The 56,154-nt window shown below is 71.9% G+C and carries 48 protein-coding genes and 2 pseudogenes (2 of these 50 cut by a window edge); 24 read left to right on the top strand and 26 right to left on the bottom strand.

The window, feature by feature from the left end:
* The 3 genes from ACOKM3_RS20090 to ACOKM3_RS20080 all read right to left on the bottom strand — a co-directional run.
* A protein-coding gene (locus ACOKM3_RS20090) for a PTS transporter subunit EIIC (protein ID WP_426902300.1) crosses the window boundary here: on the bottom strand, window positions 1-1,423 show its 5' portion. 116 nt of this gene lie to the left of the window's left edge; the window shows 1,423 of its 1,539 coding nt (coding positions 1-1,423); its start codon is at window positions 1,421-1,423; its stop codon lies off the left edge, out of view.
* A 56-nt stretch (window positions 1,424-1,479) separates the two neighbouring features.
* Window positions 1,480-2,433 (bottom strand): N-acetylmuramic acid 6-phosphate etherase, encoded by a 954-nt coding sequence (murQ, locus tag ACOKM3_RS20085; RefSeq protein WP_426902298.1) that lies wholly within the window; start codon window positions 2,431-2,433, stop codon window positions 1,480-1,482.
* Window positions 2,434-2,655: 222 nt separating this feature from the next.
* On the bottom strand, window positions 2,656-3,585 hold the full coding sequence (locus tag ACOKM3_RS20080) for a MurR/RpiR family transcriptional regulator (protein WP_426902296.1): 930 nt from the start codon (window positions 3,583-3,585) through the stop codon (window positions 2,656-2,658).
* A 146-nt stretch (window positions 3,586-3,731) separates the two neighbouring features.
* On the opposite strand from ACOKM3_RS20080, the gene ACOKM3_RS20075 reads away from it, so the two are divergent.
* On the top strand, window positions 3,732-4,112 hold the full coding sequence (locus ACOKM3_RS20075; protein ID WP_426902294.1) for a hypothetical protein: 381 nt from the start codon (window positions 3,732-3,734) through the stop codon (window positions 4,110-4,112).
* A gap of 31 nt (window positions 4,113-4,143) precedes the next feature.
* Window positions 4,144-4,410 (top strand): DUF4031 domain-containing protein, encoded by a 267-nt coding sequence (locus ACOKM3_RS20070; protein ID WP_266712608.1) that lies wholly within the window; start codon window positions 4,144-4,146, stop codon window positions 4,408-4,410.
* On the opposite strand, the gene ACOKM3_RS20065 is transcribed toward ACOKM3_RS20070, so the two are convergent.
* Window positions 4,367-5,644, bottom strand: a complete 1,278-nt coding sequence (locus ACOKM3_RS20065) for a Cmx/CmrA family chloramphenicol efflux MFS transporter (protein ID WP_426906847.1) — start codon at window positions 5,642-5,644, stop codon at window positions 4,367-4,369. The two genes, ACOKM3_RS20070 and ACOKM3_RS20065, sit on opposite strands and share 44 nt — an antisense overlap.
* Window positions 5,645-5,842: 198 nt before the next feature.
* The gene (locus ACOKM3_RS20060) at window positions 5,843-6,502 is read right to left on the bottom strand and encodes an HD domain-containing protein (RefSeq protein ID WP_426902292.1); all 660 of its coding nucleotides are present in this window, start codon (window positions 6,500-6,502) and stop codon (window positions 5,843-5,845) included.
* A gap of 512 nt (window positions 6,503-7,014) precedes the next feature.
* Between ACOKM3_RS20060 and ACOKM3_RS20055 the strand changes: the two genes are divergently transcribed.
* A complete protein-coding gene (locus ACOKM3_RS20055; protein ID WP_426906845.1) occupies window positions 7,015-8,979 on the top strand; it encodes a HelD family protein in 1,965 nt (654 codons plus the stop codon).
* A gap of 757 nt (window positions 8,980-9,736) precedes the next feature.
* Here ACOKM3_RS20055 and ACOKM3_RS20050 read toward each other — a convergent pair.
* A complete protein-coding gene (locus ACOKM3_RS20050) occupies window positions 9,737-10,432 on the bottom strand; it encodes a copper homeostasis protein CutC (protein ID WP_426902290.1) in 696 nt (231 codons plus the stop codon).
* Between the two features lie 77 nt (window positions 10,433-10,509).
* Window positions 10,510-11,460: a hypothetical protein gene (locus tag ACOKM3_RS20045; RefSeq protein WP_426902288.1), complete on the bottom strand. Its 951-nt coding sequence runs from the start codon at window positions 11,458-11,460 to the stop codon at window positions 10,510-10,512.
* 202 nt (window positions 11,461-11,662) lie between these two features.
* On the opposite strand from ACOKM3_RS20045, the gene ACOKM3_RS20040 reads away from it, so the two are divergent.
* Entirely contained in the window at window positions 11,663-13,924 is a 2,262-nt protein-coding gene (locus ACOKM3_RS20040; protein WP_426902286.1) for a heavy metal translocating P-type ATPase, read from the top strand.
* A 132-nt stretch (window positions 13,925-14,056) separates the two neighbouring features.
* Window positions 14,057-15,250, top strand: coding sequence for a glycosyltransferase 87 family protein (locus ACOKM3_RS20035; RefSeq protein ID WP_426902284.1), 1,194 nt, complete (start codon window positions 14,057-14,059; stop codon window positions 15,248-15,250).
* Window positions 15,251-15,278: 28 nt separating this feature from the next.
* Here the strand turns inward: ACOKM3_RS20035 and ACOKM3_RS20030 are convergent, their stop codons facing one another.
* Together ACOKM3_RS20030 and ACOKM3_RS20025 are read right to left on the bottom strand one after the other, a co-directional pair.
* Window positions 15,279-16,922 carry a DNA repair helicase XPB gene (locus ACOKM3_RS20030; RefSeq protein WP_426902282.1) on the bottom strand — a complete coding sequence of 548 codons (1,644 nt, stop codon included), beginning with the start codon at window positions 16,920-16,922 and terminating at the stop codon, window positions 15,279-15,281.
* A 64-nt stretch (window positions 16,923-16,986) separates the two neighbouring features.
* A complete protein-coding gene (locus tag ACOKM3_RS20025; protein WP_426902280.1) occupies window positions 16,987-19,440 on the bottom strand; it encodes a helicase-associated domain-containing protein in 2,454 nt (817 codons plus the stop codon).
* Between the two features lie 208 nt (window positions 19,441-19,648).
* Between ACOKM3_RS20025 and ACOKM3_RS20020 the strand changes: the two genes are divergently transcribed.
* Window positions 19,649-20,698 carry a hypothetical protein gene (locus tag ACOKM3_RS20020; RefSeq protein ID WP_426902278.1) on the top strand — a complete coding sequence of 350 codons (1,050 nt, stop codon included), beginning with the start codon at window positions 19,649-19,651 and terminating at the stop codon, window positions 20,696-20,698.
* 15 nt (window positions 20,699-20,713) lie between these two features.
* Here the strand turns inward: ACOKM3_RS20020 and ACOKM3_RS20015 are convergent, their stop codons facing one another.
* Window positions 20,714-21,673, bottom strand: coding sequence for an ABC transporter substrate-binding protein (locus ACOKM3_RS20015; RefSeq protein ID WP_426902276.1), 960 nt, complete (start codon window positions 21,671-21,673; stop codon window positions 20,714-20,716).
* A 96-nt stretch (window positions 21,674-21,769) separates the two neighbouring features.
* Between ACOKM3_RS20015 and ACOKM3_RS20010 the strand changes: the two genes are divergently transcribed.
* Window positions 21,770-22,405, top strand: coding sequence for an HAD family hydrolase (locus ACOKM3_RS20010; protein WP_426902274.1), 636 nt, complete (start codon window positions 21,770-21,772; stop codon window positions 22,403-22,405).
* 13 nt (window positions 22,406-22,418) lie between these two features.
* Here ACOKM3_RS20010 and ACOKM3_RS20005 read toward each other — a convergent pair whose 3' ends face one another.
* Window positions 22,419-22,679 carry a hypothetical protein gene (locus ACOKM3_RS20005; RefSeq protein ID WP_351343289.1) on the bottom strand — a complete coding sequence of 87 codons (261 nt, stop codon included), beginning with the start codon at window positions 22,677-22,679 and terminating at the stop codon, window positions 22,419-22,421.
* 207 nt (window positions 22,680-22,886) lie between these two features.
* Here ACOKM3_RS20005 and ACOKM3_RS20000 point away from each other — a divergent pair, with 207 nt between their 5' ends.
* Complete coding sequence (locus ACOKM3_RS20000; protein WP_385769608.1) at window positions 22,887-23,270, top strand: cold-shock protein; 384 nt, start codon at window positions 22,887-22,889, stop codon at window positions 23,268-23,270.
* Between the two features lie 22 nt (window positions 23,271-23,292).
* Here the strand turns inward: ACOKM3_RS20000 and ACOKM3_RS19995 are convergent, their stop codons facing one another.
* From ACOKM3_RS19995 to ACOKM3_RS19980, 4 genes are all read right to left on the bottom strand, one after another.
* Window positions 23,293-24,165 (bottom strand): 1,4-dihydroxy-6-naphthoate synthase, encoded by an 873-nt coding sequence (locus ACOKM3_RS19995; protein WP_426902272.1) that lies wholly within the window; start codon window positions 24,163-24,165, stop codon window positions 23,293-23,295.
* Window positions 24,162-24,860: a futalosine hydrolase gene (locus ACOKM3_RS19990; RefSeq protein ID WP_426902270.1), complete on the bottom strand. Its 699-nt coding sequence runs from the start codon at window positions 24,858-24,860 to the stop codon at window positions 24,162-24,164. Before ACOKM3_RS19990 ends, ACOKM3_RS19995 begins: the two co-directional genes overlap by 4 nt.
* Window positions 24,830-25,306 carry a DUF2771 domain-containing protein gene (locus tag ACOKM3_RS19985; RefSeq protein ID WP_426902268.1) on the bottom strand — a complete coding sequence of 159 codons (477 nt, stop codon included), beginning with the start codon at window positions 25,304-25,306 and terminating at the stop codon, window positions 24,830-24,832. The genes ACOKM3_RS19990 and ACOKM3_RS19985 overlap by 31 nt, the downstream gene beginning before the upstream one ends.
* Before the next feature lie 100 nt (window positions 25,307-25,406).
* Window positions 25,407-26,813 (bottom strand): MFS transporter, encoded by a 1,407-nt coding sequence (locus ACOKM3_RS19980; RefSeq protein ID WP_426902266.1) that lies wholly within the window; start codon window positions 26,811-26,813, stop codon window positions 25,407-25,409.
* A gap of 301 nt (window positions 26,814-27,114) precedes the next feature.
* On the opposite strand from ACOKM3_RS19980, the gene ACOKM3_RS19975 reads away from it, so the two are divergent.
* Together ACOKM3_RS19975 and ACOKM3_RS19970 are read left to right on the top strand one after the other, a co-directional pair.
* Window positions 27,115-28,044 (top strand): DUF3027 domain-containing protein, encoded by a 930-nt coding sequence (locus ACOKM3_RS19975; protein ID WP_426902264.1) that lies wholly within the window; start codon window positions 27,115-27,117, stop codon window positions 28,042-28,044.
* Between the two features lie 148 nt (window positions 28,045-28,192).
* Entirely contained in the window at window positions 28,193-31,426 is a 3,234-nt protein-coding gene (locus tag ACOKM3_RS19970; RefSeq protein WP_426902262.1) for a sacsin N-terminal ATP-binding-like domain-containing protein, read from the top strand.
* Window positions 31,427-31,502: 76 nt separating this feature from the next.
* Here the strand turns inward: ACOKM3_RS19970 and ACOKM3_RS19965 are convergent, their stop codons facing one another.
* On the bottom strand, window positions 31,503-33,911 hold the full coding sequence (locus ACOKM3_RS19965) for an HAD-IC family P-type ATPase (RefSeq protein WP_426902260.1): 2,409 nt from the start codon (window positions 33,909-33,911) through the stop codon (window positions 31,503-31,505).
* A gap of 30 nt (window positions 33,912-33,941) precedes the next feature.
* Window positions 33,942-34,226: a DUF2530 domain-containing protein gene (locus ACOKM3_RS19960; RefSeq protein ID WP_426902258.1), complete on the bottom strand. Its 285-nt coding sequence runs from the start codon at window positions 34,224-34,226 to the stop codon at window positions 33,942-33,944.
* Window positions 34,227-34,466: 240 nt separating this feature from the next.
* Between ACOKM3_RS19960 and ACOKM3_RS19955 the strand changes: the two genes are divergently transcribed.
* A complete protein-coding gene (locus ACOKM3_RS19955) occupies window positions 34,467-35,921 on the top strand; it encodes an NCS2 family permease (protein WP_426902256.1) in 1,455 nt (484 codons plus the stop codon).
* Between the two features lie 21 nt (window positions 35,922-35,942).
* Here ACOKM3_RS19955 and ACOKM3_RS19950 read toward each other — a convergent pair whose 3' ends face one another.
* The gene (locus ACOKM3_RS19950; RefSeq protein ID WP_266712647.1) at window positions 35,943-36,131 is read right to left on the bottom strand and encodes a ribbon-helix-helix protein, CopG family; all 189 of its coding nucleotides are present in this window, start codon (window positions 36,129-36,131) and stop codon (window positions 35,943-35,945) included.
* A 176-nt stretch (window positions 36,132-36,307) separates the two neighbouring features.
* Between ACOKM3_RS19950 and ACOKM3_RS19945 the strand changes: the two genes are divergently transcribed.
* The 3 genes from ACOKM3_RS19945 to thpR all read left to right on the top strand — a co-directional run bounded on the left by ACOKM3_RS19945 (window position 36,308) and on the right by thpR (window position 38,789).
* The gene (locus ACOKM3_RS19945; protein WP_426902254.1) at window positions 36,308-36,745 is read left to right on the top strand and encodes a MarR family winged helix-turn-helix transcriptional regulator; all 438 of its coding nucleotides are present in this window, start codon (window positions 36,308-36,310) and stop codon (window positions 36,743-36,745) included.
* 105 nt (window positions 36,746-36,850) lie between these two features.
* Entirely contained in the window at window positions 36,851-38,191 is a 1,341-nt protein-coding gene (locus ACOKM3_RS19940) for an MFS transporter (RefSeq protein WP_426902252.1), read from the top strand.
* A 37-nt stretch (window positions 38,192-38,228) separates the two neighbouring features.
* Window positions 38,229-38,789: an RNA 2',3'-cyclic phosphodiesterase gene (gene thpR, locus ACOKM3_RS19935; RefSeq protein ID WP_426902250.1), complete on the top strand. Its 561-nt coding sequence runs from the start codon at window positions 38,229-38,231 to the stop codon at window positions 38,787-38,789.
* A gap of 134 nt (window positions 38,790-38,923) precedes the next feature.
* On the opposite strand, the gene ACOKM3_RS19930 is transcribed toward thpR, so the two are convergent.
* From ACOKM3_RS19930 to ACOKM3_RS19920, 3 genes are all read right to left on the bottom strand, one after another.
* Window positions 38,924-39,913: an aldo/keto reductase gene (locus ACOKM3_RS19930; RefSeq protein ID WP_426902248.1), complete on the bottom strand. Its 990-nt coding sequence runs from the start codon at window positions 39,911-39,913 to the stop codon at window positions 38,924-38,926.
* 61 nt (window positions 39,914-39,974) lie between these two features.
* Window positions 39,975-40,559: a Uma2 family endonuclease gene (locus ACOKM3_RS19925; RefSeq protein ID WP_426902246.1), complete on the bottom strand. Its 585-nt coding sequence runs from the start codon at window positions 40,557-40,559 to the stop codon at window positions 39,975-39,977.
* A 115-nt stretch (window positions 40,560-40,674) separates the two neighbouring features.
* The gene (locus ACOKM3_RS19920) at window positions 40,675-41,343 is read right to left on the bottom strand and encodes an SGNH/GDSL hydrolase family protein (RefSeq protein ID WP_426906844.1); all 669 of its coding nucleotides are present in this window, start codon (window positions 41,341-41,343) and stop codon (window positions 40,675-40,677) included.
* Between the two features lie 68 nt (window positions 41,344-41,411).
* On the opposite strand from ACOKM3_RS19920, the gene ACOKM3_RS19915 reads away from it, so the two are divergent.
* Window positions 41,412-42,410 carry a WD40 repeat domain-containing protein gene (locus tag ACOKM3_RS19915; RefSeq protein ID WP_426902244.1) on the top strand — a complete coding sequence of 333 codons (999 nt, stop codon included), beginning with the start codon at window positions 41,412-41,414 and terminating at the stop codon, window positions 42,408-42,410.
* 1 nt (window position 42,411) lies between these two features.
* Here the strand turns inward: ACOKM3_RS19915 and ACOKM3_RS19910 are convergent, their stop codons facing one another.
* Window positions 42,412-42,822, bottom strand: coding sequence for a PPOX class F420-dependent oxidoreductase (locus ACOKM3_RS19910; RefSeq protein WP_426902242.1), 411 nt, complete (start codon window positions 42,820-42,822; stop codon window positions 42,412-42,414).
* A 45-nt stretch (window positions 42,823-42,867) separates the two neighbouring features.
* Window positions 42,868-43,446: pseudogene (locus ACOKM3_RS19905) on the bottom strand (TetR/AcrR family transcriptional regulator); the annotation flags it as partial.
* Between ACOKM3_RS19905 and ACOKM3_RS19900 the strand changes: the two are divergent.
* Window positions 43,407-43,550: pseudogene (locus ACOKM3_RS19900) on the top strand (ABC transporter permease); the annotation flags it as partial. The pseudogenes ACOKM3_RS19905 and ACOKM3_RS19900 overlap by 40 nt on opposite strands.
* 219 nt (window positions 43,551-43,769) lie before the next feature.
* On the opposite strand, the gene serC reads toward ACOKM3_RS19900, so the two are convergent.
* Both serC and ACOKM3_RS19890 read right to left on the bottom strand, forming a co-directional pair.
* Window positions 43,770-44,888 carry a phosphoserine transaminase gene (serC, locus tag ACOKM3_RS19895; RefSeq protein ID WP_426902240.1) on the bottom strand — a complete coding sequence of 373 codons (1,119 nt, stop codon included), beginning with the start codon at window positions 44,886-44,888 and terminating at the stop codon, window positions 43,770-43,772.
* 102 nt (window positions 44,889-44,990) lie between these two features.
* A complete protein-coding gene (locus ACOKM3_RS19890; RefSeq protein ID WP_426902239.1) occupies window positions 44,991-45,851 on the bottom strand; it encodes a LysR family transcriptional regulator in 861 nt (286 codons plus the stop codon).
* Between the two features lie 182 nt (window positions 45,852-46,033).
* Here ACOKM3_RS19890 and ACOKM3_RS19885 point away from each other — a divergent pair, with 182 nt between their 5' ends.
* A complete protein-coding gene (locus ACOKM3_RS19885) occupies window positions 46,034-47,035 on the top strand; it encodes an EamA family transporter (protein WP_426902237.1) in 1,002 nt (333 codons plus the stop codon).
* A gap of 11 nt (window positions 47,036-47,046) precedes the next feature.
* Here the strand turns inward: ACOKM3_RS19885 and ACOKM3_RS19880 are convergent, their stop codons facing one another.
* Window positions 47,047-47,697 (bottom strand): DUF4232 domain-containing protein, encoded by a 651-nt coding sequence (locus ACOKM3_RS19880; protein WP_426902235.1) that lies wholly within the window; start codon window positions 47,695-47,697, stop codon window positions 47,047-47,049.
* Between the two features lie 257 nt (window positions 47,698-47,954).
* Here ACOKM3_RS19880 and ACOKM3_RS19875 point away from each other — a divergent pair, with 257 nt between their 5' ends.
* The 7 genes from ACOKM3_RS19875 to ACOKM3_RS19845 form a co-directional block, all read left to right on the top strand.
* On the top strand, window positions 47,955-48,365 hold the full coding sequence (locus tag ACOKM3_RS19875; protein ID WP_426902234.1) for a VOC family protein: 411 nt from the start codon (window positions 47,955-47,957) through the stop codon (window positions 48,363-48,365).
* 9 nt (window positions 48,366-48,374) lie between these two features.
* Complete coding sequence (locus ACOKM3_RS19870; RefSeq protein ID WP_426902232.1) at window positions 48,375-48,896, top strand: helix-turn-helix transcriptional regulator; 522 nt, start codon at window positions 48,375-48,377, stop codon at window positions 48,894-48,896.
* A 164-nt stretch (window positions 48,897-49,060) separates the two neighbouring features.
* Entirely contained in the window at window positions 49,061-49,855 is a 795-nt protein-coding gene (locus ACOKM3_RS19865) for a TIGR03084 family metal-binding protein (protein ID WP_426902231.1), read from the top strand.
* On the top strand, window positions 49,852-51,642 hold the full coding sequence (locus tag ACOKM3_RS19860; RefSeq protein ID WP_426902229.1) for an acyclic terpene utilization AtuA family protein: 1,791 nt from the start codon (window positions 49,852-49,854) through the stop codon (window positions 51,640-51,642). Before ACOKM3_RS19865 ends, ACOKM3_RS19860 begins: the two co-directional genes overlap by 4 nt.
* Entirely contained in the window at window positions 51,639-53,237 is a 1,599-nt protein-coding gene (locus tag ACOKM3_RS19855) for an acyl-CoA carboxylase subunit beta (RefSeq protein ID WP_426902228.1), read from the top strand. The genes ACOKM3_RS19860 and ACOKM3_RS19855 overlap by 4 nt, the downstream gene beginning before the upstream one ends.
* A gap of 13 nt (window positions 53,238-53,250) precedes the next feature.
* Entirely contained in the window at window positions 53,251-55,119 is a 1,869-nt protein-coding gene (locus ACOKM3_RS19850; RefSeq protein ID WP_426902226.1) for an acetyl/propionyl/methylcrotonyl-CoA carboxylase subunit alpha, read from the top strand.
* Window positions 55,116-56,154, top strand: the 5' portion of a protein-coding gene (locus ACOKM3_RS19845) for an acyl-CoA dehydrogenase family protein (RefSeq protein WP_426902224.1). It continues 146 nt past the right edge of the window; only the first 1,039 of its 1,185 coding nucleotides appear in the window; its start codon is at window positions 55,116-55,118; its stop codon lies off the right edge, out of view. The genes ACOKM3_RS19850 and ACOKM3_RS19845 overlap by 4 nt, the downstream gene beginning before the upstream one ends.

The following is a 56,154-nucleotide window of genomic DNA, read 5'->3' as shown; positions in this document are numbered from 1 at the left end:
GCGTGAAGCCGAAGTAGTACGTCGCCAGGAAGCCGACGATGTAGCCGACCAGCAGGCCGCCCAGGTAGATCGCGCAGGTCACGCCCAGGCCCTTGTTGCCGTCGAGGAGGGGGAACAGGGCCCAGCCGGACGGGCCGATGGCCGTCGAGCCGACCTGGGTGCCGAGCATCGAGAAGAGGCCGATGAACGCGCCGCCCGCCGCGCCGCCGACGCACGCCGTGATGAACGGGCGGCCGAGGGGGAGCGAGACACCGTAGATGAGGGGTTCGCCCACGCCCAGGAAGCCCGCGGGGAGCGCCGACTTGATGGTCTTGCGGATCGACTTGTTGTGCTTGAGCTTCTTGAAGACGGCGATCGCCGCACCGACCTGGCCCGCGCCCGCCATCGCCAGGATGGGGAGCAGGACCGTGTAGCCCTGCTGCTCGATCAGGGTGGTGTGGATGGGGATCAGGGCCTGGTGGAGGCCGAGCATCACCAGGGGGAGGAAGAGGCCGCCGAGGACGGCGCCCGCGAAGATGCCGGTGTTCTCCAGGAGCCAGTTGGCGCCCGTGCCGATCGCGGTGGAGACCTCACCCGCCACGAACATCAGGCCGAAGATCGTGACCAGGCCGGAGATCAGGATGGTGAGGGTGGGGGTGACCAGGACGTCGAGCGACTCCGGGACCCACTTGCGGCACCACTTCTCGATGTAGACCGCGAGCACCGCCGCGCCGAGCGCGCCGAGGACGCCGCCCTGGCCGGGCGAGAGCTTGTGCCCGAACGCCGAGATGTCGGCGACACCCGGGTAGACGATGATCGCCGCGACCGCGCCGCCGATGATCGGCGTACCGCCGAACTCCTTCGCCGTGTTGTAGCCGACGAAGACCGCGATCAGGGCCATGAAGCCGGAGGCGATCGCGGCGAGCGCCGGGGTGACCGACGGCAGCCAGCCCAGGTTGATCATCAGGCCGTTCAGGCCGGCGATGATGCCACAGCCGATCAGAGCCGGGATCAGCGGCACGAAGATGTTGGCGATCTTGCGCAGGAACAGCTTGAACGGGGTGGCGTTCTTCGCCTTCTGCTGCGCCTTGATCGCGGCGCCCTGCGCGGCGAGGTCGTCGGCGGAGTGGCCGCCGGCATCGGCGGGTGCGGGTGCGGCTGCCGGGGCGGCGGCCCTGCCCTCCTCCACGAGGGACTCGAATTCGGGGGTGACCCGGGCGACCTTCCCCGGCCCGAGGACGATCTGGTACGTGTCGTCCTCTACGACGCCCATGACATCGGGAAGCGCCTTGAGCGCCTCGTCCTGGACGAGCGAACGGTCCGCGAGACCCAGCCGGAGCCGGGTCATGCAGTGGACCACGGAGGTGACGTTCGCTGCGCCGCCGACGAGCGGGAGGATCGCGGCGGCGACGGCGCGGTTCTTGTTCTCGGCGTTATCGGCCATGGTGCGTCTTGCCTTGCTGTGCAGGTGGTGCTCGGGGACGGGTGGGTGCGGGGGAGTTACTTGGTGGCGGCGGCCGCGAGCGCGGCGCGCAGGTGGCCGTCGGACTCCGTGAGGAGCCGGTCGGCGGTGGGGCCGTCGACGTCGCCGAGGACGACGAGGATGGCGTTCTTGACCTCGCCGTCGGTCGCGGCGAGCGCGGCCTCGATGGCGGCGTCGTCGGCGCCGGTGGCGAGGGAGACGATGCGGCGGGAGCGCGCCCGCAGCTTCTCGTTCGACGCGCGTACGTCGACCATGAGGTTCCCGTACGTCTTGCCGAGCCGGATCATGGAGATCGTCGACAGCATGTTGAGCACGAGCTTCTGGGCCGTGCCCGCCTTCAGGCGGGTGGAGCCGGTGAGCAGCTCGGGGCCGACGACGACCTCGATGCCGTGGTCCGCGGCGGCGGCGAGGGCGCTGTCCGCGTTGCAGGACAGGCCGACGGTGAGCGCGCCGTGGCGGGCGCGGGCGTGCTCGACGGCGCCGATCGCGTACGGGGTGCGGCCCGAGGCCGAGATGCCGACGACGATGTCGTTCTCGGTGAGGTCGATGCCGTCCAGGTCGGCGGCCGCGAGCTCCTTGGAGTCCTCGGCGCCCTCGATGGACTTGACCATGGCGGAGGGGCCGCCCGCGATCAGGCCGACGACCTGGCCGTCCCAGGTGTTGAAGGTGGGCGGGCACTCGGAGGCGTCGAGGACGCCCATCCGGCCGGCGGTGCCGGCGCCCGCGTAGATCAGGCGGCCGCCGCGGGCCATGCGGTCGGCGATGCCGTCGATCGCGGCGGAGATCTGGGGGAGCTGGGCGGCGACGGCGGTGGGGACGGTGGCGTCCTCGCCGTTCATCAGCTTCGCGATCTCCAGCGTGGAGAGCTGGTCGATCTCGGCGAACTCCGGGCGGAACGCCTCCGTCGTGAGCGTGGCCAGTTGGGCGCGGAGGTCGGAGTAGGTGGCGTCGGCGTTGGGGGTGGCGGTCATCGTGACGGTGCGGCTCTCTGTGCGAGGGGCTGGTTTCTGGTGCGCTGCGACGGGGTTGCGGTCACGGGGCTCCGCCCCGGGCCCCGCGCCTCAATCGCCGGCGGGGCTTGATTTGTCCGGGCTTCGCGTCGAGGGGAGGCGGGGCGGAGCTCCATCCAAGCCCCTGCGGCGATTGAGCAGCGGGGTCCGGGGCGGAGCCCCGTGGCGGGGGCCGGGTGGCGGTCACTGGCGGCCGCCCCGCGGAGCGGACTGGTGGCGGTGGGCCAGGGCCTCGTACGACGCGGAGAGCGCCGGCGCCGCTGTTTCGTACGTGCGTTGGGCGATGCCGACGAACAGGCAGTCCACGACCAGGAGCTGGCTCGTGCGGGAGGACATCGCCGCGGGGCGCAGCTCGCTCTCGCGGGCGATGGACGTCGTCAGTATGTGGTCGGCGTACTGCGAGACCGGGCTGCCGGGGCGGCCGGTGATCGCGATCGTGGTGGCGCCGTGCTCGAAGGCGACCCGCAGCGGCTCGATCACGTCGCCGGTGGTGCCGGAGTGCGTGATCGCCACCGCCACGTCCCCGGAGCGGAGCGTCACCGCGTTGTGGACGGCCAAGTGCGGGTCGGAGTGCGCGTACGCGTGCCGGCCGATGCGCAGCAGCTTCTGCGCGAGGTCCTGGGCCACGAGGCCGGAGGCCGCCATCCCGTAGATCTCGACGCGGCCCGCGCCCGCCATGGCGGCCACGGCGGCGCCGAGCTGCGTGGTGTCGAGCGCGGCGGCGGTGTCGGCGAGGGTCTGCTGCTCGTCGTGGGCGAGCTTGGCGACGACGTCGGTCAGCGGGTCGTCCACGGCGATGTCCGCGGTGACGGCGGGCGCCCGGCCGGACTGCTGCTGGGCGGCGAGTCCTGCGAGCGCGAGGCGCAGGTCCCGGTAGCCGGGGTAGCCGAGGATGCGGGCGGTGCGGACGACCGTGGCCTCGCTGGTGCCGGTGAGCTCGGCGAGTCCGGTGACGGTCAGGGCGGCGCAGCCGGCCGGGTCCCCCGCGACCGCCTCGGCGACGCGCTGCATGGAGCGGGTCATGGACGGGGCGAGGGTGCGGACCTTGGCGGCGAGGGCCGCGGGGGCCGGCGGCGCGTCCCTGCCGAAACTTTCCTTCACGTCATTGCTCACGTGATGAAAGATATTTTCGGAGACGGATCGGGTCAAGGGTCCTTCGGCCCGGGGTGGGAAGGACGGGCGGCCGGGAGGCCGGGGGTGCAGGTTGCGGTGCTTGAAGGGCTCACCCGCCGCAGGGGCTCCACGTGCACAATTGGGGTATGGACACCATCAGCCCTCTGGAGCAGGCCCTGCACGCGGCCCGCGCGCTCGTGCTCGCGGATCTGAAGGCGGGGGACGTCGCGGATTCGGACATCGTCTCGCTGGTGGAGGAGTCGGTCGTCGCGCGGCGCTGGTGGGTCGAGCAGTGGCCGGAGGGCGTCGAATTCGTGATCGGGCTCGTCGCCCAGGACGTCAAGGACGGGATCCTGGAGCGGCACGGCCGCTGGCCGCTGTGCCCGGTGTGCGGACCCGGTTCGAGCGCCGAGGCTCCGCACGCGCTGGACGTCGAGCCGGAGCTGGGCGCCGACCCGCACTGGGTGTGCTCGGAGGCGGGCGTGACCGTGGCGCCGGTCGGCGGCCTCGGGTCGGTGACGGGGTGACGGAGTCACGGAGTGACGGGGTGACGGTCTCTTGACGGTCTACATAGATCCGCCGACCTGGCCGGGGCACGACCGCATGTGGTCGCACCTGGTCAGCGACGTCTCGTACGACGAACTGCACGCGTTCGCCGAGAAGTTGGGCGTTCCGCCGCGCGCCTTCGAGCGCGACCATTACGACCTCCCGTCGCACCGGTACGTGGACGCGGTGCGCGCGGGGGCGGTCGAGATCGGCTCGAAGGAACTGGTGCGCAGGCTTACGGACGCGGGCTTGCGGAGGCCGAAGGGGCGGCCGGCGTAGTCACCTCGGTCATCTCCGTCGTCACATCGGTCGCCACGTTGGTCGTCTCGGCTGCGGCCGCGTGCTTGGCGACCACGCGGGACGCCGCCGTACGCCGGTGCAGCCGCAGCGACACCGCCGTCAGCGCGAGGGCCACCACCGTCATCGCACCGCCGGCCCACGCGGTGGCCGGGTAGCCGAGGTCCGCGTCGATGACCGTGCCGCCGAGCCAGGGGCCGCCCGTGTTGCCCAGGTTGAAGGCGGCGGTCGTGGTGGCGCCCGCCAGGGTGGGGGCGGCGCCCGCGACGTTGAACATCCGGGCGTTGAGCGCCGGCGCCGTGTAAAAGGCGGAGAAGCCGAGCAGGAACGACAGGACCACCGCGGCGACCGCGAAGTGCCCGAGCACGGCGAGCGCCGCGAGGAAGACGGTGGACGCGGTGATGCCGGTCAGCAGCACCCCGAAGAGGTGCGCGTCGGCGATCCGCCCGCCCAGCGTCGTACCGGCGAGCGCGCCGAACCCGAAGAGCGCGAGGACCGCCGGGACCCAGCCCTCGGGCAGGCCGGCGACGTCCGTCAGGAGCGGCGAGAGATAGCTGAACGCGCAGAAGACACCTCCCGCGGCGAGCGCGGTGACGGCGATGGACAGCCACACCTGGCGGTCGGCGTAGATGCTCAACTCCCGCTTCAGCCGCGGCCGTTCGGCCGGGAGCGGGATCTTCGGCACGAGGGTCACGATGCCGACGAGGGCGATCGCGGAGGCGACGCCCACCGCCCAGAACGCGGCGCGCCAGCCGAGCCCGTCACCGAGGAACGCGCCCGCGGGGACGCCCAGCACGTTCGCGATCGACAGGCCGCCGATCATCACGGCCATGGCGCGGGCCCGCTGGTTCACCGGCACCATCGCGATGGCGACCGCCGCGCCGACCGCCCAGAATCCGGCGCAGGCGAGGGCCGAGACGACGCGGGAGGCGAACAGGATCTCGTAGGTCGGGGCGAGCGCGCCCGCTACCTGGCCCAGGCCGAACACCGTGATGAGCGAGATCAGGGTGGTCCGGCGCGGCAGGCGCAGCGTCGCCACCGCGAGCAGCGGGGCGCCGACCACCATGCCGATCGCGAAGGCCGAGATCAGCAGCCCGGCCTGCGGGATCGTGACGTCCATGTCGTCGGCGACCGCGGGGAGGATCCCGGACAGCATGAACTCGCTGGTCCCGAGGGCGAAGACGCTGAGTCCGAGGATGTAGACGGCCAGGGGCATGCGGGTGCTGTTGCGGGTGCCGGTGCCGGTGCCGGTGTTCGAGCGGAGGTCTGGGGAGTCTGGACTGGGCTGTGGGGACATGTAAGGAGCCAACCGGGGGGTGACGAGTGGCATTCCCGGACCGGGGGGTCGTGGCACATCGTTCGTACGCCGTTCATACGCCCCGCCACGCGCACCGCTCCGCGACGGGGCAGGGGATCAGGGAGTCAGCAGATCCAGCTCCGCCGTCAGGTTCTCGCGGGCCGCGGACTCCCAGTGGGTCCTGCCGTGCGGGGTCCTGAACAGTCGTGGCAGGTCGAGGAGTTGACGCAGTACCCCAGCCCGCCCTTCGCGGAACGCCTCGTCCGGTACGAAGGCGTACTCCGCGCGGACGGCCTTGGTGTACGCGGCGTAGGCGGGTGCGGGCGCGGCCAGGATCGCCAGGTCGGCATCGCACAGCGCCTCGCCGTCGGTGTCGCCGTCGGCCGGGTCGTGGGTGACGGTGAGGCGGACGAGACGGGCCACCTCGGCGACGTCCTCGGGTCCCAACCCGGCCTCGGTCAGGGCACGTTCGGCCAGTGTGGCGGAACGCTCCTCGTTCTCCGAACGGTCCGGCCGGTACACCGCGTCGTGGAACCAGGCCGCGAGCCGCACGAGCTCGGGCCGCTCCGCGTGCTCCTCCAGCACGTCGATGTGGTCGAGCACCGCCGCGAGATGTTCGACCGTGTGGTACTTCCGCTGCGGCTCGGACCACCGGGCCAGGAGATTGTCGGCATACGGATACGGGTCGGCCCCCGCGCCCGCGGTCGCCGCACGCAGGGTGCGGGCCCATCGCTCGCGCAGGTCCGGGCCGGCCGGGTGGTGGTCGTCGTACATCATGACTCCGACCCTAGCCCCGTCCATCTGGGCTCCTGGGGCGATTGAGGCGCGGGGGCCAGGGCATTTCGATCCCCTGTGGCAATTGAGCAGCGGGGCCTCGTGGCGCTGGGGCGGCACCGGCAATTCAAGCCCCGCTCTTTGAACGAGAGCCAGCGGAGCCCCGAGGCGTCAATGCTGGTTCGGCAATTCAGCCCCGCCGGCGTTTGAGGCGCGGGGTCCGGGGCGGAGCCCCGTGGCGTAGGACCGGTCGACCGGGTCAAAAAACCGTTGGCCCCCGCCGCGAGGCGTCCCGTACACTCCCCCGTCTGCCCGCCTCCCCGTGCCGACCCCCGCCGCCGGCACGGCAGGAGCGCCGCCGACCGGACGGAAACCGGCCGGGAACGTTGTACACACGTACCTGGATCCGGAGGCAGAACCCCGTGAGCACGTCACCGTCGTCGTCCGCGCCCTCATCCTCACCGCTCGAGCGCGAACGCACGCACCTGGTCTCGTCCCGCTCCGCCCTGCGCGCGATGCGCGAGGACGCGGAGGCGCTCGACATCCGCGACGTCACCGCGAACTGGGTGAACGCCGAGGTGCTCCAGCACCAGATCGACGAGCGGATCAAGGCGCTCGCCGACCTCAGCCACACCCCGCTGTTCTTCGGGCGCCTCGACTATCTGCACGCGCCGGGCGCGGACGTCGCCGAGGGCGCCGAGGGCGAGAAGTTCTACATCGGGCGGCGGCACGTGCACGACGCCGAGGGCGACCCGATGGTGATCGACTGGCGTGCGCCCGTGTCGCAGCCCTTCTACCGGGCCTCCAAGAAGGACCCGATGGACGTCGCGCTGCGCCGCCGCTTCGGTTACACGGGCGGCGACCTCACCGCGTACGAGGACGAGCACCTCACCGACCCGTCGGAGGCGGAGCAGACGAGCAAGCTGCTCCAGCAGGAGATCGAGCGGCCGCGCGTCGGCCCGATGCGCGACATCGTTGCCACCATTCAGCCGGAGCAGGACGAGATCGTCAGGAGCGGGCTCGCGGGGTCGGTCTGCGTACAGGGAGGGCCGGGGACGGGCAAGACGGCCGTCGGCCTGCACCGTGTCGCGTATCTGCTGTACGCGCACCGGGAGCGGCTCGCCCGCACCGGGACGCTGGTCATCGGGCCGAACGCGTCCTTCCTCCACTACATCGAGCAGGTGCTGCCCGCGCTGGGCGAGCTGGAGGTCAAGCAGGCGACGGTGGACGACCTCGTCGCGCACGTGGAGGTGCGGGCCGTCGACGATCCGGCCGCCGCCCTGGTGAAGGGCGACGCGCGGATGGCCGAGGTGCTGCGGCGCGCCCTGCGTTCACACATCACGCCGCCCACCGAGGGCGTCGTGGTGGTGCGGGGCTCGCGCCGCTGGCGGGTCCCGTCGTACGAACTGGAGCAGATCGTACGGGAGTTGATGGCGCGCGACATGCGGTACGGGGCCGCGCGCGAGGCCCTGCCGCAGCGGATCGCGCACGCCGTGCTCGTACAGATGGAGCGCGCGGGCGAGGCGCCAGACGACCGGGTGCAGAACGCGGTGGCGCGCAATGCCGCGGTGAAGGCCGTGGTCAAGGAGGTGTGGCCGGCGGTCGATCCGGCGAAGTTGGTGCTGCGGCTGCTGTCGGACGCCGACTTCCTGGCCGAGCACGCGGAGGGGCTGCTGGACGCCGACGAGCAGAAGACCGTGCTGTGGGCCAAGCCCGCGCGCAGCGTGAAGAGCGCCAAGTGGGCTGCCGCGGATGCCGTGTTGATCGACGAGGCGATCGATCTGATCGAGCGTACGCACTCGTTGGGGCATGTGGTGCTCGACGAGGCGCAGGACCTGTCGCCCATGCAGTACCGGGCGGTCGGGCGGCGCGCGACGACGGGCTCGGTGACGGTCCTCGGGGACCTCGCGCAGGGTACGACGCCGTGGGCGACGCGGAGTTGGGACGAGGCGCTGTCCCACCTGGGGAAATCCGACGCGGTGGTGGAGGAGCTGACGGCGGGCTTCCGCGTGCCGACGGACGTCATCACGTACGCGTCCCTGCTGCTGCCGGACATCGCGCCGGGGCTCACGCCGGTGGCGTCGGTCCGGGAGAACCCGGGGGCGTTCGAGGTGCGGCCGGTGGACGGGGTCGGGGACGTGGTGGCGGCGTGCGTCGAGGCGCTGCGGAACGAGGGGTCGGTCGGGCTGATCGCGGCGGACGCGCGGTGCGAGGAGTTGGCGCGGGCCTTGGCGGAAGCGGGGCTTGGGTATCTCGCTCCTGGCGAGGAGACGACGGCGTCGGCGCGGTTGACGCTGGTGCCGGCGTCGCTCGCGAAGGGGTTGGAGTACGACTACGTGGTCCTGGACGAGCCGGCGGCGGTGGTCGCGGCGGAACCGGACGAGCGGACGGGGTTGCGGCGCCTGTACGTGTCGCTCACGCGGGCGGTGTCGGGGCTGGTGGTGACCCACGCGGGGCCGCTGCCGCGGCAGTTGGCGTAGGCGGGGTGGGTGTGGCCGGCGCCTGTCGTTCTTGTTGCGCGGCGCCGGGGCTCTGAGCTGTGCCGGGGGCGGCGCCCGTCGTGCTCGTTGCGCGGCGTGCCGGGGGTGCCCACCCGGGGTGGCTGAACATTGTGTCCGCGACCCCGTGCCGGGCCGGTCGCCCTGCTCAGCTCCCACCCGCCCGCCCCCTCCGGGGGCTTCGGCCCCGGGCGGTGAGCCGGGGCGTTGGCGGTGTGGGTGTCCGCTGTGGTTCATGCGCGGAACCGGAGTTCTAGTGCTGCGCTGTGGTCGGTGCCCGTCGTTCTCGTTGCGTGGGGCCGGGGTGCTCGCCCGGGGGTGGCTGAATGTTGTGTGCGCGGCCCCGTGGTGGGCCGGTTGCCCTGGTCGGCTCCCACCCGCCCGCCCCCTCCGGGGGCTTCGGCCCCGGGCGGTGAGCCGGGGTGTCGGTGGTGCGGGCGCCTGCTGTGGTTCATGCGGGGAGCCGGGGTTCCGGCGCGGGGCCGTGGTCGACGCGTGTCGCTCTCGTTGCGCGGTACCGGGGTGCCGCTTTGCCCACTCGGGGGTGGGTGAGCGTTGTGCCTGCGGGCCCGTGTGGGGCGGGTGGGTGGGAGATGGGCGGGCGAAATCGAGTCCGCTCTGGGAGCAGACTCGCGAGTCCGGGGCGGAGCCCCGATCTTTCCAGCCCGCCGGCGATTGAGGCGCGGGGTCCGGGGCAGAGCCCCGTGACGTGAGGCCGCACGACCGGGGCGCCGACGGGCTACCCGTCCAGCGCCTCCCGCCACACCCTCACCGCATCCGCCGCAACAGGACCCGCCCAACCCGCGGGGCGACTCGCTCCGCCGATGTGGAACGCCGACACCCCCGCCGCCCGCAACCCCGGCACATGGTCCAGGCGGAGCCCCCCGCCCACCAGGATCTGCTGCTCGTACCCGGGATCGCCGGAGGCCGACCGCGCCGCCTCCGCGAGCAGGACGTCGAGCCCCGCGTCCACCCCGTCCGCCGACCCGGCGGTGAGGTACGTGTCGAGCCCCGGCAGGTCGGCCAGCTGCTTGCGGAGCGCATCGCGGTCGGCGGCCCGGTCGATGGCCCGGTGGAACGTCCAGCGGCAGCCGTCCAGTTCGGCCACGAGCCGCTCCACGGCGGCCAGGTCGGGGCCGCCCTGCTCGTCGAGGAACCCGAGCACGAACTCGTCCGCCCCGGCGGCCCGCATCTCCCGCGCGGCCCGGACGAGCGCCGATACGTCCCCCGCGTCGAAGCCGTCCGCGAGCCGCAGCATCACGCGCAGCCGGATGTCGACCGCGCGGCGGATCGCCGTGAACGTGTCCACCGACGGCGTCAGCCCGTCCGCTGCCATGTCGGTGACCAGCTCCAGGCGGTCCGCACCCCCGGCCTGAGCGGCGATCGCGTCCTCGGCGTCGAGGGCGATCACCTCCAGGACTGCACGCTTGCTCATGAGGCTCCTGTCGCGTCGACCTGCCCGGGGCCCCGGGTGACGGGTCCAGATAGGTCTAGTCCAATGTCCCGCTCACTTTACGCCGCGTGCACTGTGAACGCAGCCGTCCTGACCTCCCCGTCGTGCTTGAAGTCCAGGAAGAGCCGGTAGGTCCCCGGGCTCGGCGCGGTCGCGGTGAAGGAGACCTCCGGCCCCGGCCTGCCGTCGTGCGGGTGAACGTGAAGGTACGCGAGGTCGCCGGAGCGCAGGGCGACCAGGTGGCCGTACGCGCCGAGGTAGGGCTCCAGATCGGTGACGGGCTTCCCGTCCTTGCTGACGCCGAGCGTGAGCTCGCTCGTGGCGCCCGCCGTCAGGTCGCCTTTCACGCGGACCTCGTAGCCGCCCTCGACGCGTGCCTTCGTGGAGTGCTCCGGCAGCGGTGCGGGCTTGTATGTCCCCGCGACGCCGAGCCCCGCGCCGAGCGTGAGCCCCTCCTTCTCGCCCTGCGGTGTGAAGTCCGCGAAGACCCGGTAGTCACCCGCCTTCGGCAACGAGACGGGCGTGGACCACGTCCCGTCGGCGGCGCGCACGGGATGCAGATGCCGGTACGCGGTCAGATCGCGCGAGGCGACGATCAGGTGCAGCTCCTTGCCGTGTTCCTTCTTGTACGCGGTCACGGGCTCGCCGGAGCCGTCCTCGCCGTGCGCCCCATCCTCCCCATGTGCCCCGCCCCCGGCGTGCTCGGCGTCCTTACGGATGGTGAAGCGCAGTTCGCCGGTCCGGTCGGGGAGGCGGTCCCGTTCCAGATCGAGCGTGTAGCCGCGCTCGGAGACCTGGAGTCCACCGGGGACGGCATCGGCCGCGGCTCCCGCCTCGGCGTGGCCGCCGTGCTCCGATTCCGCGTCCTGCGTGGGCGCGCCGTGCTGGTCGTGCGCGGCCGGCCGCTTCTCGGCGACGACCGGGCCCGCCGCGCTGCCCACCCCGTACGCGGTACCGAAGGTGGCTGCTGCTGCCGCGGCGAAGGCGGCGATCTTCAGGCCGGTCTGCATGGCGGGCTCCTCGGTGAGGCCGGGGTGGGTGGCGGTTTCGCGCGGTTCCTGGTGCTGCGCCGTGTCTCCACGGTCCTCACGACGATACCCCTGGGGGGTATTAAGTCAAGCCGGCTCCGCCTTGCTTTTGATACCCCCTAGGGGTATAAATGGATCACGATGTGGGGTGCCCGCCCCCGGTATCGGAATCCAAGGAGGCATCATGTCGGCGCACACAGTCGCCCCACCCGCGCAGGTGGAACTCGCCATCGGCGGCATGACCTGCGCGTCGTGCGCCGCCCGCGTCGAGAAGAAGCTGAACCGGATGGACGGCGTCGAGGCGACCGTCAACTACGCGACCGAGAAGGCGAAGGTCAGCTTCGCGGACGACGTCCAGGTCGCCGACCTGATCGCGACCGTCGAGGCCACCGGCTACACGGCACAGGAGCCCGCACCCCCCGCGGCCGTCGACGAGCAGGCCGCCGATGCGGGCGACGACGAACTCCGCCCGCTGCGTCAGCGCCTGATCACCGCGGTGGTGCTCGCCGCGCCCGTCGTCGCGATGGCGATGATCCCGGCCCTCCAGTTCGAGTACTGGCAGTGGCTGTCCCTGACGCTGGCCGCGCCCGTCGTGGTCTACGCGGCCTGGCCCTTCCACAAGGCGGCGTTCACGAACGCGCGGCACGGCGCCGCGACGATGGACACCCTGGTCTCGGTCGGGGTGTCCGCCGCGTTCCTGTGGTCGTTGTGGGCTCTGTTCTTCGGCACGGCCGGCGAGCCCGGAATGACGCATCCCTTCGAGCTGACGATCGGGCGCAGCGACGGCGCCGGGAACATCTACCTGGAGGCCGCCGCCGGAGTCACCGCCTTCATCCTCGCGGGCCGCTACTTCGAGGCCCGCTCCAAGCGGAAGGCGGGCGCCGCGCTCAGGGCGCTGCTCGAACTCGGCGCGAAGGATGTCACCGTCCTGCGCGACGGAGGCCGTGAAACGACCGTTCCCGTAGGCGACTTGAAGGTCGGCGACCGGTTCCTCGTCCGGCCCGGCGAGAAGATCGCCACCGACGGCACCGTCGTCGAGGGCTCGTCCGCCGTGGACGCCTCCATGCTCACCGGCGAGTCCGTGCCGGTCGAGGTGGCCGTCGGCGACGCCGTCACCGGCGCCACGCTCAACGTCGGCGGACGCCTCGTCGTCGAGACCACCCGGGTCGGCGCCGACACCCAGCTCGCCCGGATGGCGAAGCTCGTCGAGGACGCGCAGAACGGCAAGGCCGCCGCCCAGCGGCTCGCGGACCGTATCTCCGGTGTCTTCGTGCCGGTCGTCATCGCCCTCGCCGTCGCCACCCTCGGCTTCTGGCTGGGCACAGGCGCGGGCTGGACCGCCGCCTTCACCGCCGCGGTCGCCGTCCTGATCATCGCCTGCCCGTGCGCCCTCGGACTCGCGACGCCCACCGCCCTCATGGTCGGCACCGGACGCGGCGCCCAGCTCGGCATCCTCATCAAGGGCCCCGAGGTCCTGGAGACGACCCGCGCCGTCGACACGATCGTCCTCGACAAGACCGGAACCGTCACCACCGGACGTATGACGCTGCTCGGCGCGCACACCGCCGAGGGCGTCGGGCGGGCCGAAGTGCTGCGCCTCGCCGGGGCGTTGGAGCACGCGTCCGAGCACCCGATCGCGCAGGCCGTGGCGGCGGGGGCGGCCGAGGAGGTCGGCACACTGCCGGTCGCCGAGGACTTCGTGAACGTCGCCGGACTCGGCGTCCAGGGTGTGGTCGACGGGCACGCGGTGCTCGTCGGGCGCGAGAAGTTGCTGGGCGAGTGGGAGATCCGGCTCCCGGAGAGGCTCGCGCGGGCGAAGGCGGAGGCCGAGGCGGCCGGGCGCACGGCGATCGCCGTGGCCTGGGACGGCGAGGCGCGCGCGGTCCTGGAGGTCGCCGACGCGGTGAAGGAGACCAGCGCGGAGGCGATCGAGCGGCTGCGGGGGCTCGGGCTGCGGCCGGTGTTGCTGACCGGGGACAACGAGGCGGTCGCCCGTTCCGTCGCGGCGGAGGTCGGGATCACGGATCCGGCGGACGTCATCGCGGAGGTGCTGCCGCAGGACAAGGTCGACGTCGTCAAGCGGCTTCAGGGCGAGGGGCGTTCGGTGGCCATGGTCGGCGACGGCGTGAACGACGCGGCGGCGCTGGCGCAGGCCGACCTCGGGCTCGCGATGGGCACGGGGACCGATGCGGCCATCGAGGCGGGGGACCTGACGCTCGTACGAGGTGATCTGCGGGCCGCGGTCGACGCGATTCGGCTGTCGCGGCGGACGCTGAACACCATCAAGGGCAACCTGTTCTGGGCGTTCGCCTACAACGTGGCGGCGGTTCCGCTGGCCGCGGCGGGGTTGCTCAATCCGATGATCGCGGGGGCGGCGATGGCGTTCTCGTCGGTGTTCGTGGTCGGCAACAGCCTGCGGCTGCGGGGGTTCCGGGGGAGTTTCTGAGCCACGCGGGGGCGGGGCGGGGTCGCGGGTCTCTGCCCCGGACCCCGCGGGCTCTCGTCCAAATGCGGGGCTCGAAGGACCGGGGCCATGAATGGCGCATCAGCCACATGGGGTGAAATAGGGTCAGTTGCCGTGAATGCCCGTACGCGTGCCGCTGGTCCGTTCGTCCTCCTCGCGGCCTCCGTGGCCGCGTTTCTCGTTCTCTGCGCTCTCGAGGCCGTCCCGATGGCGGACGTTCTCGTCTATCGGGCCGAGGGGGCCGCCGTGCTCGCCGGTGGCGGCGATCTGTACGGGTTCGCGGTCACCGAGTGGCAACTGCCCGCCACCTACCCGCCGTTCGCGGCGCTGCTGTTCGTGCCGGCGGCGGTGGTTCCGTTGTCCGCGCTCAAGGGGGCCTTCCTCCTCGGCAACATCGCGCTGGTCGTGGTGCTGGTCCGGTTGTCCTGTCGGTTCGCGGGGCCGCGGGTTTCGTGGGCGGGGGTGTGCGGGGTCGCCGCGCTCGCGCTGTGGCTCGAACCGGTCTTCCAGACGGTGCTGTTCGGGCAGATCAACCTCGCCCTCGCGTGCCTGATCCTGTGGGATCTGACGCGGCCGCCCGGCGCGTCCGGCAAGGGCCTCGCGCTCGGCATCGCGACCGGCATCAAGCTCACGCCCGCCGTCTTCATCGTGTACCTGTTCCTCGCGGGGAGGCGGCGGGAGGCGGCGCACGCGGTGGCCGGGTTCGTCGGCACCGTCGCGGTGGGCGCGCTCGTCCTGCCGTACGCCAGTGGGGAGTTCTGGACGCGACGGCTCTACGAGACGGGGCGGGTCGGCAAGGCGTGGATCGTCGACAACCAGTCCTTGCAGGGGCTGGTCGCGCGGGTGTTGCACGATGCCGAACCGGGGTTGCTGTGGGCGGTGCCGGCGCTCGTCGTCGCGGTGGCCGGGCTGTACGCCGCCCGGACCGCGGGGACTCCGGCGCGGGGGGTCGTCCTCGCCGCGCTGACGGCACTTCTCGTCTCGCCCATCAGCTGGTCGCACCACTGGGTGTGGTGTGTGCCGCTGATCGCGGTGGTGTGGGCCGAGGGACGGCGCCGAATGGCTTGGGCACTCGCGGCCCTCTTCACGGCCCGCACCATGTGGCTACTGCCGCACGAGGGCGACCTGGACCTCCACCTCGCCTGGTGGCAACAGCCATTGGCGTCGGCGTATCCGCTGGTCGGCGTGGCACTGCTCGGCGGCGCCGTGGCGGGGGCCCACTCCACCTCGCAACCGGCACCGGGCGGGACGAATCAAGCCCCGCCGGCGATTGAGGCGCGGAGTCCGGGGCGGAGCCCCGTGGCATAGGGGCGCCGGCTCCCGGTGGGACGACGGGTCAGCTCTCCGCGAGGAGTTCGTCCGCGTCGACGATCCGGTACGCGTACCCCTGCTCCGCCAGGAACCGCTGCCGGTGCGCCGCGAAGTCCTGGTCGATGGTGTCGCGGGCGACGACCGAGTAGAAGCGCGCCTCGTGCCCGTCCGCCTTAGGACGCAGCACACGGCCGAGCCGCTGCGCCTCCTCCTGGCGCGAGCCGAACGTTCCCGACACCTGGATCGCGACCGTCGCCTCGGGGAGGTCGATGGAGAAGTTCGCGACCTTGGAGACCACGAGCACCGAGATCTCGCCCTGGCGGAACGACTCGAACAGCTTCTCCCGCACCGCGTTCGTCGTCTCGCCCTTGATGACCGGCGCGTCCAGGTGCTCGCCCAGCTCGTCGAGCTGGTCGATGTACTGGCCGATGACGAGCGTCTGCTCACCCGCGTGCTTGCGGACCAGCGCCTCCGTCACCTTCTGCTTCGTGGCCGTCGTCGCACAGAACCGGTACTTCTCCTCGGCCTCGGCGGTGGCGTACGCGAGCCGCTCGGAGTCGGTGAGGTTGACCCGTACCTCGACGCAGTCCGCCGGCGCGATGTAGCCCTGCGCCTCGATCTCCTTCCACGGAGCGTCGAACCGCTTCGGCCCGATGAGCGAGAAGACGTCCGACTCGCGGCCGTCCTCGCGTACGAGGGTGGCGGTCAGGCCGAGGCGGCGGCGCGCCTGGAGGTCTGCCGTGAACTTGAAGACCGGCGCGGGCAGCAGGTGCACCTCGTCGTAGACGACGAGGCCCCAGTCGCGGGAGTCGAACAGCTCCAGGTGCGGGTACACACCCTTCCGCTTCGTCGTCAGGACCTGGTACGTGGCGATGGTGACCGGGCGGATCTCCTTCTTCGTACCGCTGTACTCGCCGATCTCGTCCTCGGTCAGCGACGTCCGCCGCACCAGCTCGTGCTTCCACTGGCGGGCCGAGACGGTGTTCGTGACGAGGATCAGCGTGGTCGCCTTCGCCTCGGCCATGGCCCCGGCGCCGACGAGCGTCTTGCCCGCGCCACAGGGGAGGACGACGACGCCGGACCCGCCGTGCCAGAAGTTCTCGACCGCCTGCTTCTGGTAGGGCCGCAGCGACCATTCGCTCTCGTCGAGCGCGATCTCGTGCGCCTCGCCGTCCACGTAACCGGCGAGGTCCTCGGCCGGCCAGCCCAGCTTCAGCAGCGTCTGCTTGATCTGGCCGCGCTCGGAGGGGTGCACGGCGACGGTGTCGGCGTCGATCCGGGCGCCGACCAGCGGCTGGATCCGCTTCGAGCGGAGGATCTCCTCCAGGACGGGGCGGTCGGTGCTCGTGAGCACGAGCCCGTGCGCCGGGTGCTTGCTGAGTGTGAGCCGCCCGTAGCGGTCCATCGTCTCGGCGATGTCGACGAGCAGCGCGTGCGGCACGGGGTACCGGCTGAACTCCACCAGCGCGTCCACGACCTGCTCCGCGTCGTGCCCGGCGGCCCGCGCGTTCCACAGCCCGAGCGGCGTCACCCGGTAGGTGTGGATGTGCTCGGGAGCCCGCTCCAGCTCGGCGAACGACGCGATGGCCCGGCGGCAGGCGTCGGCCTTCTCGTGGTCGACCTCGAGGAGCAGTGTCTTGTCGCTCTGGACGATGAGTGGACCGTTCACGTACGTACATCCCTTCCGCACGGGCCAAACGTCCAGTGTGCCGCATCCCGGCAAGCGCGGGGCATCACTGCTCGGAGAGCTCCGCCACCCCCGTCACCCGGTGCAGCGGATACGTGCGGACCTCGTCGGCCGTGTGGTCGTAGGCGGTGACGAAGCCGCCCTCGACGCGGACGGGGGCGATGACGCGCTGGCTCGCGGCGCCCTCCGCGTTGACGTACCCGATCCAGAGGGCCTCGCCGGTGAGGACCGCGGCCTGCATCGTGGCGAGGGTCTCGGCGGATCCGGTGCGCGGCAGCTCGCCGTTGCCGGGGTGGGCCGGGGCCTGCTTGCGCGGGGCGGTGGAGGCGGCGTCGCCCGCGCGGATCGCCCGCAGCGCCGCGTCGATGAGGGTGTCGTCGGGCAGCGGCGGGCCGTCCGGGACGGGGTCGGGCGCGGTGCGGGGCGGGGTGCGGTGGGCGTGCGCGCGGGCGATCAGGACGTCGCCCTCGGGGGTCTCGGCGGCCGGGGCGAAGCCCATGGAGCGCAGGCCTTCGAGGAGCGTGCCGGGGTCGGCCTGGGCCGCGAGGACGGTCGGCGCCAGGCGGCGCAGGCGCAGCGGCGCGGACCGCCTGTCCGCGAGGATCTCGCCGAGCACGGCGTCGTCGTCGCAGCGCACGTACGCGGAGGCCGCGCCGATCCGCAGATGGCCGTGGCGGCGGGCGACGTCGTCGATGAGGTAGGCGAGGGGCTGCGGGACGGGCGTACGGGAGTGCTGGGCGAGGAAGGTCTGCAGGTCGGACGCCGTGCGGCCGGAGTCGAGCGCGCGGCGCACCGAGCCCGGCGTGAAGCGGTAGACGGTGGCTCCGCCCTTCGACTCGACGTCCGCGATCACGGAGAGGGCGTCCGCGAGCGGGCGCTCCAGGGGGCCCGGCGCGACCGCCGTGAGGTCGGCCTGGAGGAGGACGTGGTCGAGCGGCTCGGGCAGCAGCGGCGCGAGGAGCTTCGCGGCGCGGGCCGCGGTGAGGGCCGCTTCGGCGGGGGTGAGGGGGTGCGGGGCGGCGTGCTCGTCGTCCGCGCTCCGGAGCAGCGCCCTGCCGTGCGCGGAGAGCGCGCCGCGGCCGGTGACGCCGAGCAGCTCGGCCTCGGCCAGCGTCCACTGGGCGAGGCGGGTGCGCAGGTCGAGGGCGGCGGGGGACGGCCGCTCCCAGGTGAGGCGTTCGATCACGGAGTCGGGCTCGGGGGAGGCACCTTCCGGCAGCTCGGTGAGCAGCAGGGCGAGGACCCGGCCCCGTACCTCGGGAGCCGCCGAACGGTCCAGGTGCGGGCCGAGCGCGGACAGCGTTCTGTCCTTGCCGTCCCGGCCGCCGACCAGGCCCGCCGTGCGGGTCGCGGGCAGCCACGCCGCCACGAGCCGCTCCCAGCGCTCGGCGGGCGGCAGCAGCACCCACTCGTCGTACGCGGGCGTCGCGGCGTAGCGCTCGTCGGCCTCGCCGTCGGAGGCCAACAGGCCTGCGGCGTAGGCGAGTTCGACCCAGAAGGCGGCGGTCTGCTCGGTGCTGTCGAGGGCGACGGCGGTGCGCTTGAGGTCGCGGACGCTCAGCCCGCCGGCCCGGAGCACGGCGGGTCCGCCCTCGTCCCAGTCCTTCAGCAGCTCCTCGACGGTCGACACCGCCGTGTACGCCTCGGCCGCCGCGGCCGCGTCCACAACCTGTGGACGGTGCGTCGCCTTCTCCCGTACGGGAGGCGCGAGCGGTTCGAGGCTCCGGTGGGCGCGGCCGCCGCGCAGATGCAGCGCCGCCTCGCGGGGCAGCACCACGGTGCCGGGGTTCGTCGGCACGAGCAGTCCGCGGTCGAGCAACCACCGTAGGTGCGCCGCCGGTTGGGCCGTGACCTGGCCGTACGGCGGGCCCCACACCAGCCGGTTCAGTACGTCGATGGACTCGGCCGGCGCGTCGTCGAGCAGCGCTGACATACGGGTCGGGTCGGTGAAGAGGGCGGTGAGCGCGGCGATGGCCGACACGGGGTCGTGCGTGGACGGCAACCCGGCCGCCGCGACGATCTCCTGCACACGCCCCGGCGACATCCCGGACGTGACCTCGGCGACGGTCGGGCCGAGGCCGGTCGGGGACGGGTGCTGGGGGGTGGGCGCGAGCAGCTCGCGGGCGGTGCGGACGAGGCGCAGCTGCTCGTCGTCGCCCCAGGCGAGAGCCTGATCGCGGAGGGTGGCGACGGCGCGGGGCAGCGCGGCGCCCGAGTCCTCGCCCGGGAGCAGGCTCTCCAGCGTCGCGTACGTCGTCGGATCCGGTGCCACGGCGAGGGCCTGCGCCACCTGCTGCGTGTACCGGTCCAGGCGCTCCAGGGCGCGGATCACCGAGGCGCGGGTGCCGGCGCGGGTGGCGAGCTGCGTCATGTCGTTCGGCACGGGGCCGAGCAGATCGGGGCGGGCGCGCAGGAGCGCCGCGAGGGACCCGTCGTCGCGCGCGCGGAGCGCTTCCGCGAGGGAGCGGGGTGCTGCCGCGGTCGTCTGCTCGTCGCTCATCCCACCCACGTTAGCGGCCCGGGACCGCGGCACCGTCGTTACGCCCTCGGGGCTTGATGGGTCGAGCCCGGGCGGGGGCCGGTATTTATAGCCCCGCCGGCGCTTGAGGCGCGGGGTCCGGGGCAGAGCCCCGTGACCGGGGGACGGACGACCGTGACCATTCGCGATACCGTCGACACGTCAACAGCACCACCCCGGAGGGGACTTCGTGGGGATCGAGAGTGATCAGATCGTCTTCGACTACCTGAGCAAGGTCGGAGACCTGGCCCAGTCGCGGCAACTGCCGTCGTCGACCCGCATGCGCCTCGTCGCGGACCTCCGCACCGAGATCGACCGCCGCCGCGCGGCCGGCGGCGCGGACAGCCCGGCCGCCGTCCGCAAACTGATCCACCGCATCGGCACGCCGGACCAGATCGTCGCCGGCGCGAAGGACGGCGACGGCACCTACGACTTCGGCCCCGCGGGCGACGAGCCCGAGCAGGGCAGGGGCACGCTCGGCCGGATCGTGCCGAAGGCCCGCGTCCGCCGCAAGGCCGTGCCGGACGAGCCGCCCGTGGACGCGGACGAAGGACCGACGCCCGTGCACCTCGCCGGCACCGACGAGCTGGGCACGCTGGAGGCCGCCGACTGGTGGCGCGCCGGGGGCGGCATACCGGGCACCGAGGTCGACGACGTGCCGGGATTCGTCGGCGGCATAGAGATACCGGACATACTCAAGCCGCCCGGCGCGGGCCGCGGCCCCGACCTCCGTAAACGCCCGATCCCCGAACCGGCCCGGGCCGAGGACGAGTACGCGTACGAGGACGACGAAGAAGACGAAGAGGACGACGACGGCGAGGAGTCCGGAACCGTCAGGTCCCGCCTCCGGTTCCGCCCCCGCCGCACGGCCGCCCGCGTCCCCCGCGCCTCCTTCGGCCGCTCCTTCAACCAGCCCTTCCTGCTGCTCGCCGCCCTCGCCCTGGTCGTCGGCGCCGTACTCGGCAACATCCTCGTGCTGCTGATCGGCTGGGCCGTCGTCTACCTGTCCCGGCAGCTGACCGTCGGGCAGAAGAAGTGGGCGGTGTTCGGCCTGCCGGGGCTCGCCGTGGTCACCGGCATCGTCTGGTTGTGGGGGCGTGGCGACGGGCGGTGGGGCGATCCGCTCCCCGGCGGCAGACTGAGCGGCGCGCTCGACGAGACGTGGCCGTGGGTGCTGCGGTGCGCGGCGTTCGCCACGGCGCTCTACCTGGTGTGGCGGGCACGCGCGCCCCGGCTCTAGCCCGGCCAGGAAGACTCACCGCGCCAGATCCGACTCCAGCTCCGAGAGGATCTGGCCGGCCGCCGTGTAGCCGACGCCCTCGGCCCACAGCCCGTCGTCGACGTTGTAGACCCGGCTGTCCCGCACCGCCCTGATGCCGCGCCATTGGCCGCTCGTGGTCGCCTCCGCGACCTTGGCCAGGCCCGGATTGCCGTACGTGGACGTGAAGATGGCGTCCGCGTCCGCCTTGCCGATCTGCTCGGGCCCCACGTCGTACGAGAGACCCCTGACCTGGTTCGTGATCGCGGGGCGGCCGAGGCCCACGTCGGACAGGATCGTGCCGGTGGGGGTCCGCCTGCCGTAGATGCGGATGTCGGAGCCCGCGACGAACCGGACGACGTTGACCTCGGTCCGCGCCGCCGCGCCCGCCCCGCCCACGGCCTTGGTGACGGCGGCGACGTGGGACTTGTACTCGGCCACCACCTGCCGGGCCCGCGCCTTCTCGCCGAGCGCGTCGGCGTGCACGAGGAAGTTCCGCTTCCACGCGTCGTCGGCGGCGCCGGTGAGGACGGTGGGGGCGATGGCGCCGAGCTGCTTGTAGCGCCCGGCGTCGTGGGCCTTGTCGCCGATGATCAGGTCGGGTTTCAGTCCGGCGATCTTCTTGAGGTCGGGGCTGTCGCGCTCGCCGACCTCGGCGATGCCCTTGGTCTTCGCCGCGGGCAGGTACGCGGGGAGGGCCTGATCGGTGCCGGCCCGGGTGGCTCCCACGGGCCGCACGCCGAGCGTGATCGCCGAGTCGAGCCCGGCGGTGTTGAGGACGACCACGCGCTCGGGGACGTTCTTGACCTTGACGTCGCCCATCGCGGTGCCGACCGTGTGGCTGCCGGAGGCCTTGGCGGCGGGCTTGGCGGCGCCCCCGTCGTCGTCCGAGCTGCAGGCGGACAGGGTGAGCGCGAGGGCGAGGGCGGCGCCGAGGGCGAGGCGGGTGTGGTTCATGGGCGCCCATGGTGCCCCTGGGACCGCCCGCGGGGAAGCCGTCCGCGTGGAGATCGGCTTCGGGGCGGCCGACACCGTGCAGGCAGAATGATCCCCATGGCTCCTCACACAGACCCCACGCCCACAGGACCCACCGTCGGCTTCGATCTCGACATGACGCTGATCGACTCCCGGCCCGGCATCCGCGCCACCTGGGTCGCGCTGGCCGAGGAGACCGGGATGCGGATCGACGCGGACCTGATCGTGTCGCGCCTGGGCCCGCCGCTGACCGACGAGTTGGCGCACTGGTGCCCGCCGGAGCGGATCCCGGCGATGGCCGACCGCTACCGTGAGATGTATCCCACATACGCGATCGAGCCGACGCTGCCGATGGCGGGCGTGCGCGAGACCATAGCCGCCGTGCACGCGGCGGGCGGCCGGGCGATCGTCGTCACCGCGAAGTACGAGCCGAACGCCAAACTGCACCTGGCGCACCTCGGCATCGACGCCGACGCCGTCATCGGCGACCTGTGGGCCGAGGGCAAGGGCCACGCGCTGCGCGAGCACGGCGCGAGCGTCTACGTCGGCGACCATGTCGGCGACGTACGCGGGGCACGCACCGCGGACGCCCTGTCCGTGGGCGTGACGACAGGACCGTGCGACGCCGCCGAACTGCGGGCGGCGGGCGCCGACGTGGTGCTGAAGGACCTGACCGAGTTCCCCGCCTGGCTGGAGGGTTACACCAAGGGCTAGGCAGCCGAGGTGACTACGTCGCCGAGCGTGCCTGACGGCGCTGCGCCGCGACGCCGCGGAGCACCCCGGCCGCGGCGACGATGAACCCGACGCCCATCAGCATGCACACCGCATAGGAAATGGGCGGGAACGGGTCGGTGTGGAGGAACAGCGGCGCCATCGTGACGAGGGTGGCGATCGCCCCCACGATGAAGACGATGCCGCCGGCTTTCACGAGGCCGTCGCCGGGGCCGGTCTCGGCCACCGCGGAATTGGCTTGGGTTTTGTCGCGCACCCAGCCAGGGTAGTTCCCAGCGCAGAGAGACAAACAGGGGCCAGGCACAGACCAGCACGGACCAGCGAGCGAACCCCCGGGCGACATCTTGTCACCGGCCCCGGGAGCAATAGTCTTGGTGACGGCGGGTCGGACCACGGCCCGCTGTCCTGCTATCCAGCCGCTTTATCCCAGCGTTTTCTTCTAGTACGAGGACGAGGACTTCACGTGCCTACCGGCAAGGTCAAGTGGTTCAACAGCGAGAAGGGCTTCGGCTTCCTCTCCCGCGACGACGGCGGCGACGTCTTCGTGCATTCCTCCGTACTTCCCGCAGGCGTGGACGCCCTCAAGCCCGGCCAGCGCGTCGAGTTCGGGGTGGTCGCAGGACAGCGCGGCGACCAGGCGCTCTCGGTCACCATCCTGGACCCGACACCCTCGATCGCGGCGGCGCAGCGCCGCAAGCCGGACGAACTGGCGTCGATCGTCCAGGACTTGACGACGCTGCTCGAGAACATCACGCCGATGCTGGAGCGCGGCCGGTACCCGGAGAAGACGGCGGGCAAGAAGATCGCCGGCCTGCTGCGGGCGGTGGCGGACCAGCTGGACGTCTGACCCGCTACCGCTACCGCTATCGCTACGGGAAGGACAGCGCGTCCGGCGCGAGTGCCGGGACCAGGCCTTCCGCGGCGGCCCGGGTCAGCAGACCGCGGATCGCCGCGTAGCCGTCCTCGCCGAGGTCGGCCGTGAACTCGTTGACGTACAGGCCGATGTGCTGGTCGGCGACGGACGGGTCCATCTCCTGCGCGTGCGCCATGACGTACGGGCGGCTGGCCTCGGGCTCGTCCCAGGCCATCCGCACCGACGTGCGCACGGCGTCCGCGTAGGCGCGCAGCTTCTCGGCGCCCAGCGAGCGGCGCGCGATGATCGCGCCGAGCGGGATCGGCAGGCCCGTCGTGGCCTCCCAGTGCTCGCCCATGTCGGCGAGCTTGTGCAGGCCGTAGTTCTGGTACGTGAAGCGGGCCTCGTGGATGACGAGCCCGGCGTCGATCTTGCCGTCGCGCACGGCGGGCATGATCTCGTGGAACGGCATGACGACGATCTCGCCGACCTTGCCGCCGGGGACCGTGTCGGCCGCCCACAGCCGGAACAGCAGGTACGCGGTCGAGGTCTCGCTCGGCACCGCGACGCGCTTGTCGGACAGGTCCACGCCCGGCTCACGGGTGAGGACCAGCGGGCCGCAACCGCGCCCGAGCGCGCCGCCGCACGGCAGCAGCGCGTAGTCGTCGAGGACGTACGGCAGGACCGCGTACGACACCTTGAGGAGGTCGTACGTGTCCTCGCGGCGCTCCGCGACGCCGTTGGTGATGTCGATGTCGGCGAAGGTCACGTCGAGGGCGGGGGCGCCGGGGACGCGGCCGTGGGCCCAGGCGTCAAAGACGAACGTGTCGTTCGGGCAGGGCGAGAAGGCGATGCGGGTGGGCTCGGCCCCCGCTGCGGTGTCGGTCATGTGTTCTTCCAACTCGTAAGGACGGGCGCGGTCTTCCCGAAGGCGGAGGCCAGCGCGGCGAGCGCGTCACCGATGCGCCAGGCGTCGCGGTCGCGGGGCCCTACGGCGTTGGAGACGGCGCGTATCTCGGCCACCGGCACGCCGTGCGCGGCGGCGGCCTCGGCGACCCCGAAGCCCTCCATCGCCTCGGCCACGGCGCCGGGGTGGCGCTGCGCGAGCAGCGCGGCGCGATCGGCGGTGCCGGTCACCGTGGAGACGGTGAGCACGGTGCCGACCGTGGCGGAGGCGGCCGACGCGAGGTCCCGTACGAGGGACTCAGGGGGCGTGTGGGTGACGGTGCCGAAACCGAGTTCGGTGACGGGTACGAAGCCCTCGGCGGTCTCGGCGCCCAGATCGGCGACGGTGATCGCGTCCGCGACCAGGACCGCGCCGGGGGCGGCCGTGAAGCCGCCGCCGATGCCGGCCGAGACGACCAGCGAGTACGGGCTGCCCGCCAGTTCGGCCTTCGTGAGCGCGGTCGCGGTGCCCGCGGCCGCGGCGGCGGGCCCGACGCCGACCGCTACGACGTCAAGCGTGGGGTGATCGTGCAGCGCGCCCGCCACCGCGTCCCGTTCGGCCGGGACGGCGGTGGCGATCAAGACACGCGCCGAGGTTGCGGTATTCGTCAGCTGTCCTTCTCGAGCTTGAACGACCACAGGCCGTACGCCTTGGAGTTGCCGCCCGACAGGATCGTGACGGTGGTCGCGGAACCGGAGGCGCCGTACTGCTGGTTGAAGAAGACGCTGCCCGGAACGGTGCGGTAGGTCTTCTTGCTGGAGTCCGTGAGCGGCTGGCCGTTCATCAGGAGCGTCCAGCCCTTGTCGGCGATCTCCGGGTCGACGCCGAAGCGGACCGTGGCGTCCGGGTCCACCTTGATGGACTTGGCGTCCTTGTCCTTCAGGCAGCCCTGCAGCGCGGTCGGCTTCAGCGGGTCGCCGTCGTTGTAGCAGCTGGCCTCGGAGTTCACCGAGTTGCGGTCCACCGTGACGGTGGCGAGCGGCGTCGGCTTGTCGCAGGCGGAGAGGACGAGGAGCCCGGCGCCGACGGCACCGACGGCGGCAACGGCGCGGCGGTGGCGCGCAACAAAACGCTGGGAGGTCATAGGCGGAAGGCTATCTGGCGCCGCCGCTCCCGCTCCGAGTGGGGGAGCGGGTGTCGCGTTTGCGCACTGAAGGCCCGCTCTACGCCACACGTGCCCCGGTCTACGCCACGCGTGCCCGGCTCGTGGGCCCCGCGTGGCGTGCCGACGACAGCAGCCCGCGCACCGTGGACAGCCAGCCCGCCGCCACGATCGCCGCCGCGACACTCAGCCCGAGCACCCCGTTCAGCGGCAGCGCGATCCCGATCGCGCCGCCCACCACCCACGCCATCTGCAACAAGGTCTCCGAGCGGGCGAACGCCGAGTTGCGCACCGCCTCCGGGACGTCCCGCTGGATCGTCGCGTCGAGGGACAGCTTGGCCAGCGCCTGCGCGAACCCGGCGACGGCGCCCAGACACGCCGTCATGAGCGCGCTGAAGAAGACGGCCGACAGGACGGCCACGCCGAGCACCACCACAAGCACCGTCACGATGATGACCTCCGGGGCCCGCGCCTTCAGCCATGCCCCGACCGCCGTACCCAGCGCGTTCCCCGCCCCCGCCGACACGCCCACGATCCCGAGCGAGACGGCCGCGCTCTGCCCGGGCAGCGGATGCTGGCGCAGCAGGAACGCGAGGAAGAAGATCAGGAAGCCGGACAGACAGCGCAGCGTGGCGTTCGCGGCGAGGGCGTGGGTGACGGCCGGGCCGACCGTCCGCAGGCCCGGCTTGCGCGCCCTGGTCCGCGCGGGCCCGTGCAGATGCTCCTCGTCCGCCGCGAGCAGCGCCTTGCTCTCGCCGCGCGCCGAGTCCACCTTGTGCGGCATCGAGTACGACAGGAAGATCCCGCACACGTACAGCACGAAGGCCCCGTACAGCGGCCAGCGCGGGCCGAGTGCCTGGAGCCCCGCCCCGACCGGCGCCGCCGCGCCCGTGGCGAGCAGCCCGCCGAGCGTGACCCGCGAGTTCGCCTTCACCAGGGAGAAGCGGGGTGGCAGGAGGCGCGGCACGACCGCCGAGCGCACCACCCCGTACGCCTTCGACGCGACGAGGACGCCGAGCGCCGCCGGATACAGCTGGAGCCCGCCCCCGGTCACGGCGCTCGCCAGGACCAGCGCGAGCAGCGCCCGCGCCAGCATCGACGCGGCCATCGCGGCGCGCCGGCCGTGCGGCAGCCGGTCGAGCAGCGGCCCGATGACGGGCGCGAGGAGCGTGAACGGCGCCATCGTGATCGCGAGGTACAGGGCGACCCGGCCGCGCGCCTCGTCCGTCGGCACGGAGAAGAACACCGTCGAGGCGAGGGCGACCGTGATCATGACGTCGCCCGCGCCGTTCAGCGCGTGCAGCTCGATGAGCTTTCCGAGCCCCGACTCGCCCGCGCCGTGCGCGTGCGTCGCCTTGCGGATGCCGCGTGCGGTGCCGGTGAAAGGGAGGTGCAGGGCGCGGCCGATTTTGCGAAGGGGGCGGGGCGCGTCCGACGCGCGCGACGACGAACCCGACGACGACTTGAACGACGACCTACCGGCAGCCACCCAGCAATGGTGCCCCTTGTTCGGCCTTCTAGTGCCGTTATGGACACGCTGGTCGGCTTTCCGGCCAGGTGCGCCTCGTACGTCGGTGTGGGCCCAGGGCGCCGGAGGAGGTAGCGTGCGTAGCGCGCCCGCGGCGGTTGTTCTCGGCCGCGCGCCTCTCGGCCATCCCGCAGAATGGATGGCGTAGGCGCGCCCGGTACGTCGGGTGCGGACGTCGACGCGGCCCTCCGGTCCGCTCCGTCCGCGCTCCCGCACACAGGACGGCGCACTCGTGAGACGGCGTAGGAGAGAAGCGATACCTGTGAGCGCAGCGACAACGCGAAGCCGCACCCCTGACCGTCTGTGCGCGGAGGCGGTGGACATCGCCCGGGCCGCGGCCGAGGAGGCCGCAGCACCCGGTGTGGTCGGCGAGCACGTCGAGACGGTGGTCGAGGGCGACCGCGTCGTCACGCACCTCTTCGAGTGCAAGGAATTCGGCTACCGGGGCTGGCGCTGGGCCGCCACCGTGGCCCGCGCCTCCCGAGCCAAGTACGTCACCCTCGACGAGGTCGTGCTGCTGCCGGGCCCCGACGCCCTCCTGGCCCCCGAGTGGGTGCCGTGGAGCGAGCGGCTGCGCCCCGGCGACCTCGGCCCCGGCGATCTGCTGCCGACCGAGTCCGACGATCTGCGCCTGGAGCCCGGTTACACCGGGGAGGACACGCCGCCGCCGAACTCTCCGGTCTCGGACGACATGGCGGAGCTCGTCGAGGCGGAGGACGTAGAGGTCACCGAGGGCCCGGTCGGCGCGCTGCCGGTCGCGCCCACCCGTGGCTCGATCGCCGCGGTCGCCGAGGAGCTGGGCCTGCGCCGCGCGCGGGTGCTCTCCCGGTACGGGCTGCACATCGCGGCCGACCGCTGGGAGGACTCCTTCGGGGCGAAGACCCCCATGGCGCAGGCGGCCCCCGCGACCTGTGTCTCCTGCGGCTTCCTGGCGAAGATCGGCGGCTCGCTCGGCCAGGCCTTCGGCGTCTGCGCCAACGAGTTCTCCCCGGCGGACGGCCGGGTGGTCTCCCTGTCGTACGGCTGCGGTGGCCACTCCGAGGCGGCCGTCATGCCGAAGGCCCCGCGGCCGGCACCTCCGGTGATCGACGAGACGGTGGTCGACACGTTCCCGCTCCGCGTGGAACCGGACGCGGGCTCGGTCGGAGCGGTCGCCTCCGGCGATGGGGACGACGACCTGGGGCACTCGTAGCTCAAGCCCCTGCGGCGTTTGAGCAGCGGGGTCCGGGGCGGAGCCCCGTGACGTCGACCCCGGTGCGGCGGCATGCGTACGGCAACACGGGGAACCCTGCGCGATACGGTTCGGCCGATCACGACCACGCCGCCCAGAGGAGTCACCCGTGAGCGTCAGCAGAATCGCGCGCCCCGCACCGGAGGGCGTCGACCCCTTCGACACCGCGCGCCTGCGCCACACCGTGCTCCAGGCGTGGTCCGGCAGCGCCGCCCGCTTCCGCGAGGACGCCAACGCCGAGGAGGACCTCGCGCTCGGCGGCTACCGCGACCGCCTCGTCGTCGAACTCGCGCAGAACGCCGCGGACGCCGCCGCACGGGCCGGCGTCGAGGGCCGCCTCGCACTCACCTTGAAGGACGGCGTGCTCGCCGCCGCCAACACCGGCGCGCCCCTGGACGCGGCGGGCGTCGAGTCGCTGTCCACGCTGCGGGCCTCCGCGAAGCGGGAGGACACGAGCGGCGCGGTGGGCCGGTTCGGCGTCGGCTTCGCGGCCGTGCTCGCCGTCTCCGACGAGCCCGCGGTGGTCGGCCGGAGCGGGGGTGTGCGCTGGTCCCTGACGGACGCGCGACTCGCCGCGTCGGACACGGCGCTGCGCAGCCCGGACCTCGGCGACGAGCTGCGGCGCCGGGACGGGCACGTGCCGCTGCTGAGGCTGCCGTTCGCGGCGGAGGGCTCCGCCCCTGAGCCGTACGACACGGTGGTCATCCTTCCGTTGCGGGACGGCGCGGCGGAGGCGCTGGCCGCGCGGTTGCTGGAGGGTGTGGACGACACGCTCCTCCTTGCGCTGCCGGGGTTGACGGAGGTCGTGATCACGACGGAGTCGGGTGTGCGGACCTTGCGTCGTTCGGAGGACGCGCCCTATGTCGTGATCACGGACACGGGCGTGACGCCTCGGGGCTCCGCCCCGGACCCCGCTGCTCAATCGCCGCAGGGGCTTAAATTGGCCCACCCGCCGGCGGGGCTTGAAAGGCCTGCTCAATCGCCGCAGGGGCTTGAAAACCGATACCGCACCGTCACCCGCACCGGCCCCCTCGACGCCGCCCTTCTCGCCGACCGGCCCGTGGAGGAGCGGTTGCGGCCGCACTGGGCCGTGACCTGGGCCGTGCCGGTCGACGCCGACGGGGCGCCGCAGAGGCCGCGCAGCGAACCCGTGCTGTACGCGCCCACCCCCAGCGACGAGGCCCTCGGCGTGCCCGCCCTGCTCATCGCCTCGTTCCCGCTGGACACGGCACGGCGGCACGTCGCCCCCGGCCCGCTCACCGACTTCCTCACCGAACGCGCCGCCGACGCGTACGCGGAACTGCTCGGCGGCTGGAGCCCCGTGGGCACCGGCATCCTCGACCTCGTGCCCGGCCCGCTCGGCCGGAGCGAGCTGGACGGGGCCCTGCGCGCCGCCGTCCTGGAGCGGCTGCCGCGCACCGCCTTCCTGCCCCCGGCGATCGAACCGGGGGACCCCGAGGACGACCGGCCGATCTCCCTCAAGCCCCGCGCCGCCGAGGTCGTCGAGGGCGCGGGCGCCGAAACAGTGCGGGTCCTCGCCGACGTGCTGCCCAGCCTGCTGCCCGCGGGCCTCGAACGGCGCGTGGAACTGCGGACGTTGGGCGTCGCACGCGTCCCGCTGACCGAGGCGATCGACCGGATGGCGGGGCTCGAGAAGGAGCCCGGCTGGTGGCGGCGGCTGTACGAGTCCCTCGCCGGCGTCGACCCGGACCGGCTCAGCGGGCTGCCCGTGCCGCTCGCCGGCGGCCGCACCACCATCGGCCCGCGCCAGGTGCTGCTCCCCACCGCGGAGGCCTCCACGGTCCCCGGTGAGGCGCTCGCCCGGCTCGGCCTCAAGGTCGCGCACGCCGACGCCGCCCACCCGCTCCTGGAGAAGCTGGGCGCCCTGCCCGCCACCCCGCGAGCCGTCCTGCGGACCCCGCAGGTGCGTGCCGCGGTCGCCGCGTCCCTCGACGACGACGCGTCCGCCTGGGACGACGAAACCACCCTGGACGCCGACGAGTTGGCCGACGTCGTCCTCACTCTCGTACGCGACGCGCACCTCGACGTGGGGGACGAACCGTGGCTCGGCGCCCTCGCCCTCACCGACGACGAGGGTGAACTCGCCCCTGCCGCCGAACTCCTGCTCCCCGGCAGCCCGATCGCCGAGGTGCTGCGCGAGGACGAACTGCCCTTCGTGGACGGGGAGTTGGCCGAGCGCTGGGGGCAGGGGCCGCTCGCGGCCTGCGGCGTCCTCGCGACCTTCGCGCTCGTCCGCGCCACCGACGTCGTCCTCGACCCCGACGAACTCGACCCGCGCGAGGGCGACTTCCCCGAGCCGGACGACGCCGGGCTCCTCGACGCCGTCGACGTGTGGTGCGAGGACGTCCTCGACCGGCTGCCCGACACCCCGGTCCCGCCGGTCGCCAACGAGGTGACCGCCGTACGCGATCTGGACCTGGTCGACGAGGACCGCTGGCCGCAGGCGCTCGCGCTGCTCTCGCGGCCGCCGCTGCGGGACGCCCTCACCCAGCCGGTCCGCGTGCTGCTGCCCGACGGCACGCACGAGCTGGTGCGTCCGTACACGGCCTGGTGGCTGCGCGGCAACCCGGTCCTCGGCGGGCGCCGACCGGCAGGCCTGCGCGCGGAGGGCGGGGACCCGCTGCTCGTCGGCCTGTACGAGCCCGCCGACGCGGCCGGGTTCGACGACGAGCAGGTGCTGCGCGCGCTCGGCGTCCGCACCTCCGTCGCCGCGCTGCTCGAAGAGCCCGGCGGCGCGGCGGAGCTCCTCGACCGCCTCGCCGACCCCGACCGCCCGGTCGGCTCCGCGCAACTCCACGCCATCTACGGCAAGTTGGCCGACCTCGACCCCGAACAGGTCACGCTTCCCGACGAGTTGCGGGCCGTGCGGGACGGGGAGGTCGTGATCGTCGACGCCCGTGACGCCCTCGTCGCCGACGCGCCCGACCTGATCCCGCTCACCGAGGGCCGCGCGCTCCTCCCGGTCACCCCGTCGAAGGCCGCGCACCTCGCGGAGCTGTTCCAGGTGCGGCGCCTGAGCGAGGCGGTGGGGGCCGGGGAGGTCGAGGGCGGCGATGTGCACGACGTGCCCGAACCCGTGCGCGTCCTCCTCGGACCCGGCACCCCCGCCTCGTACGTCGAGCACGAGGAGCTGTACGTCTCCGACGTCGAGGTCGACTGGTGCCGGGCGGCCGACGGCGTGGTGCACGCGGCGACCCTGGAGGGCGTCGCGGCAGGCCTCGCCTGGGCGGCGGGCCAGTGGCCCCGCCGTTTCGAGGTAGCGGCCCTCCTGGAGGACCCGTCCCGCACGGTGGAGCTGGCGCGCGACCGGTGGTTCGACTAGTTGCGCGGCCTATCAAGCCCCGCTCTTGGACGAGAGCCCGCGGGGTCCGGGGCAGAGCCCCGCGGCCGCAACACACTTATGCCGGAAACCTGCGCCCCACCCACCGCCACAAGAACTCCAACACGCCCGCCGCCACCCCCGCCACCCCGACGGCAGTCCACGGCATGGCTGCGCCCACCAACTTCAGCGCGAAGAACTCCTGGAGCCACGGCACCACCAGCACCAGCAGGAAGCCGAACGCCATCGCCGCGACAAGGCCCACCCGCCACCACGTGTACGGACGGGCGATGATCGCGAGCACCCACATCGAGATCAGGAAGAGCGTCAGCGTCGCCGAGCTGGTCTCCGCCGCGAGCGCGCCCGAACCCGCGTAGTGGTGCCGGGCGATCAGGTACATCGCGAACGTGGCGATCCCGGCGACGCCCCCGCCGGGAATCGCGTACCGCATCACCCGCCGCACGAAGTTCGGCCTGGCCCGCTCCTTGTTCGGCGCGAGGGCGAGGAAGAACGCGGGGACGCCGATCGTCAGGGTGGACAGGAGCGTCAAGTGCCTTGGCAGGAACGGGTATTCCACCTGGAAGCAGACCACGAGCAGCGCGAGGATCACCGAGTAGACCGTCTTGACCAGGAAGAGCGTCGCGACGCGCGTGATGTTGCCGATGACCCGGCGGCCCTCCGCGACCACCGAGGGCAGCGTCGCGAACGAGTTGTTCAGGAGGACGATCTGGGCGACGGCCCGGGTGGCCTCGGAGCCCGAGCCCATGGACACCCCGATGTCGGCGTCCTTCAGGGCCAGCACGTCGTTCACGCCGTCGCCCGTCATCGCGACCGTGTGCTCGTGCGCCTGGAGCGCGCCCACCATGTCCCGCTTCTGCTGCGGCGTCACCCGCCCGAACACCGTGCCGTCGTCGAGCGCGTCGGCCAGCTCCGCCGGATCCTCGGGCAGCGTCCGCGCGTCGACGGCCCGCCCCTCGAGACCCAGCTTCGCGGCGACCGCCCCCACCGACACCGCGTTGTCACCGGAGATGACCTTGGCCCGCACGTCCTGCTCGGCGAAGTAGCGCAACGTGTCCCCGGCGTCCGGGCGCAGCCGCTGTTCGAGGACGACGAGGGCGGTCGGTTCGGCGCTCGCCACGACGCCCGCGCCCTCCAGCCCCTCCGGCGCACGGGCGAGCAGCAGCACCCGCAGCCCCTGGAGGTTGAGCTCCTCGGTCGCCGCGAGCGCCGGGTCACCCTCCGGCAGCAGCACGTCCGGCGCCCCGAGCAGCCACGCGTTGCCCGTCCCGTTGCCCTCGCTGAAGGCGGCGCCGCTGTACTTGCGCGCGGAGGAAAACGGCAGCGCCTCGGTGCAGCGCCACTCCTCGCTGTCCGGGTAGGCGTCGATGATCGCCTGGAGGGAGGCGTTGGGCCGCGGATCGGACTCGCCGAGCGCGCCGAGCACCTTCCGCACGTACGCCTCGTACGCCTCGTCCCCGGCCCGGTCGCCGAGCAGCCGCAGCTCGGTGACGTCCATGCCGCCCTCGGTGAGCGTGCCCGTCTTGTCGAGGCAGACCGTGTCGACGCGGGCCAGGCCCTCGATCGCGGGCAGCTCCTGCACCAGGCACTGCTGGCGGCCGAGGCGGATCACCCCGATCGCGAACGCCACCGAAGTCAGCAGAACCAGGCCCTCCGGGACCATCGGCACGATGCCGCCGACGGTGCGCGCGATCGAGTCCTTGAGGTCGTTGTCCTTGACCACGAGCTGGCTGATGATCAGGCCGAGCGCGGTCGGGATCATCATCCACTGGACGTACTTGAGGATCGTGGAGATGCCGCTGCGCAGCTCGGAGTGGACGAGCGTGAACCGGCTCGCCTCCTCGGCCAGCTGCGCCGCGTACGCCTCGCGCCCGACCTTCGTCGCGGTGAACGCGCCGCCGCCCGCGACCACGAAGGAGCCCGACATGACCTCGTCGCCGGGCTGCTTGAGGACCGGGTCGGCCTCACCGGTCAGGAGCGACTCGTCGATCTCCAGTCCGTCGGCCTCCGCGCAGCTCCCGTCCACGACGATCTTGTCGCCGGGCCCGATCTCGATGAGGTCCCCGAGCACGATCTCGGAGGTGGGGACGGCGACGGCGACCCCCTCGCGCCGCACCGTCGGCCGCGCCTCGCCGATCACGGCGAGCGAGTCCAGGGTCTGCTTCGCCCGCCACTCCTGGATGATCCCGATGCCGGTGTTGGCCAGGATCACGAAGCCGAAGAGGCTGTCCTGGATCGGCGCGACGCAGAGCATGATCACCCAGAGCACGCCGATGATCGCGTTGAACCGGGTGAAGACGTTGGCGCGCACGATCTCCGTCACGGACCGCGAGCTGCGCACGGGTACGTCGTTCACCTCACCGCGTGCGACGCGCTCGGCGACCTCGGCCCGGGTGAGACCGGAGGCCCGTGACGGCGTCGGCGCCGGGTGGCCCGGATCGAGTTCGGCTCCCGCGTCGATATCCGTCATGAAAACGACGGTACGGGCGATTTCGGGGGTCTACCCCTCGGGTGTGGAAGCCTCACGGTCCGTGACCGCCGCGGCGGCGGCCCGCTTGAGCGCGGCATCGCGCCCCCGGACGTACCAGATCCCGATCAGGCCGAGACCCGCGCCGGCCAGGCAGCACCACACCCACCACGTGATCCCGCGGTCCTCGAACCACCCGTAGAACGGCAGCTGTACGAGGAAGAGGACGAACCAGAGGATCGTGCCACCCGTGATGGTGGCGACCACGGGCCCCTCGAGGGGTTCGGGTGCCTCATGCTTCGGGATCCACTTCGCCATGTGCACAGCTTACGAGGACCCACCGACAACCCGGTACAAGCCCCTCACCGCAAGGGTCTACGCGCGGAGATAGCAAATTCGGCCTCATATGTTCATACTGAAACAGCCTGAGACTGGCCACTTATGTTCGTATGAAACACCAGCGGAAACGTCGGGGTAACCCGCAGGTGACCACACGACCACCAGACTCGATCACGCACCCCGCCCGCATTTCACTGCTGAATACCGCTGAGGTCATCCATGTCCACTTCGGCCACCACCCCGGTCGATGTCAACGACTCGCCGCCGCCGGCCCCGAAGAACGGCTTCGACCGCTACTTCAAGATCACGGAGCGCGGCTCGACCGTCCCGCGTGAGATCCGTGGCGGCCTCGCCACGTTCTTCGCGATGGCCTACATCATCGTGCTGAACCCGATCATCCTCGGCGGCGCGAAGGACATGTACGGGCACCAGCTGGACAACGGCCAGCTGGTCACGGCGACCGCGCTGACCGCCGCGTTCACCACGCTGCTCATGGGCGTCATCGGCAACGTGCCGATCGCGCTCGCGGCGGGCCTCGGTGTGAACACGGTCGTCGCCCTGCAGCTCGCGCCCCGCATGTCCTGGCCGGACGCGATGGGCATGGTCGTCCTCGCGGGCTTCGTCGTGATGCTGCTCGTCGCCACCGGGCTGCGCGAGCGGGTCATGAACGCCGTGCCGTACGGCCTGCGCAAGGGCATCGCGATCGGCATCGGCCTGTTCATCCTGCTGGTCGGCCTCGTCGACTCCGGCTTCGTGACGCGCATGCCGGACGCCGCGCAGACCACGGTGCCGCTCACGCTCGGCACCGGCGGTCACCTGCTCGGCTGGCCGGTCCTGGTGTTCGTGCTCGGTGTGCTGCTGACCCTGGCGCTGATCCTGCGCAAGGTGTCCGGCGCGATCCTGATCTCGATCGTCGTGATGACGGTCGTCGCGCTGATCATCAACGCCGTCGCGGACATCGACCCCGCCTCGTGGGGCCTGACCGTGCCCGAGTGGCCCGGCAACCCGGTCTCCAGCCCGGACTTCTCGCTCATCGGCAAGGTCAGCCTGTTCGGCGGCTTCGAGAAGGTCGGCATCATGACCGGCATCCTCTTCGTCTTCACCGTGCTGCTCTCGTGCTTCTTCGACGCGATGGGCACGATCATGGGCGTCAGCGAGGAGGCGCACCTGACCGACGAGCAGGGCCAGATGCCCGGCATGAACAAGGTCCTGTTCATCGACGGTGTCGCCGTCGCCGCCGGTGGCGCCTCTTCGTCCTCGGCCACCACCTGCTTCGTGGAGTCCACGGCCGGCGTCGGCGAGGGCGCCCGTACGGGCCTCGCCAACGTGGTCACCGGCCTGCTGTTCGCGGTCGCGCTGTTCCTCACGCCGGTCGTCACGATGGTCCCGTCCCAGGCGGCCACCCCCGCGCTCGTCGCGGTCGGCTTCCTGATCCTGGCCGGTGGCATCCGTGAGATCGACTGGGACGACTGGACGATCGCCATCCCCGCGTTCATCACGATGCTGATGATGCCGTTCACGTACTCGATCACGAACGGCATCGGCATGGGCTTCATCAGCTTCACCGTGCTGCGCGTGGTCGCGGGCCGCGCCAAGGAGGTGCCGGCCGCGATGTACGCCGTCTCCGCCGTGTTCGTCTTCTACTACCTGATGCCGGCACTCGGCCTTACGTAGTGCGCCCCTACGTAGTTCGATCTACGTAGTCACGTCTCCGTAGAACCGCTCCGTCTCCTCGACGGCAGTCTTGAAGCGTTCGTCGAAGTCGTCCCGAATGAGCGTCCGGACCACATAGTCCTGGACGCTCATTCCTCTTTTCGCGGCATGCACCTTGAGCCGGTCGAGCAGCTCACCGTCGATCCGCAGACTGAGCACTGTCGATCCCATACGGACAGGGTTGCGGGCACCCCTGACCTGTTGCGTCACTTTCCGCGTCCGGCTCACTCATATGGGTGATGAAACTTTTCTGCAGCCCCGGCGCGGGCGCGCGCGTGGTCGGGATCACTGACCCGTCGCGCCCCCCTGGTAGTCGTTAGACACAGTAATGAGTTACGCTAACGAACATGCCAGACCTCTCCCATGGCGACGACGCAGCCGCCGTGAACTCCCTGCGTTCCGCAGTGATGCGCCTGTCGCGTCGACTCAAGCACCAGCGGGTCGACGAATCGCTGAGTCCCACCGAGATGTCGGTGCTCGGCACGCTCGCCGGATGCGGCTCCGCGACGCCGGGTGAGCTGGCCCGCAAGGAGCATGTGCAGCCGCCGTCGATGACCAGAATCGTCGCGCTCCTCGAGGCCAAGGGACTGGTCCGGCTCGAGCCTCACCCCGAGGACCGCCGGCAGAAGGTCGTCACCTCCACCGAGCGGGCCGAGACCATGCTCGCGGAGAGCCGCCGCAAGCGGAACGCCTGGCTGGCGAACCTCGCCGAGGGGCTCGACGAGGACGACTGGGCCAAGCTGCGCGAGGCCGCACCCGTCCTGGAGAAGCTCGCACACCTCTGAGCACGACAGGCACGACCGAGTACGAGACCTGGCACGACGACCGAGTACGACAGCACGACCGAGCCGACGACGACGCAGGACGACCGCCGAGGAGGCGAACCCACTTTGAGTACGGGATCCGGAGCAGACTCCGCCCCCGCACCAGCCGCCCACGACCCGAACGCCCGCCCACGTAAGCCCTCGATGTTCGCCAGCCTGAAGGTACGCAACTACCGGCTGTTCGCGTCCGGGGCAGTCGTCTCCAACACCGGCACCTGGATGGCCCGCATCACCCAGGACTGGCTGGTGCTCTCCCTCACGGGATCCTCCGCCGCCGTCGGCGTCACGACGGCCATGCAGTTCCTCCCGATGCTGCTCTTCGGCCTGTACGGCGGTGTGATCGCCGACCGGTTCGCCAAGCGGAACCTGCTGTTCTGCACACAGGGCGCGATGAGCCTGTCCGGCCTCTTCCTCGCGGCGCTCACCCTCACGGGCAACGTCGAGGTGTGGCACGTCTACCTCGCGGCCTTCTTCACGGGTCTCGTCACGGTCGTCGACAACCCGACCCGGCAGTCGTTCGTGTCCGAGATGGTCGGCCCCGACCAGGTCCGCAACGCGGTCTCCCTGAACTCCGCCAACTTCCAGTCCGCCCGCCTCATCGGCCCGGCCGTCGCCTCCGCGCTGACCGCCGCCGTCGGCCCGGGCTGGGCGTTCCTCGCCAACGGCCTGTCCTTCCTCGCCCCGCTCACCGGCCTCATGCTCATGCGCACGCACGAGCTGCACGAGACCAAGCGGGCGCCGCGCGGCAAGGGCCAGCTGAAGGAGGGGCTGCGCTATGTGTCCCAGCACCCCGAACTGATCTGGCCGATCGTGCTCGTCGGGTTCGTCGGCACCTTCGGCTTCAACTTCCCGATCTGGCTGAGCGCGTACGCGGACGACGTGTTCCACGGCGGGGTCGGCCAGTACGGCCTGTTCAACACGCTCATGGCGATCGGCTCGCTGGCCGGCGCGCTGCTCGCCGCCCGGCGCCGCTCGACCCGGCTGCGGGTCCTGGTCGGCGCGGCGATCGGCTTCGGTGTCCTGGAGGTCGCGGCGGCGTGGGCGCCGGGCGTCTGGGCGTTCGCCCCGCTGATCGTGCTGCTCGGCATCCTCGGCCTGACGGTGAACGTGACCGCCAACTCCACGGTCCAGATGGGCACGGACCCCGAGATGCGCGGCCGCGTCATGTCCCTGTTCATGATGGTCTTCACCGGCGGTACGCCGCTGGGCGGCCCGCTCTTCGGCTGGCTCGCCGACCAGTACGGGGTGCGGGTGAGCTTCGCGCTCGCCGGGGTGATCTGCGCGGCGGCGGCGGTCGGCGTCGGCCTGATGCTTGCCCGCGCGGCGAACCTCCGCTTGAAGGTGGACCTCCGCCGCGGCGAACGCCATGTGCAGTTCGTGCCGCGTGAACTGGCGGCGGCGGCGTGAGCCTCTCCGGTATGCCAACGGGCATGGGGCTCGAAAGGTGAGGCTCTTCACCGCTGTGCTGCCGCCGGCCGACGCGCTCGCCGAACTGGGCGACGCCGTCGGCACGTTGCCGCCCGCGGAGGACGGCATCCGCTGGACCGAGCGGTGCGGCTGGCACATCACGCTCGCGTTCTACGGCGACGTACCGGAGGACACCCTGCCCGAGCTGTCCCGCCGCCTCGCCCGCGCGGCACCCCGCACGGAGCCGTTCACGCTGGCCCTCGGAGGCGGCGGGCACTTCGGTGGCCGCGCCCTGTGGACGGGCGTGAGCGGCGACGTGGGGGCGCTGCGCAGGGTCGCCGAGCGCGCGGAGGCGGCCGGCCGTAGGTCGGGTCTCGAAATGGAGGACCGGCGCTACCGCCCGCACCTCACGCTGGCGCGCAGCCGCGAGACCCGGGACCTCGGCGCGTACGTGTCCGCCCTCGACGGCTTCGTGGGCACGCCCTGGACCGCGACGGAGCTGACGCTCGTACGCAGCCTGCTGCCGAGGTCGGGGGTGCCGGGGGAGCGGCCGCGCTACGAGAAGGTCGCCGGATGGCGGTTCGGGGACACGCGTTAGTCTCGTTGACGTGGACCCGAAGACCCGTAACCGGATCATGGCCGGTGTGCTCGTGCTGATGTTCGTCGTCGTGGCTGTCGCGGCGGCCGTCGGCCAGTAGTCGACCGACGGCCGCCGCGTACCGGCGTTGCCGATTACCAGGCGAAGGCCTCGGGGGACGGGCCCGGACCCGGGAAGATCTCGTCCAGGCCGGACACGACCTCCTCGCTCAGCTCCAGCTCGACCGCGCGCAGCGCCGAGTCCAGCTGCTCCTGCGTGCGCGGGCCGACGATCGGGCCCGTGATGCCGGGCCGGGTGAGCAGCCAGGCCAGCGCCGCCTCACCGGGCTCGATCCCGTGCTTGTCCAGCAGATCCTCGTACCGCTGGACCTGCTCGCGCACCTTCGTGTTCTCCAGCGCGGAGGCGGAGCGGCCCTGGGACCTGCGCTTGCCCTCGCTCTCCTTCTTGAGCACGCCGCCGAGCAGCCCGCCATGCAGCGGGGACCACGGGATGACGCCCAGGCCGTAGTCCTGCGCGGCCGGGATGACCTCCATCTCGGCGCGGCGCTCGGCGAGGTTGTAGAGGCACTGCTCGCTGACGAGGCCCACGCGGCCGTGCGCCTTCGCCAGCTCATTGGCCTGGGCGATCTTGTAGCCGGGGAAGTTGGAGGACCCGGCGTACAGGATCTTGCCCTGCTGGATCAGCACGTCGATCGCCTGCCAGATCTCCTCGAAGGGAGTGCGGCGGTCGATGTGGTGGAACTGGTAGATGTCGATGTAGTCGGTCTGGAGCCGCTTCAGGGAGGCGTCCACGGCGCGCCGGATGTTCACCGCGCTGAGGTGGTCGTGATTGGGCCAGACCGGACCGTCGCCGCCCATGTTCCCGAACACCTTGGTGGCGAGCACGGTCTTGTCGCGCCGCCCGCCGCCCTTGGCGAACCAGGTGCCGATGATCTCCTCGGTACGGCCCTTGTTCTCGCCCCAGCCGTACACGTTGGCGGTGTCGAAGTAGTTGATGCCGCTCGCCTGCGCCGCGTCCATGATGGCGTGGCTGGCGGCCTCGTCGGTCTGCGGACCGAAGTTCATGGTGCCGAGGACGAGTCGGCTGACCTTGAGTCCCGTGCGTCCGAGCTGTGTGTACTTCATGAGTGCTAAGCCAAGGACGTGGAGTGCGCTCTAGGCAAGCGGGTTCGGGGCTTCGGGTAGATCAGTCGCGGGGGAATTCGGTGGTGTCGAGGGTGAGGCCGACGGCGGTGTCGGTCATGCCGACGTCGGTGCCGAAGGCGACGGTCAGCTCGGACACGTACTCGCCGCCCTTGGGCTGGGTGTAGAGGTGGCACTTGCCCTGGTAGGGGTCGGCGACCAGGTAGACGGGGACTTCTGCGGTGGCGTAGGCGGTCTTCTTGGGGCCGTAGTCGTTCTGCGCGGTGCCCTTGGAGATGACTTCGGCGACGGACACCACGTCCTGCCAGAGCCACAGCCCCTTGGCGTTCTTCTCGGCGGTCTCGGACACCAGGGTGACGTCGGTGGCGAAGCCGTTGAGATTGCCCGGGTAGTCGATACGGACGTCGGACTTCACGCGCTTGCGCGGGTACTTCGTGCGCAATTGCTCGACGATGTCCAGGATGATCTCCCAGTGTGTGTCCCGCTGCGGCGACATGTAGACGATCCCCTCGACGATCTCTGCCTTGTAGCCCTCGGGGATGGTCATCTGGTCGAACATCTCGTCCAAGATCTGCTCGTTCACCGTCGCCATGTCGATGTCGATCCTGTCGATTGCCTCGGCGGTCATCGCGGCGCTCCTCCCCGGCCACTCGACGGATGCGGGCAGCCGCGCGGTACAACGATACGCAGAGTGACCCGGTCACAGCAGGCCGCGTAACTGCGAAAACGCTCGAACGTGCGCCCTAACGGACCTCTTGGAGCCGCCGGTAAGGACCGCCGATCCCCCACGCCTGATGAAGCGCGTCCGCGAAGGCCGCCGCCAGTTTGTGTTCGCCGGAGGCGTTCGGGTGGGTGCCGTCGTACGTGTCGTGGTGGATGTCGTACGACTCGGGGACGGAGGCCAGGAGCAGAGGGGAGCGGGGTTCGTCGAGGTCCGCGACCGCCTTCGCCAGCAGGGTGTTGAAGTGGGCGACCTCCGCGGCGAAGGGGGCGTCCGTCTCGGCCCGGACGTTCGGGATCACGGGGAGCAGGACCATGCGGACGGCCGGGTTCGCGCGGCGGGCCTCGGCGACGAAGCGGCGCAGGTTCGCCGCCGTCTGCTCGGCGTCGGTGTAGAAGCCGAGGTCTATCAGGCCGAGGGAGACGAGGAGGACGTCCGCGCCGGCGTCGGTCACCGCCTGGGCGATCGCGGGCGCCATGTGCTGCCAGCCCTCGCCCCAGCCGGCGAGATGGTGCTGCGGGAAGTTCGGCTCCGCGTACGCGTGGCCGTCGCCGTACAGGGCGGTGCGGGGGCCGACCAGCGTGTGCGGCACCGAATGGGCGCGAAGATGCTGCCAGAAGCGCAGGCGCCAGGTGTGCTCCCCGGCGCTCCCAATGGTCATCGAGTCACCGACCGGCATGAACCTGAGCATCCGCTCATCATCGTCGATCACGCCGGGTGCGTGCGTGTGAGCCCCAACACGCCTGGCAAGCTGGGGGCATGCGTGCGTATCTGGGGGCGGCCGGGGTCGCCGCAGTCCTCCTTCTCGGCGCGGCTTCCGGTCCCGCGGTCGCCGACTCCCGTTCCGTCGGCTCCGACGGGTTCACGATCCAGGACCCGCGGATCACCGAGTCCAGCGGGCTTGCCGCCTCGCGCGCCCACCCGGGCATCTACTGGACGCACAACGACAGCGACGACGGCGCGTTCCTGTTCGCGATCGACGGCCGGACAGGGAAGACCGTCGCCACGATCACGATGAGCGGCGTCGGCTCCCCGCGCGACGTCGAGGCGATCTCGATCGGCCCCGACGGGAACATCTACGTGGGCGACATCGGCGACAACCTCGGCGGCAAGTGGGACCACGTGTGGATCTACAAGCTGCCCGAGCCGAAGAAGCTCACCGACCAGACGGTGCGGGCCACCCAGTACGACGTGAAATACGCCGACGGCCCGCGTAACGCCGAGGCGATGATGGTGCATCCGAAGACCGGGCGCGTCTACATCGTGGAGAAGGGCGAGGACGGCGGCGGCCTCTACGAGGGCCCGGCCACGCTGAACCCCTCCGCCACCAACACCTTCAGCCGCGTCGCCGACATCGACCTGTGGGCGACGGACGGCGCGTTCTCGCCCGACGGCGAACAGCTCGCCGTACGCGGCTACTTCGGCGGCATCTCCTACAAGTGGAACGACGGGAAGCCCGAGCGGCAGGGCCGGTTGAGCGTGCCGATGCAGCCGCAGGGCGAGTCGGTGACGTACACGCCGGACGGAAAGACCCTGCTGTACGGGAGCGAGGGGCAGGGCAGCAAGGTGGAGCCCGTGGAGGTCGAAGGGGCGGGCGACTCGGGAGACGGCTCGAACTCGTCCTCCGACCAGGGCGGTTCGGGCAGCGATGACGGGGGCAGCGCCATCACCGGCAAGGCCGGCGCGGTCGGTGCCGTCGTCGTCATCATCCTGCTGTTCGGGATCGGAAGGCTGTTCCGCCGCCCCAAGAACCGCTGAACTACTCGCCTAGTAGGCGCACTTCGTAGTGCAGCGTCCGGTCCCGCCGCACCTTGTGGCTGAGCGGCACCGTGACGCCTTGCAGGATCGGGTGCTTGTGGCGGATGAGCGAGGCCGCGTGCCGGGCCTCCTCGCTGCCGCGGTCGAGGAGGCGGACCCGTCCCTTGACGGGCGGTCCCGTGGGCGCGCCGCGCACCGTGGACGGCGCGAGCTCCACCTCCGGGTTGTTGCGCATCCGCTTGACCTTCCAGGCCTTGCCGTAGGTCCGGAAGTACGCGTGGTCGCCCTCGACCGCGAGATTCACGGGAGTGCCGACACCGGTGCCGTCCCTCTTGTGGCTGGTGAGCAGGACGGCGTACTGCTTGACGAACGGGGCGAGCGCGGGGCTCGGATCGGGCTTGTCAGTCGTCATACGTCCATGAATGCACCGCTGCGGTGTTCTGTCACCCGTCGCCGGTCACGGCTTGCCGCGTGCCGCGACGAGGACGTCGAGCCCGTCCAGGATCCGCTGGAGTCCGAACTCGAAGTGGTCGAAACCGGGGGCGAACGTGTCCTCGGACAGGGACGCCATCACCGGGTAGCGGCCACTGTTCATCGCGGCCTCCAGGGTGGGGCTCTGCGCCTCCCAGAACGCGGCGTCCGTCATGCCCGACGTCGTCTCCGCCTCCTGCTCGTAGATGCGGGTGCGCGCGACCCCTGACACGTATCCGTCGACCATGACCAGGACGGACAGCAGCTCCGGATCGGTGAGGCCCATGGGCTTGATGCGGGCCATCGTGGCGACGGCCTCCCGCCAGCTCCCGTCGCCGAGCGCGGCCGCGTCCTCGTGCGGGGTCTGCACCTGGTCCAGCATCAGGTCGAGCAACTCGGCCTTGCCCGGCACGTACCGGTAAAGCGACATGGTGCCGGTGCCCAGGTCGGTGGCGAGCCGGCGCATCGATACGGCGCCGATCCCCTCGGCGTCCGCGACCTCGACGGCGGCCTCGACGATCCGGTCGAGCGCTTTTCGGCACGCCGGTCGGGGCGGGGGGTTCCTGGGTGGAGCAGCACGCGGTGCTGATGGCTGTGGTGTGGCCGGTGGCGCTCACGGCGACGTTCCTGCCGCTTGCCGTGCGGCGCTTCCATCGCTTGAGCCGTTGACCGGCACCGGGGTTGCGGCCACGGGGCTCTGCCCCGGACCCCGCGAGTCTCGTCCCAGAGCGGGGCTTAAATTGCTCAACCGGCACCGGGAGTGAATTGCTTGATCGGTCGCCGGGAGCGGATGGCGCAAATCGGCGGCGGGGCTTGGTATTTCAAGCCCCGCCGCCGATTGAGGCGCGGGGGCCGGGGCGGAGCCCCGGGGCCGTAACGCCGGATGGGCTAGAGCTGGCCGATGACGTAGTCGATGCAGGCGGTGAGGGCCTGGACGTCCGCCGGGTCGATCGCCGGGAACATCGCGACGCGCAGTTGGTTACGGCCCAGCTTCCGGTACGGCTCGGTGTCGACGACCCCGTTGGCGCGGAGCACCTTGGCCACAGCGGCGGCGTCGATGCCCTCGTCGAAGTCGATCGTGCCGATGACCTGCGACCGCTTCGCCGCGTCCGTGACGAACGGCGTCGCGTACTTCGACTCCTCGGCCCACGAGTACAGGCGCGATGACGAGTCCTTCGTCCGGGCCGTGGACCAGTCGAGACCACCCTGGCCGTTGATCCAGTCCAGCTGCTCGGCGAGCAGGAAGAGCGTGGAGAGCGCAGGCGTGTTGTACGTCTGGTTCTTGCGGGAGTTGTCGATCGCCGTCGGGAGGGAGAAGAACTCCGGGACGTGGCGGCCGGACGCGTGGACGCGCTCTGCGCGCTCGATCGCGGCCGGGGAGAAGATGCCGATCCACAGGCCGCCGTCGGAGGCGAAGGACTTCTGCGGGGCGAAGTAGTAGACATCCGTCTCGGCGATGTCGACCGGGAGGCCGCCGGCGCCGGAGGTGGCGTCCACGAGGACGAGGGAACCGGAATCCGCTCCGGCCACGCGCTTGATCGGCGCCGCGACGCCGGTCGAGGTCTCGTTGTGGGTCAGGCCGTAGACGTCGACACCGGCCTCGGCGACCGGCTCCGGGTGCGTACCCGGGTCGGAGGAGATCACGGTCGGCTCGGCCAGCCAGGGGGCGAGCTTCGAGGCCTTGGCGAACTTGGAGGAGAACTCGCCGAAGTTCAGGTGCTGCGACTTGTTCTCGATCAGGCCGTGCGTCGCCACGTCCCAGAACGCGGTGGAGCCGCCGTTGCCGAGGATCACCTCGTAGCCCTCGGGCAGCGAGAAGAGGTCCTTGACGCCGTCGCGCACGCGACCGACGAGGTTCTTCACGGGGGCCTGACGGTGGGAAGTACCCATCAGGGACGTACCGGTGGCGGCCAGGGCGTCCAACGCCTCCGTACGCACCTTGGAGGGGCCAGCGCCGAAACGTCCGTCGGCGGGCTTGATGTCAGCGGGAATCTGGATCTCAGCCACGAAATGGAGGGTAGCCCGAAGGGGAAACTCGGCCGAAACGTGTCCGTCGGATGAGACGAGAACCGACAAGGGGTGGACCTGTGCAAAGAGACGGGCGGGTCCTCAAGGCCCTGCGACCTCATGGGCCAGCGCGATCAGGTCCGGGACGGACGGATGGCCGGGGCCCTGGCGGCGGACCAGGAGGACGGGGAGGTCGGGTGCGTCGGTGAGGGGGACGTAGCTGACGCCGGGGTGCGGGTGCATGCCCACGGTCGCCGTCGATGTGACGCCCACCGCCCGGTCCGCGGCGATCGCGGCGAGCCAGTCGTCGGTGTTGGCGACGGTGAGTGTCGAGGTGGGGCGTTCGGCGGGCGGCCACAGTTCGAGGGAGGTCGTGCCGGAGACCGTGTTCAGGGCGATGACCTGGTCGCTGAGGTCGGCGAGCGCGAGGCGCCGGTGGCGCGCGAGCGGGCTGTCGGACGGCACCGCCGCCACCCGCGCCTCCAGGTGCAGCAGTTCGGTGACGAGGCCGGGGGTGCTGACCGGGCCGCGCAGGAGGGCGAGGTCGACGGCGCCGCGCGTGAGCCCCGCCGTACGGTCGTCGACGCGCAGCAGTTCGAGCGGGACCTCCGGGTGGGCGCGCCGCCAGCGGCGCAGCAGCGGCGTCGTGAACTCGCCCGCCGCCGACCAGGCGTGGCCGAGGCGCAGCGGGCGGTGCGGGGCCCGGGCGGCGGCGAGCGCGTCCTCGAACGCGGCGACGGCGACGGCCGCCTTCTCGTGGAAAGAGCGCCCCTCGGGGGTGAGGTCGAGGTGATGGGTGGAGCGGTCGACGAGCCGTACGCCGAGCGTGTCCTCCAGGGCGGCGAGGGTGCGCGAGACGACGGGCTGGCTCAGGCCGAGGCGCGCGGCGGCGCGGGTGACGCTGCGCTCCTCGGCGATCGCGAGGAAGCAGCGCAGGTGGCGCAGCTCCGGTTCCCTGGTCATGGGCGTTCCCTGCTCACGTGCGGCCCCTGGTCATGCGCGTCCCCTGGTCATGTGCGCGGAGCATAACGGGAGCGCAGAAAGTATTTCACGGGGCATGCCGGACGGATCTAGCGTGAAGGTTCAAGGCGGTCGGCGAGTTCAGTAGACTGTCCGACGCTGTCCAACGTATTGCACTCGCGCGTATGGCACTCGACCGTATGGCACTCAAGAGGGGGTGGACCGTGAGCGGCCCGCAGACCGAACCCGTGGCCGTGGCGCATGATGCCGCCCCGGCCGTGACCGCGAGCGCCGGCGCGGAGCCGCCCCGCCGCCGCGGCTCGCTGGGCCCGGTCGGTCTCGTCCTCGCGGGGTGCGTCTCGGTCCAGTTCGGCGCGGCGCTCGCGGTGAGCCTGATGCCGCGCGCCGGAGCGATCGGCGTCGTCACCCTCCGCCTCGTCGTGGCGGCCGTGGTCATGCTCGTCGTCTGCCGCCCCAAGCTGCGCGGCCACTCGCGCTCCGACTGGGGCACGGTCGTCGCCTTCGGCATCGCCATGGGCGGCATGAACCTGCTCTTCTACCAGGCGGCGGCCCGTATCCCGCTCGGCATCGCGGTCACCTTCGAGGTGCTCGGCCCGCTCGCCCTCTCGGTCTTCGCCTCCCGCCGCCTCGTCAACGTCCTGTGGGCGGGGCTCGCGCTGTGCGGAGTGTTCCTGCTGGGCGGGGCGGGGGACGGGCTCGGCGGACTGAACCTGGCCGGTGTGGGCTTCGCGGTCGCCGCCGGCGCGTGCTGGGCGACGTACATCATCTTCAGCGCCCGTACAGGCCGCCGCTTCCCGCAGGCGGACGGGCTCGCGCTCGCGATGGTGGTCGCGGCGGTGCTCTGCCTGCCGCTCGGGATCGCGACGGCGGGCCCGAAGCTGATCGACCCGGTGACCCTCGGCCTCGGCGCGGCCGTCGCGATCATGTCCTCGGTCCTCCCGTACACCCTCGAACTCGTCGCGCTGCGCCGTCTGCCCGCGTCCACGTTCGCGGTGATGATGAGCCTCGAACCGGCGGTCGCCGCGCTCTCCGGCTTCCTCGTCCTGAGCCAGGACCTGGCGTGGTCGGAGGTCCTGGCCATCACCCTCGTGATCGCGGCGAGCATGGGCGCGGTGCGGACGCAGGTGGGCCGCAAGAAGGACCCCGCGGTCGCGCTGCACGAGTGACGGTCACGGCGTCACTGCTTGCCGGTGCCGACCGGGTCGACGTAGACCTTCTGGTCCGCGCCGTCGGAGACCGGCAGGCTGAAGCCGACGGACAGGGCCTTGGTGTGGGTCTCGTTCGGCGGCGTGACCGCGAGGGCGGTGACGAACACGCCGGTGCCGCCGGTGTTGTTCGGCGGGTAGTGGAGCGTGAAGCGGGTCGTCTCGCCGTTGTCCAGGACGACGGTCGGCGACTCCAGGCCGCTGCGGTGGGCACTCAGCGGGCCCGAGGCGTCCTGCGAGCGGAGGTCGACGCCCGGGAAACCCTTGAGGGAGCAGGTGTCGCCGGTGTTGCGCATGCTGACTATGAGCGTGCCCTCGCCCATGCCGTGTGCCGTGTCGAACGCCAGGTTCGCCGTCTTGCACGGGCCGGTGTTGATCTGACCGTGGCCGGTGCCCTCGGCGGCCTTCGCGGCGTCCGGGTCGTCAGGGGTGTCAGAGCCCGTGTTCGAGACGTTCTTGCCGGAGGCCTGGCTGTCGCCACCGGAGGACGAGGAGGACGACGAGGAGGCGGCGGACGAATCGTCGTTCGAACCCGCGGCGGAGTCTTCGTTGCCCTGGCAGGCCGTGAGCGAGAGGCCGGCGGCGAGGGCGACGGCGGCGAGGGTGAGCTTACGAGCGCGCATCGTTTTCGTCCTTAACTGTTGGGTCGCGGTGCGTTACTGATCACCAGGACCCACCCGGCCCGTCGATCGTTCCGCCCGATCGCCGCCTCATACATGGCTGTTACACAGGACTGTCCGCCCGTCATCGCCGGGACAGAGCCGTGACGTTGAGAATCTTGAACTCGCGCGCCGAGTGTGGACCCGGAACGAGCCGAGCGCCGACGGAACAATCAGGAATCGAGAAGCGCGGACACGTAGTCGCTTCTAGCCTCTTCGTCATGAACATCACCATTCATACGAGTTCCCTGCCGCACGACGACCCGGACGCCTCGCTCGCCTTCTACCGCGACGTCCTCGGCTTCGAGGTCCGCGCCGACGTCGGCCAGGGCAGGATGCGCTGGATAACCGTCGGTCCGGCAGGTCAGCCCGACACGTCCATCCTGTTGGCGCCGCCCGCCGCCGACCCGGGCATCACCGAGGACGAGCGCCGCAGCATCACCGAGATGATGGCCAAGGGCACCTACGGCTGGATCCTGCTGGCCACCCCGGACCTCGACGCCACGTTCGAGAAGGTGCAGGCCGGTGACACGGAGGTCGTCCAGGAGCCGACCGAGCAGCCGTACGGCATCCGGGACTGCGCCTTCCGCGACCCGGCGGGCAACCTGATCCGCATCCAGGAACTGCGCTGAGGGCCGCGCATGTGTCAGCCCGAGTGGCGCCGCGCACGCGTCGAGGCCCAGCACTTGAGTGATCTCGCACGGCTGCGCCGCGTCCGTGACCGCATCGACAGGGAGTACGCGCAGCCACTGAACGTGGAGGCGCTCGCCCGCGACGCGCACATGTCCGCCGGGCACCTCAGCCGGCAGTTCCGGGCCGCGTACGGCGAGTCGCCCTACTCGTACCTGATGACGCGGCGCATCGAGCGCGCGACGGCGCTGCTGCGGCGCGGCGACCTCAGCGTCACCGAGATCTGCTTCGCGGTGGGCTGCGCATCGCTCGGCACGTTCACCACCCGCTTCACGGAGCTGGTCGGCATGCCGCCGGGGGCCTTCCGGCGCCTCGCGGCGGACGCGGCGGCCGACCGTGACGGCGCGCCGGGCACGACCGGTGACGCGGGGCCCGCGGTCGTGGTGGAGGGGATGCCGGCGTGCGTGGCGAAGCAGGCGACGCGGCCGGTCAGGAGGCGAGCGGCCCCGGGCACGGGGCGGCCCACGGCGTGATGGCCGTGCCCCCGCCACCGTCGACAGCCGCCTCGGCGGCTTCCTCGGCGGCGTAAGGAACGGAGGATCGGCCCAACTTTCATGCAAGCACGCTTGCTTGTTTCTTGGTCCGCTGCCATGCTCCAGACACGCCGCACGCCGCCGTGCCCGGAGGGGAGCGCACCGTGTCCGAACCGTCCGCCGTGTTCGAGGACTTGCGGGACGAGAGCGAGGAACTCGACCGGATCGTGCGGGAGTTGAGCCCACAGCAGTGGGCCGCACCGACCCCCGCGCCCCGCTGGACCGTCGCCCACCAGATCGCCCATCTCGCCTGGACCGACCGCGCCGCCCTGCTCGCCATGAGCGACGCCGACGCCTTCGCGGGCGAGGTGGAGAAGGCGATCGCCGCGCCGGAGTCCTTCGTCGACGACGGGGCCGAGGAAGGCGCCCGCCAGGACCCGGCCGTGCTGCTCGCCGGCTGGCGGGAGGGGCGCGAGCGGTTGCAGAAGGTGCTGCGCGCCGCCGCGGCAGACAGGACCCGGTTCCCCTGGTACGGGCCGCCGATGTCCGCCGCCTCCATGGCGACCGGCCGGCTGATGGAGACGTGGGCGCACGGCCAGGACGTGGCCGACGCCCTCGGGGTCGTACGGGTTCCCAGCGGCCGGCTCCGGCACGTCGCCCGGATCGGCGTACGCGCGCGGAAGTTCGCCTTCGACGTGCACGGGGTCACCGCTCCCGACGACGAGTTCCGCGTCGAACTCATCGCGCCGAACGGGGAGTTGTGGACGTACGGGCCGGACGAGGCCGAGCAGCGCGTCACCGGGACCGCGCTCGCCTTCTGCCTCCTCGTCACCCAGCGCGCGCACCGGGCCGACCTCGACGTACGCGCCGAGGGCCCCGACGCCGACCGCTGGCTCGACATCGCGCAGGCCTTCGCCGGGCCACCGGGTAAGGGGCGCGCGCCGAAGGAGGCCCGATGAGCGGGGGCGGTCCGCACGGGCGTCCGCTGCGGATCGGCAACGCCTCCGGTTTCTACGGCGACCGGTTCGACGCCATGAAGGAAATGCTGACCGGCGGCGAACTCGACGTCCTCACCGGCGACTATCTCGCCGAGCTGACCATGCTGATCCTCGGCCGCGACCGCCTGAAGAACCCGGACCGCGGCTACGCCCGCACGTTCCTGCGGCAGTTGGAGGAGTGCCTGGGCCTCGCCGTCGAGCGCGGCACCAAAATCGTCGCCAATGCGGGTGGGCTCAACCCGGCCGGACTCGCCGATGCTGTACGGGAGTTGGCGGCCCGGCTCGGCATCGCCGTACGTGTCGCGCACGTCGAGGGCGACGACCTGCTCGGTACCGGCCGCTTCCCCGGCGCCCTCACCGCCAACGCCTACCTCGGGGGTGCCGGCATCACCGCCTGTCTCGATGCGGGCGCGGAGGTCGTGGTCACGGGGCGGGTCACCGATGCCGCGCTGGTGACCGGGCCCGCGGCCTGGCACTTCGGGTGGGCGGGCAGCGATTACGACCGGCTCGCGGGTGCCGTCGTCGCCGGGCACGTCCTCGAATGCGGGACGCAGGCGACCGGCGGCAACTACTCCCGATTCGCCGACCGCGCCCACCAGTTGACCCACCCCGGCTTCCCCCTCGCCGAGATCCACGAGGACGGTTCCGCCGTCATCACCAAGCACCCCGGCACCGGCGGCTTCGTCGAACTCGGCACCGTCACCGAGCAGCTCCTGTACGAGACCGGGAGCGCCCGGTACGCCGGTCCCGACGTCACCGCCCGCCTCGACACCGTCCGCCTCACCCAGGACGGCCCCGACCGGGTGCGCATCCACGGCGTACGCGGCGAGGCCCCACCGCCCACCCTCAAGGTCGGCCTCAACCGGCTCGGCGGCTACCGCAACGAGGTCGTCTTCGTCCTCACCGGCCTGGACATCGAGGCCAAGGCGGAACTGGTGCGGCGCCAGATGGACGAGGCCCTGCGAACCTCCAAGTCGGCGCCCGCACACGTCCGTTGGGAGCTGTCCCGCACCGACCGGCCCGACGCCGACACCGAGGAGACCGCGAGCGCGCTCCTCCGCCTCGTCGTGCGCGACCAGAACCAGGACGCCGTCGGCCGGGCCCTGAGCGGCGCCGCGGTGGAGCTGGCCCTCGCCTCCTACCCCGGCTTTCACGTCACCGCCCCGCCCGGCAAGGGCGCCCCGTACGGGGTGTTCGAGGCGGCGTACGTGGAGCGGGGCGAGGTCCCGCACGTCGCGGTGTTGCCGGACGGGGAGCGGCGGGCCGTTCCCGTACACCTACAGGAGACGCGCCCGCTCGCCCCCGTCGAGGACCCCGACCTCCCGGAGCCGCTGCCCGCCGGCCCCACGCGCCGCGTTCCTCTCGGCCTGATCGCGGGGGCCCGCAGCGGGGACAAGGGCGGCGATGCGAATGTGGGGGTGTGGGTGGAATCCGATGCGGCGTGGCGGTGGCTGGTGCACACCCTCACGGTGGACCGTTTCCGGGAGCTGTTGCACATGAAAGCCCCGCCGGCGATTGAGGCGCGGGGCCCGGGGCAGAGCCCCGCGACCGCAACACCGGTGTCGGCGGAGGAAGGCCGACTGACCGTAACCCGCCACCCGCTCCCCAACCTCCGCGCACTCAACTTCATGGTCGAGGGACTCCTGGGCGAAGGTGTCGCCGCGCAACACCGATTCGACCCCCAGGCAAAGGCCCTCGGCGAATGGCTCCGCTCACGCCACCTCGACATACCGGAGGCACTCCTGTGACCGTCCTGGCCAGCGCCCTGGACACCCGGTCCGACGACTACGCCGGCCGGCGCACCGCCCTCCTCGACAAGCTCACCGCACTCGACGCAGAGCACGCGAAGGCCGTCGCGGGCGGCGGCGAGAAGTACGTCGAACGGCACCGCAAGCGCGGCAAGTTGCTCGCCCGCGAACGCATCGAGCTGCTGCTCGACCCCGACACCCCCTTCCTCGAACTGTCGCCGCTCGCCGCCTGGGGCAGCGACTACGCCGTCGGCGGCTCCCTCGTCACCGGCATCGGCGTCGTCGAGGGCGTCGAGTGCCTGATCACGGCCAACGACCCGACCGTGCGCGGCGGCGCCAGCAACCCCTGGTCCCTGAAGAAGGCGCTGCGGGCGAACGAGATCGCCCACGTCAACCGGCTCCCGGCCATCTCGCTCGTCGAGTCCGGCGGCGCCGATCTGCCGTCCCAGAAAGAGATCTTCATCCCAGGGGGCGGGATCTTCCGCGACATCACGCGGCTCTCCGCCGCCGGGATCCCCACCGTCGCCGTCGTCTTCGGCAACTCCACCGCCGGAGGCGCGTACATCCCCGGCATGTCCGACCACGTGATCATGGTGAAGGAGAAGGCGAAGGTCTTCCTCGGCGGGCCGCCGCTGGTCAAGATGGCGACCGGCGAGGAGAGCGACGACGAGTCGCTCGGCGGCGCCGAGATGCACGCCCGCACCTCCGGGCTCGCCGACTACTTCGCCCACGACGAGCAGGACGCGATACGCCAGGCGCGGCGCGTCGTCGCCCGCCTCAACCACCGCAAGGCGTACGCCGATCCAGGGCCTGTGGAGCCGCCCAAGTACGACCCCGAGGAACTCCTCGGCATCGTCCCCGACGATCTGAAGGAGCCCTTCGACCCGCGCGAGGTCATCGCCCGGATCGTCGACGGCTCGGACTTCGACGAGTTCAAGCCGCTGTACGGGGCGTCGCTCGTCACCGGCTGGGCCGCTCTCCACGGCCACCCCGTCGGCATCCTCGCCAACGCGCAGGGCGTCCTGTTCAGCGAGGAGTCGCAGAAGGCCGCGCAGTTCATCCAGCTCGCCAACCAGCGCGACATCCCGCTGCTCTTCCTGCACAACACCACCGGCTACATGGTCGGCAAGGAGTACGAGCAGGGCGGCATCATCAAGCACGGCTCGATGATGATCAACGCGGTCTCGAACTCGCGCGTCCCGCATCTCTCTGTCCTCATGGGCGCCTCGTACGGCGCCGGGCACTACGGCATGTGCGGTCGCGCCTACGATCCCCGTTTCCTCTTCGCCTGGCCCAGCGCCAAGTCCGCCGTCATGGGCCCGCAGCAGCTGGCGGGCGTGCTGTCGATCGTGGCGCGGCAGTCCGCCGCCGCGAAGGGGCAGCCGTACGACGAGGAGGCCGACGCCGGGCTCCGCGCCATGGTCGAGCAGCAGATCGAGGCCGAGTCGCTGCCGATGTTCCTGTCCGGGCGGCTCTACGACGACGGGGTCATCGACCCCCGCGACACCCGGACCGTCCTCGGCATCTGCCTGTCCGCGATCCACACCGCACCGTACGAGGGCGCCCGCGGCGGCTTCGGCGTCTTCCGGATGTAAGGGGCCCGCACCGATGATCACCAGTGTGCTCGTCGCCAACCGCGGCGAGATCGCCTGCCGCGTCTTCCGCACCTGCCGTGAGCTGGGCATACGTACCGTCGCTGTGCACTCCGACCCCGACGCGGACGCCTTGCACGTGCGCGAGGCCGACCTCGCCGTACGACTCCCGGGGGCCACCCCGGCCGACACCTATCTGCGCGCCGACCTCGTCGTGAAGGCGGCGCTCGACGCGGGCGCCGACGCCGTGCACCCGGGGTACGGCTTCCTCTCCGAGAACGCCGACTTCGCCCGGGCCGTCGCCGACGCGGGGCTCACCTGGATCGGGCCGCCGCCCGCGGCGATCGAGGCGATGGCGTCCAAGACGCGCGCCAAGGAGCTGATGGGGATCGCGCCCCTCGAGATTATCGGCGAGGACGATCTGCCCGTGCTCGTGAAGGCCACTGCGGGCGGGGGCGGACGCGGCATGAGGGTCGTACGGGAACTGGGCGAACTGGCCCAGGAGATTGTCGCCGCCGGCGCAGAGGCGCTGTCCGCCTTCGGCGACGGCGAAGTCTTCGTCGAGCCGTACGTGGAGGGCGGGCGGCATGTGGAGGTGCAGGTGCTCGCCGACGCCCACGGGACCGTGTGGACCCTCGGGACGCGGGACTGCTCGCTCCAGCGGCGGCACCAGAAGGTGATCGAGGAGGCGCCCGCTCCGGATCTGATACGTGGCGTATCGGATGTCATATATGAGATGGCGGAGCGGGCCTGCCGGGCCACCGGATACGTCGGCGCGGGCACCGTCGAGTTCCTCGTCGCCGACGGCCGGGCCCACTTCCTGGAGATGAACACCCGCCTCCAGGTCGAACACCCGGTCACCGAGGCCGTGTTCGGGATCGACCTCGTCGCACTCCAGCTCCGCGTCGCCGAGGGCGAGGCCCTCGACCCCGAACCCCCGGCCCCGCGCGGCCACGCCGTCGAGGCCCGCCTCTACGCCGAGGACCCCGCCGCCTCCTTCGCCCCGCAGACCGGAACGCTGCACCGGCTGCACGTGCCGGACGGCACCCGCCTCGACACCGGCTACACCGACGGCGACACCATCGGCGTGCACTACGACGCCATGCTCGCCAAGGTCGTCGCCCACGCCCCCACCCGCACCGCCGCCGTCCGCGCCCTCGCGGGAGCCCTGGAACGGGCCGAGGTGCACGGGCCCGTCACCAACCGCGACCTGCTCGTACGCTCCCTGCGCCACCCGGAGTTCGCCGAGGCCCGCATGGACACGGGGTTCTACGAGCGGCACCTCGACGAACTGACCGCCCCGCACGAGGACCCGTACGCGCCGCTCGCCGCCGCCCTCGCCCAGGCAGTGGGCCGGTCCAGGTTCGGCGGCTTCCGCAACGTCCCCTCGCAGCCCCAGGTCAGGCGCTACCGCGCCGAGCCCTCCGGCACCGAGCACGAGGTCCGCTACCGGCACACCCGCGAAGGCCTCGCGGCCGACGGCGTACACGTCGTCGACGTCGCCCCGCACCTCGTCGTACTCGAAGTCGGCGGCGTACGACGGAAGTTCACGGTCTCTGCCTATGGGGGCGGCCAGGTCTACGTGAACGGCCTCGCGCTCACCGCCCTGCCCCGCTTCACCGACCCCAGCGAGCAGCGCGTCCCCGGCTCCCTGCTCGCGCCCATGCCCGGCACCGTCGTCCGCGTCGCCGAAGGGCTGACCGAGGGCGCCGCCGTCGCCGCCGGGCAGCCCCTGATCTGGCTGGAGGCGATGAAGATGGAGCACCGCATCCTCGCTCCCGCCTCCGGAACGCTCACCGCCCTGCACGCCGCCGTCGGCCGCCAGGTCGAGGTGGGCGCGCTGCTCGCCGTAGTCCAGGCCGTAGTCCAGGAGGAACAGTCGTGAACGCTCCCGCCGCTCCCGCCACCCCCGTCCTCGAAACCGAGGAGCACCAGGCACTGCGCGCCGCCGTCGCCGCACTCGGCAAGCGGTTCGGCCGCGACTACATGACCCGTGTCACCGATGCCGGCGGCCACCCCGAGGAGCTGTGGTCGGAGGCCGCCAAGCTCGGCTACCTCGGCGTCAACCTGCCCGAGGAGTACGGGGGAGGGGGTGGCGGTATAGCCGAACTCTCCATCGTCCTGGAGGAGTTGGGGGCCGCCGGGTCGCCGCTGCTGATGATGGTCGTATCGCCGGCGATCTGCGGCACGGTCATCTCCCGCTTCGGCACCGAGAAGCAGAAGCGGGCCTGGCTCCCCGGCCTCGCCGACGGCAGCCGCACCATGGCCTTCGGTATCACCGAACCCGACGCCGGATCCAACTCGCACCGCATCACCACCACCGCCCGCAAGGACGACGACGGGTCGTGGGTGCTGAACGGGCGCAAGGTGTTCATCTCCGGCGTCGACATCGCGGACGCGACGCTCATCGTCGGGCGGACCTCCGACGCGCGCACGGGGAAACTCAAGCCCTGCCTCTTCATCGTGCCGCGGGACGCGAAGGGCTTCGGGCGTCGGCGGATCGACATGGAACTCCAGGCTCCGGAGAAGCAGTTCGAACTGACCCTTGACGACGTGCGGCTGCCCGCCGACGCTCTCGTGGGTGACGAGGACGCAGGACTGCTCCAGCTCTTCGCCGGGCTCAACCCGGAGCGCGTCATGACCGCCGCCTTCGCCATCGGCATGGGCCGGTACGCGCTGAAGCGGGCCGTCGAGTACGCGAAGGAGCGCACCGTGTGGCAGGCCCCCATCGGCTCCCACCAGGCGATCACCCACCCGCTCGCGCAGAGCCACATCGAGCTGGAGCTGGCCCGCCTGATGATGCAGAAGGCGGCCCGGCTCTACGACGCGGGCGACGACATCGGTGCGGGCGAGGCCGCCAACATGGCCAAGTACGCCGCCGCCGAGGCCTGCGTGCGCGCCGTCGACCAGGCCGTGCACA

Origin of the sequence: Streptomyces nidicola (assembly GCF_050106155.1) — a bacterium.
Lineage (GTDB): Bacteria > Actinomycetota > Actinomycetes > Streptomycetales > Streptomycetaceae > Streptomyces.
The sequence above is the reverse complement of the archived record's forward strand: the minus strand, read 5'-3'. Positions and strand labels throughout refer to the sequence as shown.

Excerpts from the sequence above, each read along its gene's own strand:
- ACOKM3_RS20025 (WP_426902280.1), bottom strand. The coding sequence starts at position 19,440 with ATGAGCGACGAGCAGACGACCGCGGCAGCACCCCGCTCCCTCGCGGAA.
- ACOKM3_RS19960 (WP_426902258.1), bottom strand. The coding sequence starts at position 34,226 with ATGGCGAAGTGGATCCCGAAGCATGAGGCACCCGAACCCCTCGAGGGG.
- ACOKM3_RS20065 (WP_426906847.1), bottom strand. The coding sequence starts at position 5,644 with ATGCCCCTGGCCGTCTACATCCTCGGACTCAGCGTCTTCGCCCTCGGG.
- ACOKM3_RS19930 (WP_426902248.1), bottom strand. The coding sequence starts at position 39,913 with ATGAAGTACACACAGCTCGGACGCACGGGACTCAAGGTCAGCCGACTC.
- ACOKM3_RS20040 (WP_426902286.1), top strand. The coding sequence starts at position 11,663 with ATGTCGGCGCACACAGTCGCCCCACCCGCGCAGGTGGAACTCGCCATC.
- ACOKM3_RS19995 (WP_426902272.1), bottom strand. The coding sequence starts at position 24,165 with ATGACCGACACCGCAGCGGGGGCCGAGCCCACCCGCATCGCCTTCTCG.
- ACOKM3_RS19890 (WP_426902239.1), bottom strand. The coding sequence starts at position 45,851 with ATGACCAGGGAACCGGAGCTGCGCCACCTGCGCTGCTTCCTCGCGATC.
- ACOKM3_RS19850 (WP_426902226.1), top strand. The coding sequence starts at position 53,251 with ATGATCACCAGTGTGCTCGTCGCCAACCGCGGCGAGATCGCCTGCCGC.
- ACOKM3_RS19880 (WP_426902235.1), bottom strand. The coding sequence starts at position 47,697 with ATGCGCGCTCGTAAGCTCACCCTCGCCGCCGTCGCCCTCGCCGCCGGC.
- ACOKM3_RS19885 (WP_426902237.1), top strand. The coding sequence starts at position 46,034 with ATGGCACTCGACCGTATGGCACTCAAGAGGGGGTGGACCGTGAGCGGC.
- ACOKM3_RS20050 (WP_426902290.1), bottom strand. The coding sequence starts at position 10,432 with ATGAGCAAGCGTGCAGTCCTGGAGGTGATCGCCCTCGACGCCGAGGAC.
- ACOKM3_RS20010 (WP_426902274.1), top strand. The coding sequence starts at position 21,770 with ATGGCTCCTCACACAGACCCCACGCCCACAGGACCCACCGTCGGCTTC.
- ACOKM3_RS20060 (WP_426902292.1), bottom strand. The coding sequence starts at position 6,502 with ATGATGTACGACGACCACCACCCGGCCGGCCCGGACCTGCGCGAGCGA.
- ACOKM3_RS19965 (WP_426902260.1), bottom strand. The coding sequence starts at position 33,911 with ATGACGGATATCGACGCGGGAGCCGAACTCGATCCGGGCCACCCGGCG.
- ACOKM3_RS19870 (WP_426902232.1), top strand. The coding sequence starts at position 48,375 with ATGTGTCAGCCCGAGTGGCGCCGCGCACGCGTCGAGGCCCAGCACTTG.
- ACOKM3_RS19950 (WP_266712647.1), bottom strand. The coding sequence starts at position 36,131 with ATGGGATCGACAGTGCTCAGTCTGCGGATCGACGGTGAGCTGCTCGAC.
- ACOKM3_RS20015 (WP_426902276.1), bottom strand. The coding sequence starts at position 21,673 with ATGAACCACACCCGCCTCGCCCTCGGCGCCGCCCTCGCCCTCGCGCTC.
- ACOKM3_RS19860 (WP_426902229.1), top strand. The coding sequence starts at position 49,852 with ATGAGCGGGGGCGGTCCGCACGGGCGTCCGCTGCGGATCGGCAACGCC.
- ACOKM3_RS20045 (WP_426902288.1), bottom strand. The coding sequence starts at position 11,460 with ATGCAGACCGGCCTGAAGATCGCCGCCTTCGCCGCGGCAGCAGCAGCC.
- ACOKM3_RS19910 (WP_426902242.1), bottom strand. The coding sequence starts at position 42,822 with ATGACGACTGACAAGCCCGATCCGAGCCCCGCGCTCGCCCCGTTCGTC.
- ACOKM3_RS19925 (WP_426902246.1), bottom strand. The coding sequence starts at position 40,559 with ATGACCGCCGAGGCAATCGACAGGATCGACATCGACATGGCGACGGTG.
- ACOKM3_RS19985 (WP_426902268.1), bottom strand. The coding sequence starts at position 25,306 with ATGACCTCCCAGCGTTTTGTTGCGCGCCACCGCCGCGCCGTTGCCGCC.
- ACOKM3_RS20055 (WP_426906845.1), top strand. The coding sequence starts at position 7,015 with ATGCGCGAGGACGCGGAGGCGCTCGACATCCGCGACGTCACCGCGAAC.
- murQ (WP_426902298.1), bottom strand. The coding sequence starts at position 2,433 with ATGACCGCCACCCCCAACGCCGACGCCACCTACTCCGACCTCCGCGCC.
- ACOKM3_RS19875 (WP_426902234.1), top strand. The coding sequence starts at position 47,955 with ATGAACATCACCATTCATACGAGTTCCCTGCCGCACGACGACCCGGAC.
- ACOKM3_RS19945 (WP_426902254.1), top strand. The coding sequence starts at position 36,308 with ATGCCAGACCTCTCCCATGGCGACGACGCAGCCGCCGTGAACTCCCTG.
- ACOKM3_RS19915 (WP_426902244.1), top strand. The coding sequence starts at position 41,412 with ATGCGTGCGTATCTGGGGGCGGCCGGGGTCGCCGCAGTCCTCCTTCTC.
- ACOKM3_RS19920 (WP_426906844.1), bottom strand. The coding sequence starts at position 41,343 with ATGCTCAGGTTCATGCCGGTCGGTGACTCGATGACCATTGGGAGCGCC.
- ACOKM3_RS20075 (WP_426902294.1), top strand. The coding sequence starts at position 3,732 with ATGGACACCATCAGCCCTCTGGAGCAGGCCCTGCACGCGGCCCGCGCG.
- ACOKM3_RS19955 (WP_426902256.1), top strand. The coding sequence starts at position 34,467 with ATGTCCACTTCGGCCACCACCCCGGTCGATGTCAACGACTCGCCGCCG.